Origin of the sequence: Winogradskyella sp. J14-2 (assembly GCF_001971725.1) — a bacterium.
Lineage (GTDB): Bacteria > Bacteroidota > Bacteroidia > Flavobacteriales > Flavobacteriaceae > Winogradskyella.
Map to the genome: position 1 here is coordinate 57,672 of NZ_CP019388.1, position 57,671 is coordinate 115,342.

Here is a 57,671-nt window from a genome sequence, read left to right on the forward strand (position 1 = left end):
CGCGTCTCTTTTTAGAAGGTATCCGTCTTGTTTTTTTACGTACAAGTAGCTTGATTAGTTTTTTGTTTAGACTGGCCTGTGGTCTTGTATATATGTGCCTATAGATTGCTTCGTGGGAAATGGTCATTATAGGGTCATTGGGATAAAGTTCTTTGAGCCTGCCAGAAATTTGTTCGGGTGTCCAATTGGACAAAAGTCCTTTGTAAACAAAAAATCTCAGTAAGGAATGTGTACTTATTTTATCGCGGTTTCTTTTGTTCGCATAATCGTCCTTGGCGTTCCAATGTGCTAGTTCAGCATCGTAATTATCCTCTTTATTTTGTACCCATTTATTGATTTCCCTTGAGATTGTAGAGGGTGCTCTGCCAAGTGTTTTAGCTATGTAAGCTTTACGCTTATTTTCGTTCAAAAGTGTCTGGATCTGGACTCTTTCTTTAAGGGTAAGCCGTCTGTGTTTTTTAATCGTCATTTTACAAATCTATAAATTTAGATTTGTTGCGTTAAGTTATTGAATGCAGAAAAGTTTTTCTCAAATAAGAGATAACGGTCTAGTGTATGATTTCGTTGCGTGTTTAAGTATTAAAGTTAGCAAATAATCACAGATAGAAAATTCCAGCGGAATTTTCGTAAGTAAGCTTTAACTAGCAATGAATTATAGACATTGTTGCCACTAGTACTTTGTTAATATTTTATTTTTAACTTATAATCGATATTAAATGCTTTTTGACATTCATTTTGGTTGGATGAACTAAGCTTCTTCTTTTTTATTTTTTTTCCATATTTCTGATACCACTTAGTTAGCTTTTCTTGTGCTACTTGAGGATATTTATTAATGAATTCAAGAAGCCCAATTGGGTATCCAAAGTCACAATTAAAATCAAGAACATCCCATTGCGTTTGAAAAACTAAGAAATAAGGTATTGATATAATATCGTCAAGAATCATAAAAGCGACTGTTCCGACAGTCAGATTAGTGTCTCTGCATTGTATTTGGATATCAGTCTTAGTTTCATCTTGAATCTTTGATATAAGTTGTGGAATAGCTTCCTCTCCGAGTTTTACTATATCCCAATATAATGAGTCGCCACAGTTCCAGACTTTAGAGTCAATTTCGTTGTTTTTAAATGATATTGTTCCAAAAGGGATTTTTTTGATTTCATTAATTCTATTAATTAAATCATTTTCTATTAAGCGAGAATCTATTGATAATGAAGATTCAGGCTTTATTTCATAGTTTTCGGCAATTAAGGTTTGTTCCGAATTCTTTTTGGTATTGGAACAGGAAGTAATAATTGTCAATAAGATTAATATATGTAATGTCCTCATTTCTTGTATTAGTGGCAACGGTCTCGTATAACCGTCAGTTACGGGTTTATATTCGTTAATTTTCGGTTTAGCACAGACGTTAGCAATTCCGAGTGGATTCGGACGTAGTCGAATCCGCCGTAATTGCGGTTATACATTGTTGTAAGTAGTTTTTTCATACCGCAAGATTTGATTCTGCGATTCGTTTTTTTGCGTTATTCAAATCGGATTCACTTTCCCAAATAACCACTTTACTATTTTCCACGTAATAGTTCTCAATGAATAAATCAGAAAATTTGTCAGCATTTAATTCAGTTCCGTCATTTTTTGCGATTTCAGAATTCCGTAACCATAAGTCCTTAATAGCAATTTCAATTGTGTCGGATAAATTCAGCACTTTTTTTATTGTTTTTTTCCAGTCATTAAAGTCAGTCGAAAAAACATTGTCAAGATTCATATTTCCAATCAAATCACTTTTTTCAGTCGGTAACTCTTTTAAAGTATCCAATATGAACGCTTTAAAAAATACATTGATATTCATATCAGTTTTTGGTGGTTCAGGTTTCTTTTTCCAACTGAAAAGTTTCATTGATTACGTTTTTCTTAAATTACTTACAACGTGTTTGTGTATGGCTCGTTGCGGAAAATCAGCTGTGATTTTCCGCCGTAACCGAAAGATAGCAAATTGCAATGAATTCTGATTAGGAATTCAGCCGCAATGAGCTATACACGTTGTTGTGGTGTCGTTTTTATTTTTAATTCAGCGCCAATTTCGGGTTTCGCTTTTTGTTTTATATTCATTGGTTTTATTAGATACCAATAAATTCCATTTTTTCTTCTTTCTAACTCTTTTTTAACTGCAATTTCTCTATCTTTTTCAGTTTTGTAAGAGTTACTGATATGTTCAGATTTTGTTTCACAATCGAACATAATTTCAGAGTCCGCAATCAGAAGTGTTCCAGAGAGAACTCTTTTTGTTACAGCCCAATTTGTTTCCGTATTCAAGTCGACAATTTCCGTATCTGGTGGAATTCCATTTTCATTATGCTGTAATTCAGTCAGAATTCCAATTCCAGTTATATTAAAACACTCAATTACTTTTACAAAACCTTTTTTCATTTATTCAATCCACCATTTTTGAAATAATTCTTTCCGATATTTTATTATTGAGTCTACTTGTAATTCCGATGATTTAGTCAATTCAGAGTAAGTTCGCTTTGACATTGGTAATTGATTTACAGCTTCGATTAATCTGTTTTCAATTGTTTTCTTTCCATTATAGGATTCACACAATTTATTTAATAATTCAATTTCCGCATTGTATTTGTTGAATTCATTATCCGCACAATGGTCGTGAGTTCTATAACTGCAATAAGCATTATTGAATAAATACCAATCATATTCTACTGTATGATTTTCGAATTTTACTGTTCGTTCAAACGCAGGGTCAAATAAAAATAGGAATAGAGTTCCTACTAAAATAAATATTGGTATTATTAAAATCAGTTTCTTCATCAAATGCACCACAACGGTTAGGCTATGCGTAGTGCGGGATTTCAACGCACTTCACTTTCCGTCTACCGAAAAGTTTGTTTAATGTAATTACTTTAATTTCAGCACTTTCGCCCGCATTACGTATAGCCATTGTTGGCATTTCGTTGTTTTTATTCATCTTCAATCGTTTCCTTTTGCAAGAAGTCCAATTTCAATAAATCTTCTTTTTCTATTTCCCAACCATCAAAGTCAATATTCCACCGCTCTTCTAAAAATGAGAGCATTTTTTTACCCCGACTTTCAATTTCTGCTGGTGTCCAATTGTCATAGCTTGAAACTTCAATTTCGCTGTAAGCACCGTTAAAGAAACCAACTTCATCTCCATCCTTATTCGTATGTTTTTTCTTGAAGTCAAAGCATTTGTTTTGGAACTCAGAGTTTTTTGATTGTCCGAGCAATACCAAGTTTCCTAAAGTGTTAAGCAGAATTTTTCTTTCCTTTTTCGAGTGCATATTAAAAACAGAAGTCCAACAATCGTCTTTTGGTGTTTGAGGATAGATATGCTCAATTGTATCTTCTTTTTTCCGTTTGTTAAAGTCAGTCCAACTTACTTTCTGATTTCCCTTCGCTTTTCCTTGTAAGTGAAGTTCATATTCAAAAAGGAAATATCTCAAACCATTCCAACTGTAAAAACCTTCTCCTTTTTCATACTGGTCTTTAACATAGTTGTCAAATTTTTCAAGGTCAAACCAACCGTGATAAACGTAATCGTCTCCTTCGCCTGACTCTCCTTGGGTCATCCAATTAACATTACCAATTACTTTCTCGATTGTAGTTTCTCCTTGTCCCCAATGGTCTAAACCGAAGTAAAACATATTGGCAAGTCTATAAAAATGACTGTTTTTTGTGTTTGAAGGTCTTTGAGAAAGACGGAAAACGAGAAAAATGAAACGTTCTGCCGATTTGAAGAGTGGCAAAAATTCATTCTCATTACACTTCGTCATTGCAGCCATAAATAACGGTGGAAAAGCACTCATACCTAAGCGATTGAGTTTTTGAATCCATTCTTTTGTTTCGTCTTGATAGTCAGAAAATTGAGCGTTGTACAAGTAAAACCAAGATTTAACACTTTTAGAAAGACTATCAATATACTCCTTAATGTCTGTCAAAACGATTCTGCCTTTAATCGCATTTTTGGCTGTGAATTTTTTATTGAGTAAGAATTTGGCATAAGAGGCTGATTCTTTCCTGTCGTACTTAAAGTACATTATCCAATGGTTACGCAGGAACTCGTCATCATCCATTGCATTGTCCTTGTTCTTGCCTAAATACTCATAAATGGTTTTCCAAGTCTCGTTAATGTCTTTTCTTAATCGTGCTCTTGTTTGATTGTCAACATCTAAAAGGGTCGATAGATAAATTAGTCTGTTCTTGAGTAACTCTAAATTTGACAGAGGTTTTCCCCTGTTATTCATAGTCTCAAAAGTTACATAAACATCAAGTTCGTCATCTATTTCGTAAAAGTTAAATTTGAATTTAGCTGTAACCTTCTTGAAAATTTCTTCAAGCTCTTGTTTTTCGAGTTTTTCTAATTTTTTCTCGAAGAAGTCTTTCGCTGTTTTCAAGTTTGAAGTGTACAAAGTCTGTTCTGGGACTTTGTCAGCAGTTGAAGACTCTTGCCGTAAAATCTTCGTTTTAAAAAACTCATCGCTTGGGTTATCACGTTCATAACCAAATATGTACGACTTGTAGCTGTCTCCGTATGCTTGGAACAAGAATTTGTTTACCCAATATGACTTGTCTTTAAAGTTGATTCCTTCGCTATCGGCAAATTGATTAAGTATTTCATTAATTAGAATGATTGAAGTTGTCAGTCTTTGCTGTCCATCAATGAGGTAATATGCTCCAAGTTCTCTTTCAAAAAGCCACAAATCGTCTTGCCATTTCTCAATGTTCTCAACACTTGATTTTGAAACTGGCTCAACAGTTAGAAGTCCTGTGTAATGGATTTTGTCGCCTTTCAGATTGATAAGGTCTTCCCAAAAGTCTTCAAGTTGGTTTGTTTCCCAAGAGTACCCCCTTTGAAAGTCGGGGATTCTAAAAAATTTTTCGTTAAATATTTCTGTTAACGATTGTAGTTTATTGTCTGCCATTTCGGTCTTTTTTCAATGAATGCCAACGGTTTTGGCTATGGTTTCGTTACGGAATGGTACGCGAGTATCATTCCGCCGTAACCATAAATTTAGCAAAAAGGCTTGAAATTCCGATTAGGAATTTCAGCCGTAATGAACTATAGCCGTTGTTGTGCTTTCGTTATTTTTTAATTTGTATTTGGTTTAGTAGCTTTAATAATTTCATCTATGAGTTTATCTGTTTCTAGACAGCGTTCTTTAACTTGTTGGTAATACCAAATATTATTGTCCAAATAGTTCTCGAATTTAACCTCTTGAAATAAAGGATAATAATCTGGTTTTACTTTAGAACTTCCAGCCCATGGATAGTTACTTGCCATATCCATTTGTTTAAAAGATATTTTATCTAATAAATAGGGTATTAGCTCGTTGTTTGACCAATTATCCAACTTTGTAACACGAGTTTTTCTGATTTCAGATAGTGTATTCCATTTATAGAGTAAGTCTGTGATTTGTTCATTTTTTAAAAGGTTTAATTTACCACTCTGGATAATGTTTTTAATTGTATTATCCGCAAATGCTATTTCGCTATATCCGAAAGAAACATAAAAAATACTATCTAAATTATGTTTAGAGAGTTCTTCTTTTGAAGTTCCAATTAAATTCATTAAAGTTATTTGCGCATTCATCTGATTATTAACCTCAATAAGAAAATCTTTCAACACCTTTTTATTTTCTTGAAAATCTGTGTGAAGTTTGGTAATTACCTCTTTTTCTTCGTTTTGCTCAATGCGATTGTTATTCCAGTTATTGACTTGTAATGCTAAAAGAATACCAATCATTACTAAAATAATTTCACCAATCGCATACTTAAAATACTTTCTAGTTTTTCCTTCTGACAGTAAATTTTGTCTAATTTTTCTAAAGAATTTTATCATTGTTCAGTGGTTGGTCATAATGAAGCACAACGGTCTAGTGTATGATTTCGTTGCGTGTTTAAGCCCTAAAGTTAGCAAATAATCACAGATAGAAAATTCCAGCGGAATTTTCGTAAGTAAGCTTTAACTAGCAATGAATTATACACATTGTTGCCACTAGTACTTTGTTAATATTTTATTTTTAACTTATAATCGATATTAAATGCTTTTTGACATTCATTTTGGTTGGATGAACTAAGCTTTTTCTTTTTTATTTTTTCCCCATATTTCTGATACCACTTAGTTAACTTTTCTTGTGCTACTTGAGGATAGTTATTAATGAATTCAAGAAGCCCAATTGGGTATCCAAAGTCACAATTAATATCAAAAACATCCCATTGCGTTTGAAAAACTAAGAAATAAGGTATTGATATAATATCGTCAAGAATCATAAAAGCGACTGTTCCGACAGTCAGATTAGTGTCTCTGCATTGTATTTGGATATCAGTCTTAGTTTCATCTTGAATCTTTGATATAAGTTGTGGAATAGCTTCTTCTCCGAGTTTTACTATATCCCAATATAATGAGTCGCCACAGTTCCAGACTTTAGAGTCCATTTCGTTGTTTTTAAATGATATTGTTCCAAAAGGGATTTTTTTGATTTCATTAATTCTATTAATTAAATCATTTTCTATTAAGCGAGAATCTATTGATAATGAATATTCAGGCTTTATTTCATAGTTTTCGGCAATTAAGGTTTGTTCCGAATTCTTTTTGGTATTGGAACAGGAAGTAATAATTGTCAATAAGATTAATATATGTAATGTCCTCATTTCTTGTATTAGTGGCAACGGTTTTGTGTATGGCTCGTTGCGGAAAATCAGCTATGATTTTCCGCCGTAACCGAAAGATAGCAAATTGCAATGAATTCCGATTAGGAATTCAGCCGCAATGAGCTATACACGTTGTTGCCAGTAGTTTTTTATCCATTTAATTTTTCTGTCAATTCCTGCATAAACAAAAGCATAGAAAACTTTACAAATTCCAATTCAGATTTCGTGAATCGCACTTCTTCATCTAAGTAGAGGGCTTTTTTTATACTCCGATTTCTTATTGAATTACAGTTTTTTATAAATTTTTCATCCGCTTTTGAAACTGAATGAACGATTAAATGTCGGCATTCAAAAGCAAACTTAATGTCGTCTAATTTTTGGTCTTTGTCAATTTTTATTCCCAAATAATTTTCGAAAGATTTAATCACATTTCCAATGTTTTGAAAAGTTAGTTTCTTTTTTGCAACGAGTAATTTTTTCAAAAGATTTGGGTTTTGATTGACTTCGTCAATTTCGTCCAAAGTCAGTTGAATTTGATTTTTAGCACTTTTAGGAAGTTTATCGTTTGAATATTGAAATTTTAGTACAGTCGAAAATATTTTTTCAATGGTAAGAGTGAAATGAGAGACTAACAAGACTAAACATTGATTGTAAATTATGCTATAATGCTTTGTAAAAGATTTGTTTTTGTCAATTCCCTCTAATGCCATTACTGCATTATCTGCTAAATAATATGGATTATTAATTTTAGGTGCTCCATTTTTTAGTTTGTCATTCAGACTTTTAAGATGATGAAGGCAAAAATCCATTATCTGTCTGTCAAATTGGATAAGTTCAGTTACCGAGTCAATTTGTTTTTCAAAATTCTCATTTATTTTTTTTAGTTCGTTTTTCATCAAATTACTGGCAACGGTTTCGGCTATGAGTAGTTGCGTGCGTTAGCACTCAACTTTACAAGTACACACCAAACTGAAAATCCGCGAGGATTTTCAGAAGTAGGCGAGGACAAGCAATTACTTATAGCCATTGTTGTAGCACGTTTTTTTATTTTGTCTTATAAAATTTATCTCTATTCGCTTTTACGTATTTCGTCAAGTCCTGCTGATATGTTTTGACAAAACTTTCCTCGTAAAAATAATCTTCTATTTTTTCAGCCGAAGGAAGTTCTTTGTATCCTTCTGCGAATGCTGTAAATCGTTTATTCCAATCACTTTTATTATTCTGAAACTTTGAATACAAATCTTGAATTGTATCGAACTTACCAAAATATTCATTCAAAACTATTTTATAATCCGTAGCCAATTTTTCCATTCCAGTTACTTGCATTCCTTCTAATGCAAGTATTGACAATTCTGGGTAATTAAACAAAAATTGGTAAACTCCTCCGTTGTTGACTTGAGATTCAAAGTTTATTAGAGTGAAATAAATCCTCTGTTCTTTAGTCAGCTCATTTAAAAAATCAGCGTGAGTTTGATTCTTTTCCCAATATTTATTTGTTGAGTAAATGTCATTGCAAATTTTCTCACAAATGTCATAATGTTCATTGTCATAAACTCCCCATTCTTTATCATTCCATTTTTGCTCAATTTCAGATATCCAATTTTCAGGCAATAAAGGAAGATGTTGAGTAGATTCAGATTGAGAATCAAGTCGAACAAATTCAGTCATAGTGTTTTCAAGATTTTTTGATTTATTTCTCAAAACTAAAAATGCAACAACCAAAATTAAGATTACAATTATGATTAAAATTCCTATTTTCATTGGTTCGGTTAAATGTGCTACAACGGTTTAGTATAACCGTCAGTTACGGGTTAGTATGCGTTAATTTTCAGTTTGGCACAGACGTTAGCAATTCCGAGTGGATTCGGACGTAGTCGAATCCGCCGTAATTGCGGTTATACATTGTTGTAGTGCGTTTTTATTTTTTCTATTACGTTGTCAGTCAATATAGTCAATTCAATTTTTTCCGATTTCCAACTGCGGTCAATTTGTTTTCCGACGTTAGTTGAGAAAATATCCCAGTTCAAATTCATACTCTGTCCAAGTAAAGTAATTGTTTTTCGCAAGTCGTGATTATTTTTTTCCAATTCGGTCATTATCCATTTCCCAATTCCGTAAGCTGATTTAAGGTCTTCTGAAAAACTCAGATAGTATTTGGGAATGTCATTTTCATAAATCACGTCTTCGTTAAATTCCAATTCCAAAAAAGGAAAGAAGCGTTCATTTTCTTTTCCCTCAATTAGATATGATTCCGTTTCGAGAGTTATTTTTTCGGTTCGGTTTTTTAGATATTCAGATGTTTTTCCATTCCAACCGCATTTTATGCAATTCCCATTATCGAATATGTGTTCGCAATTCGGATATCCATATAATTCGTGAGCACAATTCGGACATAATTCAGCCATTTCCGAATTATTTCTAAAATAGTCAGATTCACATTCGACACAAACTGCTTTTTCTTGATTCATCGGTTTTTTCAAATGCACTACAACGGTTTTGTATATGGATCGTAGCGTGTAAATTAGCGATAACTTTTCGGTTAAGCACAAGCCATATTTTTGATTTTTATGTTTTAAATTCTTGTAAATATAACAAATTAAAAATATGGCGAATTCGCAAAAAACCTTAACTTCGATTAAGCAACTAACTAGCTATGAGCTATATACGTTGTTGTGGTGTCGTTTTTTCACGCTGACATTGGTTTCACGTTAATTTGTCCGCCGATAGCTTTCAACACTTTCATTATTGTTCCGAATTGCGGTTTCGCTCCTTCAGATAATGCCTTGTAAAGACTCGGTCTGCTCATTCCAGTTTTTTCCGCAATTTTAGTCATTCCAATTGCCTTTGCGATATGTCCGATTGCCACAATCAAATCAGAACTTTCGCCATCTTCAAGAACTGTATTCAGATATTCAGCAATCATTTCTTCGCTGTCCAAATAGTCTGCTATATCAAATTTAGTTGTTTCCATATCAATCCTCTTTTATTCTGTTCCAGATTTTTTTCGCTTTCTCGATGTCCTTTTGTTGGGTAGATTTATCTCCACCAATTAAAAGAATTACGATTTTATCATCTTTTCTTTAAAATAAACTCTGTAGCCTTTTGCGTAATTAATTCGCATTTCGCTAATTCCATCTCCAACAGGCTTACAATCTCCAAAATGCTCGTCAGTTTCAAGTTTCTGAATTCGGAAAAGTATTTTAGATTTCGCACGTATATCTTTCAGCTTTCTAATCCACTTATCAAATTCAGGTGTCTTTTTAGTGATAATCATTTATTGTATCCAATTAGATACAAAATTAAACATTTTTTTTGGATTTCTGAAATGGTTTGTCCTTAAAGCGAAAAGTTGGTCTAAAATGCACCACAACGGTCTTGTGTATGGCTCGTTGCGTGCAAATTAGCGATTAATTTTCGGTTGAGCCACAAGCCAGATTTTTAAATTTTACTATTTATCTTGTTTTTTGGAAATCGTCAAATTTAAAAATTTGGCGACTTTCCAAATATGCCTTAACTTCGGTTTAAGCAACTGAATAGCAATGAGCTATACACGTTGTTGTAAACCGTACTTTCGCACGATTTTGTCTGCTTTTCTATATCCAATTCGTAATCCAATATACTGAAATTTCGCTAAAATCTCATTCGCAAAAGTTCTTTCATTTGGTCGGAATAGAGTAGGACTTAAATCGGTATTCCATAATTCTTCGACAATTCTGTTTCCTTGTCCGTATCTCTTAAATCTCTTGTAAAAACCTACAAATCCGTCTGAAAAGTCGTGGATTGCAATACTATCGAAAGCGTATGACAAATTTCCGATTTGCGAAAGTCGTAAACCTAAATCAACATCTTCGCCACCTGCGATTGCAATTTGCTCATTAAATCCACCAATTTCATCAAATGCTTTTTTCCAAATTAGCGAGTTGGCTGTTATTAAATATTGCGGAACAAAATCGCCATTCTCATCGTAAGTCTTTAAAGGAATTAAAATTTCTTGGCTTTCGTAATATTTTGAGAGCTTGTCATTATCTAATGATTCTATATTACCAGCATAAGCCACAGAGTTATTATCAGCTTTTAAATAGCCTTTAATAATTGACTTTGTTGGGATACAATCGCTGTCATTAAACAGCAACCATTTTCCTTTCGCAATTTTTGCGCCTTTGTTTCGGGCTGAAGCTGGTCCAACTTTTTTGCACTCAATTAATTTAATTGGCAAGCCGAATTTCATAAATTCAGTTTTCAATTCAATTCTTGGACTTGAATTGTTGTCCACAATTATAATCTCTTTCGGAAAGTCAGTTTTCGAGTGAGTTTTAAAGAACTTGGTTAAATAGTTATCAATTCCTTTTTGATTGTCTTTTACTGGAATTACAATAGAAATTTCATTTTTTGTAATTCGTTCAGACGATTCTTTTTTCGTCTTCATTTCATCGTTGAAGAAGACTAATCGACTTATTAATGTCATTCGCAGTTTTTTTAGGTATGGTTTACAACGGACTAGTGTATGATTTCGTTGCGTGGTTTTAGCACTAAAGTAGCAAATAAATCACAGATAGAAAGTCCGCCAGGACTTTCGTAAGTAGGCTATAACTAGCAATGAATTATACACATTGTTGTGCACTGGCTTTTATTTTTTCAGTTCGTTTCGATACAAGTCAGCTAAAACTTTCCGTTTAGTTTCGTTTTTTAAAATATTCTGTAACCACATTTGCGGTTGGTCAGTCGCGCTTCCATATTCTCGGTCTTTATATTCTTTAAATTCCGAAAATTCAAGCCAATTTATATTGTGAATATGCTGAAGTGAATAAACAGCCATTTCTCCATTCGTTGCTCCAAAAAATGGGCAAGTATGGACTTTAGTTTTAGTTGTGTCAGAAAGTTTAGAAATAAGAAATTCAGTCAATTCCGTTTTATCATTTTCCGCAAACTTTTTCCATTCCGTTTCGCTAAAAACCATAGTAGGAATTTCTCTCTTTTTTTCTGTGACATATTGTGTTCCACCTAAACAACCTCCTTTTTCAAAAACCATAAAATTCCACTGTTCCGCAATTGAGACGGTTTGCTGTAATTCCATTTTAGGAATTTCTTTGGTCAATTCAGCCGTTTCATTATTCAATTCCGATTTAGGTTCTATTTGGTTTTTACAAGAAACTAAAGTCAAAATTAGAAGCAATATTTTTAATGGATTTCTCATTTTTCAGCTTGTGCACAACGGGTTTGTATATGGTTTGTTGCGTGGTTTATGCACTAAATTTAGCAAATAAAAATGAACTAATCACCAGGCAAGTATAAATTGCAAATAGGCGAGCAGCAGCAATGAACTATATACGGTGTTACCCAACGTTTTTTTTTAATTTTTTACTTATAATCCTAAATATCAACAAGGCAGGAACTAAAATACTATATAGAATTAATGCACCATTCCAATCGATTTCTTTTTTTAATCCTAAATAAGATACTAACATTAGAATTGATATAAAAAACGTAAATAAAGCAAAAGCATAAAGGTATTTAAAACCTTTAACAAGTAATGATTTTAATACAGGATTCAGTTTCTTATCTAATGTTCTTATTCCTCGATTTTCTTTTTTGGTCATACTTTATTTTCCAAATTCCGTATTTTAATTTGCCTCTAAATTTATTCCATTCGTGTCTAATTCCTCCAAGTTCCCAATTAACGTCAAATTTCCGTTCGGTTTTGTTCGAGTTTGGTGCTTCGCTAACATAAAATGGTCGAGCAACTTTGCAGTGCAACATTGGTTCGTTATTTATGATTGTTGGATAAAATTCTGCTATGTGAGAAGTTTTAAGGAAATACCTGATTTCAATTATTGTTTTATTCGACAACGATTTATAAATGTATAGATTAATGTCATAAAGATTTTCATAAATCGCAGTCAGTTCCGACACAATTCCGTTCAACGTTTTTGGTGCTTTTTTGTCATTAATTTTTTTTCTAATTCTTGCACGTTCAAAAAAGTTTTTCCCGATACTTTCATCAATTTCCGACATAATATATACACAATTCCTCGATATTTTATTCCAACAAATATCGGTTGCCATATCAATCAAACTTGATGTTGCGTCTTGGATTTTATTTTCGAGTTCTGCTTTTTTCAAATGTTGGGTAACGTTCTCGTATAACCGTCAGTTACGGGTTAATATACGCAGACTTTTCGGTTTAGCACAGACTTTAGCAATTCCGAGTGGATTCGGACGTAGTCGAATCCGCCGTAATTGCGGTTATACATTGTTGTGCACAGTATTTTATTTTTCACAGTCAGGAACTTTAAACGTTTTTGATATTCCATTTTTTAAGGTCAATTCGAAATAGTCATTCCCATTCTCTTTTTTAACTGCTTGTCCAATTTCTGCGAGTTCGAGTAAGTCGGAATTTGATTCAATTAAAAATAGATATGAGATTCGGTTGTCGGTTGAATCCGCTGTGATTATGTCTAATCCAAAGAATTTTTGATTCATATATCCGCTATACTCGTATCGTAACACCTTATGAATTTTTCCGTCATAAGATTGGTTGGTTTGTTCCATGCAGCTAATCTCCATTGCTTCTTTGTTAGACTTTTTCATTGAAAAATAATAAACTGCCCAAAATCCAAAGTAATACAGGAATCCACCCAGCAAAATGATTCCAATAATCCATTTCAATATTTTCAAAACCTTGATCTTTTCATATTGTGCACAACGGTCTAGTGTATGATTTCGTTGCGTGTTTAAGCTCTAAAGTTAGCAAATAAATCACAGATAGAAAGTCCGCGAGGACTTTCGTAAGTAGGCTATAACTAGCAATGAATTATACACATTGTTGCCACCAGTTTTTATTTATTCCGACGTTTTATTAATTCCTCGTATTGGTTTACTAAATGGTATAAATAAGTTATTAAAGCATCAAAAAAGTCAATCGCTTCTTTCGCATCTTGCTGTTCTACAATTTGGTTGTGCGAGTGCGCTCCATCATTTCCGATTAATCTCAATTCGTTCGCCCAACTGTAAAGAGTATCTTCTAAAATTCCTTTTGAATTCAGATTCTTTAATTTAGTTGCAAGATTTCCTTTTTTCTCTCCTTTGTCCATACAGATTGCTTCTATTCCTTTCCGACACATTATCACACAAGCATCGTATGCGTGTGCTCGATAACATTTCAAAGCTTCTTTGTATGGGTTAAATACAATTTTAGGACAATTTTTAATTGCGACATTTTCTGTGTTTGGAAAGAATTGAATTTCACTATTCGGATAAAAATCTCCCTCAACAATTTGATAATGATTTTCTTTCAGAAACGGATTTTGACATTTCAAGCATTTACTCAATGAAATTTCAGTTGTGTTTCCAAACATTTCGTCATTCATTTCACGTTCGGAAGTATAAGTAAAAATGATTTTGGTCTCGACTACAGAATTGCAAGTCGGACAAAAATTCATTTCTTTATGTTCCTCGTTTTCGGTCATTTTCAAATTGGTGGCAACGGTCTTGTATATGGCTCGTAGCGTGTAAATTAGCGATAATTATTCGGTTAAGCACGAGCCGAATTTTTTAATTTTCTTATTTTCTTTTTTACTAATAAGCCAAATTTAAAAATTTGGCGGACTTGCAAATATACCTTATCTTCGATTAAGCAACTGACTAGCTATGAGCTATATACGTTGTTGTGGCACGTTATTGTTCATTCTTTTTACGAATTCATTAAATGTTACACATCTATTTTTGGGAATCATAGCAGCAATCCAATTTTTCCCACGACCTTTTTCTTTTCCTCCATCTTTCATTAGGTTGCTATTTAATCTTACAGGTTCTTCTAGAAAATAATAAGTTAAATTCTCGGATATATTTTCAGATTTATACTTCACTCCATCAATCCAATTCTTTACTACGATTGGATCTTTTTTGAAGCGTAACAAATCTGTCTCAAAATTTTCTATTTCGTTTGGAACTAATGTTAAAACACCAAGAATTTTAGAAAGGTAAGCAATACCTTCTCCTTCTTCTTGATTTGCATTTCGCGTAAAATATGGCGCAAAATAAAGTGGTGTTCCATAAGTCTGATCTCTTCGATATATACTATGCTTTTTATATCTCACTAATTCTTCTTCGATAGAAAGATCTTGTATTAAAACTTCTTTTTGTTCGTTCATTCTATAATTTTTTGATACGAATTTTAAAAATTTTGAAACTAACTCATTGTCGATAAATTTTTTATGATCGTATAATTCTGTAATGTCTAACCAACTCGTATTTATTATTTCAACATCATCAGCAATTTGCTTATTTGAATCTCTTTCTTGAGTAACAAAACACAAAATTTTGGTTTTAGCTTCTCGATTGAACGAGTTCAAATATTGAGTTCTCTGTTGCCGAATTCTATTTTTTCGAACTTTAGCTTCAATAATAATATGAAATTCATTTCCGAATTCAATTTCTATATCTGTTCTTCCTTCGTTTCTCGTATATTCTATTTTAATTTCAATTTCTCGAAATCGGCTTGAAGTAATTCGAGTTCCAATATTAATAAAGTTGAGAAATTCAGATAAAGCCTTTCTTTCTTTGCCTATTACAAATGCAAAAGCTTTGGTCAAAGCAGTTTCATTATTTCCAAGAAGATCAAATTCAGACAAAACTGATTTTGGTGAATTCTTTCTTTTTATGTTCATAGGTTGGTTTTAATGTGCCACAACGGTCGTGTATATGGCTCGTAGCGTGCAAAAAGGTACTGGTTTTTCGGTTAGGCACAAGCCAAATTTTTAAATTTTACTATTTATCTTTTTTTATTGGAAATCGTCAAATTTAAAAATTTGGCGACTTTCCAAATATACCTTAACTTCGTTTAAGTAACTAACTAGCTATGAGCTATATACGTTGTTGGCAGTAGTTGTTATTTTTTTTCAATAATTTCTTCTAATCGATGTTCAATTACAAGTCCATCCTCTGTTTTAGTTGTAGAATAGAGTTCGCCTATACCCTCGCATCCACAACCTTTCCAAGTCCCTTTAAGTTGTTGTTTATTACCATTCAATTCAATTGTTAGTGTTTTTTCCGATTCAAAAATCGCACAATTATACTCTTTTCCATTAAATAATTTAGTCACATATTTTTTATGAGTAGTAAATCCATTGAATTTCCAATTCATATTCCCGTTTTCTGTTGGGACATCATATTCGGATGAATCTTCGAAGGTCGCAAACTCACAAAATCTATTTTCGCTAATAGTTTCTTTTGTTTCGATTAGGTTAGGATGCGCTTCAACTTTTGTAAACGATTTTACTATTTTAGGTATTCCATTTTTTAAAGCAAAAATTGTTGAATCGTTCGTGATGTTTTGAGCATTTTTGCTTATGCTCGTAAGTATGGTGTCTTTTTCAGCTCTTAAATTATAGGTTTTTCTGATTATTTCTTTTGTGCTTTCTCGATTAGATTTTAAAGAATAAATTAATGTTCTTTCATAAATGAAATTATCAATTGGATAAACATAATCTACAAGTTTCGTGTTATCACAATCCATAGTCGTGATTTTAAATTGTTTTTGGGAATTTTGACAATTTAAAAGTCCGAATATTATTAAAAGTAAAATTGTATGTTTCATTTCAATTACTGCCAACGTGTTTGGCTATGGTTTCGTTGCGTGAAAATCCGCGAGGATTTTCCGCCGTAAACCGAAGATAGCAAATTTGCGAGGACTTTCCGAAAGGAAAGTCAGAAGCAATGAACTATAGCCGGTGTTGCCTGCAGTTATTTTTTTGTCAGTATTGCATTCCGCCATATTTTCTTTTTATTCAGATATTCGTCATTATAGTTAATCAGTTGAAATAAATAATTCCCGAAGTGTTTTGGCTTAAGTTTTACCAAGTCAGACTGCTCCATTTTTGTCCGAATTTCTAAAAAGCTTTTCCCAGTTTTTATAAAGTCAATAAGTCCGTTTACTTTTTTTAAATCAGATTCATTGTCTATTTGTAAAGGCATATTATAGATTGTCTCTCTTGTTGGAATTTCGTAATTATTTAGATCGTCCAACAATTTAGGGTGTTTTTCAATCACTCTTTTTAATTCCGAATTTTGACTTTCATCTAATTTTGAAACGAATGCCTCACTACAACTCTCGTAGCTAATGGATTTTTTAAATTTCGAGTTCAGAAATCTTTTCGTTACTATTATTCGGTCATTAATTCGGTCACCGATTTTATTTTCTCCAAGTACTGGATAACTTTCATCGTAAAATTGGTCAATGATATGTTCAATTCTGTAAATCCCTTTTGAATAAGAATTTACCCAATCTCCGATTTGAAGTTGGTTTGATTTCTCTCTTTTTAATAGTTTGTCAAATATTGTCAATATCGGTTGGTTTTAATTGCAGGCAACGGTCTCGGCTATGAGTAGTTGCGTGGGTTAGCACTTAACTTTGCAAGTACGCACCAAGCTGAAAATCCACTAGGATTTTCAGAAGTAGGCGAGAACAAGCAATTACTTATAGCCATTGTTGCCAGTAGTTTTTTTGTGCAGTATGTGGACTCGAACCACATTCGTCCCTTGGACAAGAAACTAGTTGCTTCTTCTCCGAGGGGATGCTTTAACCCTTAAGCTATACTGCTTTTATAAATTCCGATGTCATTATCATCCAATTCCATTCCAAATTCCGATTTGCAAAATGCTCTAAATTTTGAAACTTTTCGCTCAATTTTAAGTCCGTTTATTTTTCCTTTATGTATGTTCTGAAATTCGAGAATTACAACTTTGTTTATAATACTTTCTTTCGACAAACTTTTGATAATTATGTCATTAATTTCTAGAGCAATTTTTCTCAAAGTATTGATAGTGTCAATTACAATACTAAAAGTAATTTCTGTAAAATTTTCTTTGTCTGTGAAATCGATTCCTTGAAGTGAACTTGGTAAGTGTTCATTCCAAAAATCATTTAATTGGTTTCCTTTGCTTTTAATTAATTCAGTTATTGTTCCGCTAATATTATTAGAGTTGCTGTGTATTAATTTGTTTCTCTTTAATCTTAAATAGTCCAAAGTATCAAATAATTCATTCTCTAATTCCGTTTTGCTAGTTCCTATTCGGTTGAGTACTTTGTCAACAACTACTGAGTCATCTTCAAAACTATCAGATTTCTCTTCTAACGTTAGAATGCTAGAATCAATTGTTCTAGCAAAATCAAGCATATTCTTTAAATAACTTTCAAAATGTGCATAAATCAACACGTAAATTCCATTTACTAACGTTGTATTGGTTTTTGTATGTTCATTCTCTAATTCCTTGAATTTGATATTGTGTTTTCTTTTGTAGGGATTTTCAAGAAAGTAATCGTTTGTTTGAGTTTCTGGTTCACTTTCAATAATTACTAAATAATCAATGTTGAATTGATTCCACACGAACGTATAATGAGTAAAACCATTATTTAATTCAGATAGCGATTCGTAAAATTCTTTTAATTGTTCGGTTTTCATCAAATTACTGGCAACGGACTAGTGTATGATTTCGTTGCGTGGTTTTAGCACTAAAGTAGCAAATAAATCACAGATAGAAAGTCCGCCAGGACTTTCGTAAGTAGGCTATAACTAGCAATGAATTATACACATTGTTGTGCACTGGCTTTTATTTTTTCAGTTCGTTTCGATACAAGTCAGCTAAAACTTTCCGTTTAGTTTCGTTTTTTAAAATATTCTGTAACCACATTTGCGGTTGGTCAGTCGCGCTTCCATATTCTCGGTCTTTATATTCTTTAAATTCCGAAAATTCAAGCCAATTTATATTGTGAATATGCTGAAGTGAATAAACAGCCATTTCTCCATTCGTTGCTCCAAAAAATGGGCAAGTATGGACTTTAGTTTTAGTTGTGTCAGAAAGTTTAGAAATAAGAAATTCAGTCAATTCCGTTTTATCATTTTCCGCAAACTTTTTCCATTCCGTTTCGCTAAAAACCATAGTAGGAATTTCTCTCTTTTTTTCTGTGACATATTGTGTTCCACCTAAACAACCTCCTTTTTCAAAAACCATAAAATTCCACTGTTCCGCAATTGAGACGGTTTGCTGTAATTCCATTTTAGGAATTTCTTTGGTCAATTCAGCCGTTTCATTATTCAATTCCGATTTAGGTTCTATTTGGTTTTTACAAGAAACTAAAGTCAAAATTAGAAGCAATATTTTTAATGGATTTCTCATTTTTCAGCTTGTGCACAACGGTCTTGTGTATGGCTCGTTGCGTGCAAATTAGCGATTAATTTTCGGTTGAGCCACAAGCCAGATTTTTAAATTTTACTATTTATCTTGTTTTTTGGAAATCGTCAAATTTAAAAATTTGGCGACTTTCCAAATATGCCTTAACTTCGGTTTAAGCAACTGAATAGCAATGAGCTATACACGTTGTTGTAAACCGTACTTTCGCACGATTTTGTCTGCTTTTCTATATCCAATTCGTAATCCAATATACTGAAATTTCGCTAAAATCTCATTCGCAAAAGTTCTTTCATTTGGTCGGAATAGAGTAGGACTTAAATCGGTATTCCATAATTCTTCGACAATTCTGTTTCCTTGTCCGTATCTCTTAAATCTCTTGTAAAAACCTACAAATCCGTCTGAAAAGTCGTGGATTGCAATACTATCGAAAGCGTATGACAAATTTCCGATTTGCGAAAGTCGTAAACCTAAATCAACATCTTCGCCACCTGCGATTGCAATTTGCTCATTAAATCCACCAATTTCATCAAATGCTTTTTTCCAAATTAGCGAGTTGGCTGTTATTAAATATTGCGGAACAAAATCGCCATTCTCATCGTAAGTCTTTAAAGGAATTAAAATTTCTTGGCTTTCGTAATATTTTGAGAGCTTGTCATTATCTAATGATTCTATATTACCAGCATAAGCCACAGAGTTATTATCAGCTTTTAAATAGCCTTTAATAATTGACTTTGTTGGGATACAATCGCTGTCATTAAACAGCAACCATTTTCCTTTCGCAATTTTTGCGCCTTTGTTTCGGGCTGAAGCTGGTCCAACTTTTTTGCACTCAATTAATTTAATTGGCAAGCCGAATTTCATAAATTCAGTTTTCAATTCAATTCTTGGACTTGAATTGTTGTCCACAATTATAATCTCTTTCGGAAAGTCAGTTTTCGAGTGAGTTTTAAAGAACTTGGTTAAATAGTTATCAATTCCTTTTTGATTGTCTTTTACTGGAATTACAATAGAAATTTCATTTTTTGTAATTCGTTCAGACGATTCTTTTTTCGTCTTCATTTCATCGTTGAAGAAGACTAATCGACTTATTAATGTCATTCGCAGTTTTTTTAGGTATGGTTTACAACGGTTTTGTATAAGATTAGTTGCGTGGTTTAGCAACGAATTTAGCAAATACAAACCGAATAGAAAATCCGCGAGGATTTTCGTAAGCAGGCTCGTACCAAGCAATTAATTTTATACGTTGTTGGCAGTAGTTTTTTCTTTTTTATATTTTTCTAAATCTTCAATAAATTCCTTTAGTTTTATTTCAAACTTTCTTTTTGTCATACTTATAGAAGCAAATTCACTCGAATCATCGTTCCAATTTTTAGGGAATTCAGTAGATGCTTTGATTTCATAAATTCCTTGTCCTTTTTTCCTTTGCCTCTCGAATTGAGGGTCAACTATAAAACATAGATAAAAGAAAATATTTTGGTCGAATTTGAATTGAACTTTCCAATGTTCATCATCCCACCATTCTCGGCTTTCATCAATTAGGGCTATTTCCCAATTCTTCTTGTCGAGTTCTTGCTCAATTTGATATTTATATCCTGATTTTTTCAATTAACTATTAGTTGAAATTATCAAATTCGGTTTTTCTCCAACTTCTATTTTTCTATAATTAACGAAAGCTCCACATTCCAAAATTGCGTTTAACAATTCAGGTGCATTTTCTTTTAGATATTTTCCGTTATCAATTTCCAATAGAGTTGGTTTATCAGTCAGTTCGTCAACACAGTCAATCCAAGCATTCATATTTTCCCCATAATAATCTGGAAAATTCATTTCTTTCTTAAATTCAGAGTGGAATGTTTTCCAATTTTTTAATCTCTTACCTTTAATTCTGAATGTTTGCATTTCGTTTCTCAAATTACTGCCAACGGTCTTGTATAAGCGCAGTAGCGGTTTTTACGCACTAACTTTTCGGCTTTTAACTGACCTTAAATTTATATAATCTCTTTCGGTTCATTACTTGTACCGCTATTGAGTTTATACGTTGTTGTACATAGTGCTTTTACGTTCTGCTTGTAGCGTTGGCAGAGACATACTCTTTTACAGTTTCGGTGGTGCGTTGGCTTTAGCGACTGTAAATGTGTATGGCTCTTAGCGTTGGCTATTTCGTGAACCTTATTTGTAAATTCAACTTGAAATATAGCATTCCATTTTCCTCGTAAATTTCGCCAAATCCGTGTCGAGAAGAGCTTGCTGTATCGAGTTTTGTATTATTTAGTAAATAATCCTCAAATTCATTTCTGTTATAAATATGATAGCAAAGAACATCGCCATTTTCTTTAACAATTAAATATCCACCAGTTGCATCATATTTTCCACTCCAAACTTTTGATGGCATCATTCCAAGAGCAACATCAGTTAGAAAACGCTTAATCTTATATTCATAAAATTTATGTTCGTTTTCAATATCAAATTCCAAAGGATTTTTCTCTGCGGTCAGCTTAACTAAATCTTTTAAGTGTGAGAATTCTGTAGTGTAGAAATCGAATATTATTTCTGATAGAATTTGCGGTAAAAGGCTATCTATTAATACGAGATTATTCGAGAAAATCTTTCTTTCTGTTTTTACAAATTCAAATGTTCCACCGTTGTTTAAAACTTGAGTTATTCTATCCATTATTTTGCTTCTTGTGCTAATGGAATTTATTTGCTCAATTTCATATTTTGATAGGTTTGCAAAACCAATTTCATAAATAAAATTTGTTGTTTTTCCAGCGTTTAATAGAGTAGAAGGACTACCAAGCTGAGATTTAATACTGAAACCTAAAGTTGGTTGTTGATTCGTCCTTTGGTCGTGAACAACTATGGTAATATCAGTTTTGGCAGATGAACTCGCTTTAAGCGAAATACAATTAATCGATTGCATAAACTCTTCAATTTCTGGAACAGAAAAGGTTCTTTCTCGATTTTCTTTAATTTCATTGAGAAGAAAAAGAGCTTTGGTTTTAAATTGCTCTATTGGGATTTTTAAAACTTGTTCATTACCTGACACTAATATTATTTCGTCTTCGATAGAATATTCAAAGTCGCCATTATTTTCAGAACGTAAGATTTTAATTATTGGATAAACTAATCCTTCAAGTTTCTCAATATCTTTATCGCCAAGGAAAAGTTGTTTGTCTCCTAACAATTTGAACAGCGCATAAATTTCACTCCATTCGCCCTTATTACCTGTAATCATTTGCAGTTAAGTTTTTCAATAATTTTTTCCGCTGTTGCTTGAATAGCAGGAACCGCAACTGAATTACCAAATTGTTTATATGCTTGCGCGTCTGAAACTATAATTTTAAAGTCGTCTGGGAAGCCCTGAAGTCTTGCCCATTCTCGCGGTGTCATTTTTCTAATTCCTTCACGATTGACTTCGCCTGAAATGTTAGTGATAGGTTTAAAATTGGTCAATCTATCATCGTACACCAAGTTTCGTTCTCTACCCATTCCGCCACATACAACGGCATTCGCTATTCCATCATTTGGTATGATTTCGTAGCCAAATCCATTGCCTTTGCTTTCGTGTCGTGCTCTGTGATTTTTTAGAGTTTGAACGTAAGTAGTCGATAAATAATACTTTACCGAAACTTCATTTTCTTCCAAAATATCATCTAAAGTCACTGTCTCGTTTGTTGGTTCGGGATACTCAAAATCAGTTATCTCTAAGTCTTTCCTAAAGCCGACAATAAAAATCCTTTCACGATTTTGGGGAACACCAAATTCCTTGGCGTTTAATATTTTAGGTTCAGGAACATAATAATTTAAGTCCTCGCGTAAAACGTTTAGTATTGTTTTTAAGGTCTTTCCTTTGTCGTGATTTCGAAGGCCTTTTACGTTTTCTAAAAAGATTGCTTTTGGCTGTTTTTTCTTAATGATTTCTGCGACATCAAAAAATAACGTTCCTCTTGTATCTTCAAATCCGCCACGTCTTCCAGCTATCGAGAACGCTTGGCAAGGAAAACCGGCACAAAGCACATCAAAATTATCAGGTATGTAGCTTTTTGTTTTTGGTTTAGTTATGTCGCCAAATGGAATTTCACCAAAGTTCGCTTTGTAAGTTTGCTTTGAGTATTTATCCCATTCGCTTGTGAAAACGCATTTACCATTTAGGTTTTGTAATGCCATTCTAAAGCCACCAATTCCTGCAAAAAGGTCAATAAATTTGAATTTTGGTTTTTCAGGTGCTGGAAAAGGAACAGATTTATTGAGGTCAAAAATCAAATATTGAAGAGCCTGTTCTGCAACTTTGTTTGTTATTTCGTTTTCGGGATATTCTTTGGATAAGATTTCTTTGACGTGTGCAAGAGCATCTTTTTTGTAAAACTGCGAAACTCCGTTTTTGTGGTTGTGAATATAGTGTGTGAAAGAAGCTGGTTTAGAATTCTCTGGCTCGACTACTTTGATTTCAAATAGCTGTCCGTCAATGTTTTCTATGTCAATTCTTTCTTTTATCATTCATTTCTTAATTCAACTTCACAAGTTAAAAAAGATTTAGATTATATGTTCGGTATATTTGGTTTTTTGTTCACATTCTTTTGTCGATAAAGTTGCTCGAGCGCAAAGGCAGAAACAGCTCTTTTATTTTTCAGCTTGAGATGGTGCGATTGGCAAAAATAAATGTGCTGTTTTAGCGGTTGGCTTGCGGTGGATTTGCATTATGTACAACGGTTTTGTGTATGATTTCGTTGCGTGTTTAAGCACTAAAGTTAGCAAATAAATCATAGATAGAAAGTCCGCGAGGACTTTCGTAAGTAGGTTATAACTAGCAATGAATTATACACGTTGTTGTGTGTAGTGCTTGCTTACTTGTACCATTCTTTTTTAATTTTATCTATATCCATTTCTTTCCATTCGTCTTTCCAAAGTTCCCAATAAGGTATATCATTAGAAGATGGTTCTTTTTTACATCTGTCAATTTGTATAATGGATGGAAGAATCACAGCTTCTCCAATTAATAAAGCTTCTCCTTGTTTTAGAGAAGGCATTTTTTCTATTAAAGAACCCAATGAGTCCGGAAGTAGTTTCTTTACGTAACCTTGGTCAATTGGATTTGTAAGTCGCATTGCTATAAAATTATTGCATTGAGAAAAAATGGTTTCTGAAATCTCTGAAGGTCTTTGACTTGCTAAAAGTAAAGTAACTCCATATTTACGACCTTCTTTCGCTATTCGTTCAATTGAGTTTTTTGAAGCTCTATATTTAACTAAATTACTTGTAGGAACGTATTTGTGTGCTTCTTCATAAACTAATAACAAAGGAATATCATTATTAATTTTTTCATTAGGATTATTTTCACTTCTTAATCTTTTATAGAAATATCCATATTCAAATAAAATACGTGAAATTAAGGAAACTGTAATACTCAAAACCTCAAATGGAACTCCACTTAAATCAATTACAGTTACGTTTGATTCTTTATTCGATTGGTAACCTAACAATTGTTGTAGAGTTTCTTCAAATGTTATTTTAGCTGATTTATCTCCTAATAAGAAATCATAACGATTATCATTTATTTTATTTTCTAAACGATTTAAAAAATTTATTAACTTACCATTTAGACTTCCTGAAGCAGAAGTACCTTTTGATGTTAACTTTTCGGTAAATAGCCTTGGAATTGTGTCTTCTGAAAAGTTAAATTCGTCTCCTTTACTATCTATCCAAGGTATATTGTTAGTTTTATCTTTCTTTTCGTTATTTCGATTTTCTACATATTGAGTTACCTCTTTTAAATCAAAATATAGTGGTGAATCATAATGCAATTTTTCTTTTTCTTTAGCACTACCAACAAATTTTAATCTGCGATTATTTACAATCGCCTCTTTGAAAACATTTCTTTGATTATGGTCATTTGCTTCTGTATCTAAAAATAGCTCTTCAAGTTCATCACTATTCAGCATCCAATAAGGTAAAACTAAATTCTTTATATCAATAAAATTGGCATTTGGGAAAGCAGATTTATATTCTGAATGTATATCAAAAATAACTACGTGAGAATTGTTTAAAGCAAAATCTCCATTTTTAGAATTTACAGCAGTTTGTATTACTGTGGAAAGAGTGTGTGATTTACCTGAACCTGTAGAACCTACAACAGCAATATGTTTATTGAAAAACTTATTTCCGTTTACTGGTATTCGTACATTGTGGTTTGAAGAAAGTGAAGCAAATGTAAATTGTTCATTTTCCTTAACTGATTCTGTATATATTTTTTTAATTTCTTCCTCTGTTGCTGGTTCAACTTTTTTGGGTGGAATAGTTAAGTCATCTCCTCCACGAGTAAAAACTCCATTTTTTATAATTCCTAATGGGCTAGCTTCAATTAAATGTGTACGAGTTGCTACTCCATCTTTTTCTGTTACATCAATTGAGAAATTCTCAATAATAGCCATTAATACAGCATTGTCATTACCATAAATTTTTAAATAAGAACCAACACGTAACGATTCATCTGCAATTCTAAAGTCTTCTAGTTTGTCAACTTTAATTTTCACCTTATTAGGAAAGACAGCAATTACTTCTGCATTTATTTTTTCAACTTCCATTAGATTATTTTTTTAATATCGTTTAATTCTTCAATTTGAATATTTACAACATTTACACTTGTTATTGCTGTTGTGAAAAATGGTTTTTTATAGAAAAACTGATAAACTTCTTTTGTTTTTGAAATTTCGCTTAACAGTAGTTCGATAAAATTCAATTCATTAATTATTTTGAATTTTATTTGATTATGAAATGTAGCTTTCTCTTTAATTAAACTTATATTAAAGGTTGAGCCACTAAAAGCATACCCATCATTAATTTTGTAACCTTCTGTGTAAAGTTCTGTCTTTAGTGTTATTAAATCCGATTTTTTTAACCCATTTATATAAATATATGGACAAAATGTATCTGGATTTTTTGCAGATTTAATATCTGTCCATTTTTTTGAAATCAAATGTATTACACTTTTTAAATCGCTTTTTGAGTAATTAGGATTAACCTCAAATAGAAAAAATCTTTCAAAAGGTGAAATGTTATAAATAGTGAAGAATTCTTTTCTTAAATCGGCTAATAATTTTTTCCTTCCTTTATATTCAATAAACCATTTATGAAATAGTATTTTTTTCGAATTGATATCTTCTAAAAATTTCTTTTTGCTTATTGTTCTATCTGTTTTTTTCTCTTTAATTGCTAAAAAACTTATTAGTTTTAATGCGTTATTATAAAAATAGTTTTCAGCTTCGAAGTCGTCAGAACTAAATTCAGTTTGGTTTTTTAAAAGATTATGAATCTGTAAAAGTTGGTCTTCATAGGATTGTGCATTTACATTTATTTCTAGTTGATTTATAAAATCCAATAATTCCTTGTCACTTAATTTTAACTCATCATAATGCTTATGTATTTTTTTGTCTTTTTTATAAGTTAATAATTTGTCTTTTAAAAAATCTAATGTTAGTGGTAACGTTAATTTTGATTGACCTGTTTTAAAATGACCATAATAATTATAATTGATTCTCTTTTCTTTTCCATTTAAAACTTCTCTGAAATGATTTAGCATAAGTCTTATAGGCTTTGCTATTACAGAATGATTATATTCAGTTTTAGAATGATATTTACATTGTACAGCTGTTTCAATTGTAGCATTGTCTATGTCAATATCTTCAATTCCTTCGACAGTAATTTTATGATTTTCATCTTTTAATTCTAATAATTTCAGAATCGATAAATCAAATTGATAAAAATATCCTTTTATTGTATCTGTTGCAGTTCTATCTGTCATTCAATTCTCGATGTTTTTTTTGCATTACACACAACGGTTTTGTATATGGCTCGTAGCGTGCAAATTAACGATAACTATTCGATTAAGCACGAGCCGAATTTTTTAATTTTCTTATTATCTTTTTTTATAAATAAGCCAAATTAAAAAATTTGGCGGACTTGCAAATATGCCTTAACTTTAATTAATCAACTACTTAGCTATGAGCTATATACGTTGTTACCCACAGTTTATTTCGCACGCTTATATTTAGTTTCAATCATCGGTGAGTCCGCACCAAATACTGGAAAAGCCACCAACAATGCAACTCCGCCACTTTCCCTTAAAACTACTAACTCTTTTTCTTTATTCATCGCCAGTTTGACCGAACTATCGCCTAAAGTCCATAAAATGATAAATTTGAAATCCGTTTTCCATTGTCTTTTAAGCTGGAAGTAATTGTTCGCAATTTTACCTTCGAGAATTTGTGTGTCAATTATCTTGTTATCTCGAAATAATTGTGCTTTGAGGTTAAAGTCGTCATTAACTTCTAATTTAACATTTAAATCAGCCCAATCTTCTAGTTTTTCCGACTTATAATCTATCGTTGACCAAAGAGAACAAATCTCTGCTTCGCATTTCTCACATTTATTTTGATATATTCCGTTGAACAATTTTAAATTATTATTTTTAATTTGAGCAAGATCATAATTTGATTGTGCATTTTTTACCGAAGTACATCCTATAAAAGCCGGAATTATAATTATGTAAAGTAGTTTTTTCAAATTGTGGGTAACGGTCTCGGCTATGAGTAGTTGCGTGGGTTAGCGATTAACTTTGCAAGTACACACCAAACTGAAAATCCGCGAGGATTTTCAGAAGTAGGCGAGAACAAGCAATTGCTTATAGCCATTGTTGTACAGCGTTATTTTTTTCTAATTCTAATTTCAATATTCTTTTCAGAGTATTTATTTTGATTTTCTCTAATTTCTTTTGTAATCTTCTCAATTATAGAAGAACCTTTTTTTTCATATTCTTTTTGCTGTTGGTCATTTAACAAAATATTCAATTCGAAAAGTCCAACTCCGCCAGATAGCACAGATAAAAGTAAATTTCCGTTTACTTCATAAAGTACATAATTCCAATCACTTTTTTCTAATTCAGTTAGTTGGTAGTCCCAAAGTTTTTCTTTTTCAATGTCTTTAGGTTTGTTATTTCCATAAGCAACAGAAACCCTTAACGTGTTGTTATTAAAATTCCAATTTTTTAATAGATACTTCGCACAATAATTTGTTGTCGTCCAATATTTTCTTGAAGTCCAACCGTGATTACCTAACCAATAATAAAATTGCCCATTTAATTGTCGGACTGAAACATACGCACCTGGGTCAGATATGGTCGGATGAAAATGGTCAAAAAAGAATATTTCTAAGTGTTCAGGCAAATTTTCAAAAAGCAAATTCAGAGTTTCTATCTCAGGAATTTGCTCAATTTTAATATCGCAAACAACGTGATCAAAATCACTTTTTTCTGTCAAAAGCCCATTAATGTCAAAAGGGTACTTTGTTGATTTTTTAAAAAAGTTAATCATTCTGACGTGAGTTTTTTTAATGCTGTACAACGGTCTCGTATAACCGTCAGTTACGGGATTAAAGATAATAATTTTCGGTTTAGAACTGACGTTAGCAATTCCGAGTGGATTCGGACGCAGTCGAATCCGCCGTAATTGCGGTTATACATTGTTGTACTGCGTTATTTTTTCAGTTCCACTTCGTAATTCAGATTCCAACCATTGTCGGTTTTTCTCTGTATTAATTTAAATTTCTCTATTTGGCTTTCCGATTCAAATTCATAATTCCAGTTATTTTTAAGTTGGATTTTGTCTTTTAAAATCGGAAATATTCGTTTTGTAATTGAGTCAATAGCAATTTGCTCCATATTTTCTTGGTTTAAGTCAAAATACCAACTCGCTGAAACATTAAAAATTTGATTTGATTTTCTGTCCGCTGAAAAAAATGCTATTCCGTTTAATGAGGAATGATTTCCAAGTTCGATTGATAAATTGTCATCGGTAGTCAAATAGTCCGTAATTAGATATTCGTAACCTTGATAGTCCATATTTGGGTCCATCCGATACGAAAGTGTTGAATCTAATTCAGATGTTTTTTGTCCAATTCTCAAAATCGGTTTCCCATTATAAATTAAACTCAAAGGTTTATAAATTCTTATGCTATCAAATTTTTCTACACGATAAATTGAGTCCAAAATAATTTGATTTCGGTCTGTTTTATTTTCAGCATTTTTTCTGTCATTTTGTTTGCAAGAAACGACCAAAATCAAAACTGTCAAATATATTGTTATGCTCGATTTCATAATGCAGTACAACGGTCTCGTATAACCGTCAGTTACGGGATTAAAGTTAATAATTTTCGGTTAAGAACTGGCGTTAGCAATTCCGAGTGGATTCGGACGTAGTCGAATCCGCCGTAATTGCGGTTATACATTGTTGTGCAACGTTGTTTTTTTACTATTCCCATTTGTTGCTCGGTATTCTTAATTCATCCAATTTTTTAAGCTCTTTTTGTTTTGTTACAATCCAATAAATTTTAAATTCCGAAAGTTTGTTTTCGATATTTTCAAAATCAACGTCAAGTTCAGTCATATTATCTAAATCAACAAACAAAGTTGAATGACCAGGACAATTAATTACCATTTGATTTTTAAGCTCATTTAAACCAAACTCTAATTTCGGTCCTTCTGTTCCTAATTGGAACTTACCTTTAGATTGATATTTTTCACTCTTTATTTTTATAGTGTTTTCTGTGTACCAATCCAAAAAACAAGAGTTGCATTCATCAGCAATTGTTTCAACACTATATTCACCAATCTCAAAATCGTAATATTCAGTCAGATAAAATTTTTCATAAATGATTAGTCCTATGATAATAATTAAGATTCCAATGAAAAAGTATTTCAGTTTTTTAATCAATCTTAGTTTTTTTCTAATGTTGCACAACGGATTTGGCTATGGTTTCGTTGCGTGAAAATCCGCAAGGATTTTCCGCCGTGTACCGAAGATAGCAAATTTGCGAGGACTTTCCGAGAGGAAAGTCGGAAGCAATGAACTATAGCCGTTGTTGTGTGTAGTGTTTTTATCCATTTCGTATTTTACTCAATAGTTCGGTCTCGTTATATTTTTTCTCTTTATAATTGATTAATATTGGTTCTAAATCAAGTTCAGTTTGGTTATAAATCAGAAGTACACCAGGAATCGGCATTTTAAAAATGTCATCATAATATTCTACTGCGTATTCATTTCCGTCCAATTCAATTATTCTTTGAGTTTTTGGGAAATCATATTTAGAGCGTATTACTTGTATTTTTTTTAAAGTCCGTTTTTCAATTTGATTGTAAGGGGTTTTTTGGAAAAATCTTTTTTCTCGGAACTGTTTTAGTAATTCAATTCCGATTAATGTCAACAATCCGAAAACTGTCATTCCAATAGCAAAAAGACTTGGATAAATCAGATTTGTCCAGCTTTTTACAAATCCGCCAAAAATGCAAATCAAAGCTGCTATTCCGCCGAATATTGTAAACAGTAAAATCAGTTGATTTTTAATTGTATTTTGAAAATTTGCAGTCATTTTTTACATTACACACAACGGTTTAGTATAACCGTCAGTTACGGGTTAGTATGCGTTAATTTTCAGTTTGGCACAGACGTTAGCAATTCCGAGTGGATTCGGACGTAGTCGAATCCGCCGTAATTGCGGTTATACATTGTTGTAGTGCGTTTTTATTTTTTCTATTACGTTGTCAGTCAATATAGTCAATTCAATTTTTTCCGATTTCCAACTGCGGTCAATTTGTTTTCCGACGTTAGTTGAGAAAATATCCCAGTTCAAATTCATACTCTGTCCAAGTAAAGTAATTGTTTTTCGCAAGTCGTGATTATTTTTTTCCAATTCGGTCATTATCCATTTCCCAATTCCGTAAGCTGATTTAAGGTCTTCTGAAAAACTCAGATAGTATTTGGGAATGTCATTTTCATAAATCACGTCTTCGTTAAATTCCAATTCCAAAAAAGGAAAGAAGCGTTCATTTTCTTTTCCCTCAATTAGATATGATTCCGTTTCGAGAGTTATTTTTTCGGTTCGGTTTTTTAGATATTCAGATGTTTTTCCATTCCAACCGCATTTTATGCAATTCCCATTATCGAATATGTGTTCGCAATTCGGATATCCATATAATTCGTGAGCACAATTCGGACATAATTCAGCCATTTCCGAATTATTTCTAAAATAGTCAGATTCACATTCGACACAAACTGCTTTTTCTTGATTCATCGGTTTTTTCAAATGCACTACAACGGCTCTGTATAAAGTTTGTTGCGTTATTTTCAAGCTAAAAGTAAACAAATTATTACTGATAAGAAAGTCCGCGAGGACTTTCGCAAGTAAGCAATTAGCTAGCAATAAAATTTATACCTTGTTGTACACTGTTTTTTTTATTCACAATCTTTTATTAATTCCCATTCAACTGTCACAGTTTTTAGTTTTGAATTATAATTGAAATCTCTAATTTTCTTTTTACAATTCAAGGTCAAATATTCATTTTCAAGCTGGTTAGTATTAATATAACCTAATAATTCAGTCCAGCAATATATTGGAAAACATTCCTTTTTTTCAGATTTAGTAAGTTTTTCAAATTCGGTAATCTCAATATTTTCAAAAGTTGGAAGTTCAATTTTTCCTAAATTTAATTTTCTTTTTTTGTCTAGTTTCAAACTCTTTATTATGATTTTTAAAGTCTTTAAAGAATTTTCAGAAGAACTATGATTCAAGTCAATTATTAAGTCAAGACTTTTTAGTTCCTCATCTGTTTCTATTGAAAAATTACCGTTAAAATCTGATTCAATAATTTTATTTTTTCCTTTTATTGAAATTTTTGCCATTGGAAACTCAGATTCATACTGAAATAATTGTCCAGTTATTTGAGCATTAATAATTCCATTAAATGCCAGAACCAAAATTGATATGTAAAATGCCTTTCTCAAATAGTGTACAACGGTCTCGTATAACCGTCAGTTACGGGTTAATATGCGTTAATTTTCGGTTTGGCACAGACGTTAGCAATTCTGAGTGGATTCGGACGTAGTCGAATCCGCCGTAATTGCGGTTATACATTGTTGTGCATAGTGTTTTATTATTTTTCAGTTCCGATTTCATTTACTTCATCCAGTTTTGCTGTCCGATTTATTAACAAAAATGGCAGTCCAATTCCAATTCCGATTATGATTGTTGAGTATAAAAAGAACGGTTCACTTATTAAATATTGTGGTATTAAAGGATTGTCAGGTTTCCCAATAAAGGTCAATATGTAAAGTCCGATTGTGATTGTAACAAATACGAAAAGAATTATTATTAAAATGTCTTTTATTAAGTCGGTTGTTTTAAATTCCAATCGTTTTGAATTTAATAACATTCCGAAAATTGGAATTGAGGAAATGGCAAAATAGTCCAGATTATTAAAATTAAGTCCAAAAAAATATCCAGTAATCTTTTGAAGAGAGTCATTAAGTCCAAATGGATTAATTATTCCAAAAAAGAAGAGGAAGAAAATCAAAGCAGAAATTCCGCCAATCAGATATTTTATTTTATTCGGTATTTTATTCAATTCGGTCAGTTTTCGCGGTTGGCTTACATTATGCACAACGGTCTCGGCTATGAGTAGTTGCGTGGTTTAGCGGTTGACTTTGCAAGTACACACCAAACTGAAAATCCGCGAGGATTTTCAGAAGTAGGCGATAACAAGCAATTACTTATAGCCATTGTTGTGCGTAGGCTTTTTTTTCAGATTATTGATTTCAGTTATTAATTCAACTTTTTGATTTTCGGTCAATTTATTAAATAATTTAACTTTTTTCCCTTGATAGTCAAATAATATTTCTCCCATTATGTGACTAAAAAGCAATTTCCTATTCAGAGCTATATTCCGCAATGTTTTGTCATAAGTTGATAATGAGGTTTCTTGGACTTCATTCCGAACATTTTCCACGTGTTCCAATTCAAAGGTTTGTGTTTTAGTTAGAAATGTTCCTTTTTTAGTTAAGGTCATTTTTCCATTCTCAATCTGTAACTCTTGTCGTCCTTTAATCAGCCACAAAAATTGACGTAATCCGATGGTTGCAACTATCGGATGAATAATAAAAAATACAACTATAAATTCTGTTGTAATTTCATTTCCGTTTACAAAGCCTTCTATAATTCCAGAAAAAAATAGTCCGCAAGAAAACAATGTAAATCCAAGAGCAATAAATGTATTTCTTGAATTATTCAAAGCAAAAAGTCCATTTTTCTTTGGTAAACAGACAAACTTTTTTCTATTCAGTCCAAAAGTGAAAATTCGGCTGTATTGATATTGCAAATTTAGTCCTGTATTCTTAATGCTCATTTTTTTTTCAGCTTACGCACAACGGTCTCGTATAACCGTCAGTTACGGGTTTATATTCGTTAATTTTCGGTTTAGCACAGACGTTAGCAATTCCGAGTGGATTCGGACGTAGTCGAATCCGCCGTAATTGCGGTTATACATTGTTGTAAGTAGTTTTTTCATACCGCAAGATTTGATTCTGCGATTCGTTTTTTTGCGTTATTCAAATCGGATTCACTTTCCCAAATAACCACTTTACTATTTTCCACGTAATAGTTCTCAATGAATAAATCAGAAAATTTGTCAGCATTTAATTCAGTTCCGTCATTTTTTGCGATTTCAGAATTCCGTAACCATAAGTCCTTAATAGCAATTTCAATTGTGTCGGATAAATTCAGCACTTTTTTTATTGTTTTTTTCCAGTCATTAAAGTCAGTCGAAAAAACATTGTCAAGATTCATATTTCCAATCAAATCACTTTTTTCAGTCGGTAACTCTTTTAAAGTATCCAATATGAACGCTTTAAAAAATACATTGATATTCATATCAGTTTTTGGTGGTTCAGGTTTCTTTTTCCAACTGAAAAGTTTCATTGATTACGTTTTTCTTAAATTACTTACAACGGTCTAGTGTATGATTTCGTTGCGTGTTTAAGTATTAAAGTTAGCAAATAATCACAGATAGAAAATTCCAGCGGAATTTTCGTAAGTAAGCTTTAACTAGCAATGAATTATAGACATTGTTGCCACTAGTACTTTGTTAATATTTTATTTTTAACTTATAATCGATATTAAATGCTTTTTGACATTCATTTTGGTTGGATGAACTAAGCTTCTTCTTTTTTATTTTTTTTCCATATTTCTGATACCACTTAGTTAGCTTTTCTTGTGCTACTTGAGGATATTTATTAATGAATTCAAGAAGCCCAATTGGGTATCCAAAGTCACAATTAAAATCAAGAACATCCCATTGCGTTTGAAAAACTAAGAAATAAGGTATTGATATAATATCGTCAAGAATCATAAAAGCGACTGTTCCGACAGTCAGATTAGTGTCTCTGCATTGTATTTGGATATCAGTCTTAGTTTCATCTTGAATCTTTGATATAAGTTGTGGAATAGCTTCCTCTCCGAGTTTTACTATATCCCAATATAATGAGTCGCCACAGTTCCAGACTTTAGAGTCAATTTCGTTGTTTTTAAATGATATTGTTCCAAAAGGGATTTTTTTGATTTCATTAATTCTATTAATTAAATCATTTTCTATTAAGCGAGAATCTATTGATAATGAAGATTCAGGCTTTATTTCATAGTTTTCGGCAATTAAGGTTTGTTCCGAATTCTTTTTGGTATTGGAACAGGAAGTAATAATTGTCAATAAGATTAATATATGTAATGTCCTCATTTCTTGTATTAGTGGCAACGGTCTTGTGTATGAAAAGTAGCGGATTTTTAAGCACTAACTTTTCAGTTTATAACTGACCTTAATTTTATTATTTATCTTTCGTTTAAGCACTAAAACCGCTATTTTTTATATACGTTGTTGTGTTTTCGTACTTTTTTCCGCAAACTTGCTAGCGTTGGCAAAGACATACTCTTTTGCAATTTTGGGTTTGTGTGGTGGCTGAAGCGAATTGCAAATGTGTATGGCTTTTAGCGTTGGCAAATCCGTCAGAGTATTAATTCAGTTAACATTTGTTTTATGTCTAAATGTTTTGCTCCTTGAACTGACTTTGAGTTCATTCCAACCAACTCAATCCAATCCATAATTTTTTTCTTTTCTGTCGTTTTTTCATTCCAATATTCCGTCAGCTCAATTGCAGAAGTATTAATCAAAATTTCCAAAACAGAATCTATATTATCAAACAATTTTATAAATACTCTTGGAATGTTTTTATACGTTTTGTTTTTAATCAAATAATCTGCTTTTCCGCCAGCAGTAAATAAATCTCTTACATTCGGACAAACAACAGCTTCTCGTGTTACAAGCCAAATTGCAAGTCGGGCAAATTTATCTCCACGATTACTAAAAACCTCTGGGAAATAAACCATTGCTCTGTTTTTAATCTCTTGCTTTTCTTTTAAGCTTAAATTGTTCCAAATATTTATAACAAGATTACTTGCTTGTTCTGTGTCTTGAATCCACCACAAATCTTGACCAGGTTTCAACTTGCTTTTGTAGTAGTCCGTAATTGGTTTAATCGGATTTTTCTTTTGACGCAAAGTATCGTAAGGTGTATTGATTTTGTCAAAAATGGTTTTTCCCTCTTCCAAGTTCATATCGATTAAATACCTTGGCGAATGTGTAACAACAACCTCTGATAAGCATTCTTCATACGCTCGACACCTAAATTCAATTGGTTTTCCAAGTTTACCGAAAAGCATAAAAATTCGCTCGACATCATCTACTCTTGTAGATTCTAAAACACTATTTCCTGTTGTTTTCCAATGGTTTTGAGTTGTAGTTTTAACTTCTATTCCATAAAATTTTTTCGCAACTATGTCTGGAAACTTTTGTCCTCCAATTAATTCAATTGAATTTTCAAATTGTGAGCCAACAGCTAAATCAGTCATCACATCTCGAACATAAGGTTCAAGTTTTGCTCCTTTTAGCTGCTCAATCTTTTTAGGTGATTTCTTTGCGTGAATATTTAATTCTTCAATTGTAGAATTTAATAAAGCGTTGAACTCGCTTTTATGTGGCTCTGAATTAACTGATACTACCATTATTTTCTAAAATATAAATCCCAAACATCTTCTATTCTCTTTGCTAAATTGTAAGCGAGTAGCGGTGGAACTGCGTTACCAATTACTTTATAAGCTTTTGAAGGACTTACTAAATAGGAACCTTTACGACCGTTTTTGTTTGGTATTACAAATTCATAATCAGGTGGAAAAGTTTGTATTAGTGCACATTCCCTAGGTGTTAAACGCCTTTCCTTTAGTCCTTTAGAAAGTTCTTCAGTTAAAATTCCACCGTTTTTTTTCGATAATCTTCTAAACTCAATGTTCCCGTGATGTTCTGCTCGAATTGTAGGGCTGATACCATCTGGTTTTATTTCTATTTGGCCTTGACAATGTTTACCCATAAATTTTGCCTTTGAGTAAAACTGTTGAGATAAATCTTTTGACTTTTCAGGCTCTTCTAAATTCGCAAAAAGTTCTTTTAAATCTACGTGACGTTTTAAATCTTCTCCGTCAGTTGTGTAAGCGTGAGTTGGTCTAGGATACGGATTGTATTTATCCGAAATGTCTTCTTTTTCTAATTGTTCAAGAGCTGATTTTTTTAATGCAGATTTTTTTATACCAATAAAGAAAACTCGTTCTCTTGATTGCGGAACACCATAATCGGCTGCGTGTAAAACACGAGGATTTAAAACTAAATATCCATTATCTCCTGCCGAAGAGAAATCATTTTGAATAATGTCCTTGACGTTTGAAAGATTTACTAAACCTTTTACATTTTCTGCAATGAAAATTTTTGGTTGAGTTATTTCGATAACTTGTTTCATCCACATATAAAGCTGACCACGAGTTTCTTCTGTTGCACAAGTTTCTGTGTTTAGCTCTCCTTTGTGGTTTTTATGTGAATTAAGTCCGTTTCTTTTTCCGGCAACACTAAAATCCTGACAAGGGAAACCACCAGTTACAATGTCTATATTTTTCGGGAAAATCTTTGTTCCGTTTTGATGTAGCTTTACTAAATCGACTATGCTGTCTGTTTGGTAATCTTCTGCGTTATGTCCTCTTTTCGAAAAGTAGTTTACCCAAGCATTTCTTGCGTCCTTTAGAATATCGTTTGCAAAAACTGTTTTAAAACGTGTTTTCGATAGATTCACAAAATTATTGTCAAGTTCTTGAGAAATAAAGTTTGGATTCAAAACCTCGTTTACAGAAGATTTTAAAACTGAAAAATCTCCCTCAAAACCTAAATCCATTCCACCACAACCAGAAAATAAAGAAAGCATATTCAAGGTAGATTTTCCAGTTTGCTTTTTCTTTTCGGTTTTAGAATAGAATTTTACTGCTAATTGAGGTTCTTCAACTACGCTAGTATTTTCTTTATCAGTTGTTAATGTTCGCATAGTTAGTTTTGAATTGGGTGTGATTTTAAATATTTGATTTTTTTCTCTGCAACTTTTAGCGCTTTACTTGCACAATCTTCGTCTGCTATTTCATAAGCAATTTTGTCGCTTATAAATTGTACTAAAAGCTCGTCTTTATCAAGTTTTAGGATTTCCGCAAGTTTCTCTAACATTTCTTTTGTCGGTTTTCGCTCGTTTCTTTCGATTTTGCTCAAAATAGCTTGGTCTATATCGACATAAGCAGAAACTTGTCTTAAGACAAGTCCGAGAGCTTGTCTTTTCTTCCGTAAAATTTGTCCGATTGTTTCCATTTGAAAATTATTACTTGACAATAAGTGTCAAATATAGTTTGTCAAATTTTGGAAAGCAAGAAATTCAGATTGTATTTTTCCGAGCGTTGGGAAATTTTAGCTCTTTTGGTTTTTAGAGCTTTGGAATTTAGCGTTGGCAAAAACCGAAAGTGCTAAAATATGCGGCTGGTAGTATGAAACACAACGGTTAGGCTATGCGTAGTGCGGGATTTCAACGCACTTCACTTTCCGTCTACCGAAAAGTTTGTTTAATGTAATTACTTTAATTTCAGCACTTTCGCCCGCATTACGTATAGCCATTGTTGGCATTTCGTTGTTTTTATTCATCTTCAATCGTTTCCTTTTGCAAGAAGTCCAATTTCAATAAATCTTCTTTTTCTATTTCCCAACCATCAAAGTCAATATTCCACCGCTCTTCTAAAAATGAGAGCATTTTTTTACCCCGACTTTCAATTTCTGCTGGTGTCCAATTGTCATAGCTTGAAACTTCAATTTCGCTGTAAGCACCGTTAAAGAAACCAACTTCATCTCCATCCTTATTCGTATGTTTTTTCTTGAAGTCAAAGCATTTGTTTTGGAACTCAGAGTTTTTTGATTGTCCGAGCAATACCAAGTTTCCTAAAGTGTTAAGCAGAATTTTTCTTTCCTTTTTCGAGTGCATATTAAAAACAGAAGTCCAACAATCGTCTTTTGGTGTTTGAGGATAGATATGCTCAATTGTATCTTCTTTTTTCCGTTTGTTAAAGTCAGTCCAACTTACTTTCTGATTTCCCTTCGCTTTTCCTTGTAAGTGAAGTTCATATTCAAAAAGGAAATATCTCAAACCATTCCAACTGTAAAAACCTTCTCCTTTTTCATACTGGTCTTTAACATAGTTGTCAAATTTTTCAAGGTCAAACCAACCGTGATAAACGTAATCGTCTCCTTCGCCTGACTCTCCTTGGGTCATCCAATTAACATTACCAATTACTTTCTCGATTGTAGTTTCTCCTTGTCCCCAATGGTCTAAACCGAAGTAAAACATATTGGCAAGTCTATAAAAATGACTGTTTTTTGTGTTTGAAGGTCTTTGAGAAAGACGGAAAACGAGAAAAATGAAACGTTCTGCCGATTTGAAGAGTGGCAAAAATTCATTCTCATTACACTTCGTCATTGCAGCCATAAATAACGGTGGAAAAGCACTCATACCTAAGCGATTGAGTTTTTGAATCCATTCTTTTGTTTCGTCTTGATAGTCAGAAAATTGAGCGTTGTACAAGTAAAACCAAGATTTAACACTTTTAGAAAGACTATCAATATACTCCTTAATGTCTGTCAAAACGATTCTGCCTTTAATCGCATTTTTGGCTGTGAATTTTTTATTGAGTAAGAATTTGGCATAAGAGGCTGATTCTTTCCTGTCGTACTTAAAGTACATTATCCAATGGTTACGCAGGAACTCGTCATCATCCATTGCATTGTCCTTGTTCTTGCCTAAATACTCATAAATGGTTTTCCAAGTCTCGTTAATGTCTTTTCTTAATCGTGCTCTTGTTTGATTGTCAACATCTAAAAGGGTCGATAGATAAATTAGTCTGTTCTTGAGTAACTCTAAATTTGACAGAGGTTTTCCCCTGTTATTCATAGTCTCAAAAGTTACATAAACATCAAGTTCGTCATCTATTTCGTAAAAGTTAAATTTGAATTTAGCTGTAACCTTCTTGAAAATTTCTTCAAGCTCTTGTTTTTCGAGTTTTTCTAATTTTTTCTCGAAGAAGTCTTTCGCTGTTTTCAAGTTTGAAGTGTACAAAGTCTGTTCTGGGACTTTGTCAGCAGTTGAAGACTCTTGCCGTAAAATCTTCGTTTTAAAAAACTCATCGCTTGGGTTATCACGTTCATAACCAAATATGTACGACTTGTAGCTGTCTCCGTATGCTTGGAACAAGAATTTGTTTACCCAATATGACTTGTCTTTAAAGTTGATTCCTTCGCTATCGGCAAATTGATTAAGTATTTCATTAATTAGAATGATTGAAGTTGTCAGTCTTTGCTGTCCATCAATGAGGTAATATGCTCCAAGTTCTCTTTCAAAAAGCCACAAATCGTCTTGCCATTTCTCAATGTTCTCAACACTTGATTTTGAAACTGGCTCAACAGTTAGAAGTCCTGTGTAATGGATTTTGTCGCCTTTCAGATTGATAAGGTCTTCCCAAAAGTCTTCAAGTTGGTTTGTTTCCCAAGAGTACCCCCTTTGAAAGTCGGGGATTCTAAAAAATTTTTCGTTAAATATTTCTGTTAACGATTGTAGTTTATTGTCTGCCATTTCGGTCTTTTTTCAATGAATGCCAACGGTCTTGTATATGGCTCGTAGCGTGCAAATTAGCGATTATTTTTCGGTTTAGCACGAGCCGAATTTTTTAATTTTCTTATTATCTTTTTTTATCAATAAGGCAAATTAAAAAATTTGGCGGACTTGCAAATATGCCTTAACTTCGATTAAGCAACTAACTAGCTATGAGCTATATACGTTGTTGTAAGTAGTGCTTTTTTCGTTCACTTACTTAATTTCAAAATCCGTAATGCTCCTTGAATTACCAACACAAAAACAATTGTTCCGATAATCAAATCAGGTTTACTCGAATTCAACCAATTTACCAAAATTCCTGCAATTATTACTCCTAAATTTATAATCACGTCATTCGTGGTGAAAATCATACTCGCTTTCATATGTGCCTCTTCTTTGCTCTTTGACTTTTGCAAAATATAAAGACAAATTCCGTTTGCGATAAGTGCAAAAATCGAAACGATAATCATTGTAGAAAAATCTGGAAGTTTCTCGTCTCCGAAAAATCTTTTTAAAACTTCCACAAATCCAATTATCGCAAGTGTTATTTGAAAATATCCAGCAAGTTTGGCAATCCGTTTTTTCTTAATTAATGTTCCGCCAACCGCAAACAAGCTAATTCCGTAAACGAAACTGTCGGCAAGCATATCCAAACTGTCGGCAACCAATCCCATTGATTTTGCGATAATTCCTGTCGTCATTTCGATAATGAAAAACGCAAAATTTATGGCAAGCACAGACCAAAGTAGTTTTTTCTGATTTTCGTTTTCTTTAAATTCCGTTTGGTCGGTTTGTTCCGTTGAGATTTTCTTTCCGCCTAAATTTAGTTCGATAACGGACTTTTCGATTTGGTCAATTTCTCCGCTGTGAAAAACGGTCAATTTTCGGTTCGGAATATCAAAGTCCAAATTCGCAATACTTGAAATTCCGTCCAATTTCATTCGGATTAGATTTTCCTCCGATGGACAGTCCATTTTGGTAATTTCAAATATTGTTTTATTCACTCGGTTTCTGGGTTTTTCGGCATTACTTACAACGGTATAGGCTATGAGTAGTTGCGTGGTTTAGCATTAAACTTTGCAAGTACACACCAAACTGAAAATCCGCGAGGATTTTCAGAAGTAGGCGAGAACAAGCAATTACTTATAGCCATTGTTGTAGGCAGTTTTTATTCTGTTTTTTGTTTTTCTAAATAATCTTTTTCCTCTAAAAATAATAGAGCTGTTACCATTTGTTTAGAACCATTTTCGGTAGTATTCACGTTAAAACTTGTTTCGTATTGATGTATAAAATCTCCTGAATTTAAATCATAAAGTCTAAACGTTGCACTTCCAAAAGTCATTCCGACAGATTGATTGATATTAAATTTGATTGGGAAAAGTAATAAGTCGGCATTTTGTAAATTACTTTTTATAGATTTTATTTCGGAATTATCTATAATCGTATTTAAGTTTGGGTATTTTTTAAGGTCACGCCTTTTATATTTTTTTGATGCAATTTCTTTTAGTATTTCCGTAGTTTCATCATTTAAATCAATTCTTAATTTCTCAACTTTCAAAAATTTTAACGACAAAGTATCTTTAAAGATATCATTTGAAATTGAGTCGTTAAATTTCGTCATTTCGTTCGTCAATGGGACGATTGCAACTTTTAAATTCTTATTCGAAAATTTGTAATCCTTGTTAATTATCTTTTGTCCGAAAGATAGATTTACAAGTAAAATAAAGTTTAAAATCAAAAATTTAGTTCTCAAACGTTTTTTTTTTCAAATTGCCTACAACGGTCTCGGCTATGAGTAGTTGCGTGGGTTAGCGATTAACTTTGCAAGTAAACACCAAACTGAAAATCCGCGAGGATTTTCAGAAGTAGGCGAGAACAAGCAATTACTTATAGCCATTGTTGTACACAGTATTTATTTACTTAATTCTATTTGAAATTTTGTCGCATTAAATGCTGCTTGTAAACCTCTTAAATTAGATTCCGACTTATTTTTCTCAAATAGTTCATTTAAGTATTCAGTTTGTTTAGTCACATTATCGTTCTCTTTTTGAAAAATTTGGTATTTCAATAAAATTAAATTCGCCATAATTTTATCTGAAACACTTAATTCGCTCTGATTTAGATACTCGTCTATTGCATTTTTTATCTCAGAATCATTTTCAGATATTTCATCGAATAGATAAGCATTAGCCAAGTCAGATTTATTCATAGTTGAATAATCGCTTTGGTCAGACATATCTTTTCGGTAAGTCATTTTGTTATCATTTAGAAAATACCATCTCGTATAGGAATCATTTTCCATTTTAATATCTTTTTCAAACTCTTTTTTCTTAACGCTCCAATTCGTGAAAGCTATTAAAAGTTCAGTTCCGTCATCTTTCTTTAAAATTGCGAATCGGATTAAGTAATTCCTTTTTCCAGGTTTTTCAATTTCGATATCCAATTTATTTTCAACTGAAACATATTTTTTCAATGCTTCTAGAATAGATGAAACGTCTTCAGGACTTGCTTCTGGAAACAGATTTTCTCTTAAAAACAAGTCAATGTATAAGTAATGAGTTAAATAAAAATCATCCATTTTTAGATAATTCGCTTCTGTCAAATTTTCGGTTTTGATATTGATTTTGTCAGATTGAGAATATCCAAAATTTGTAAATATTCCTAAAAGTAAAAGTGTGATTATTTTTCTGTTCATTCTGTTGGTTTATATTGTGTACAACGTGTTTGTGTATGATTTCGTTGCGTGTTTCAGCAACTAAATTAGTAAACTAAAAAGAACCAGAGGAAATTCCGCAGGAATTTCCAAGTAGGCGAGTACTAGCAATGAATTATACACGGTGTTGGCAGCAGTTATTTATTAATCGTTCTAAATAGTTTATCAATAATATTATATTTAGGTTTGAAACCCATTAAATCTATTAATTGCTGAATTTTAGGGTCAAATGATTTATAATTCCGTTTTATTTTATTTCTCATCGCACTTTCTCGTTCTGCACTTTTTTTTGAAAACATTAATGTTAATTTCAGAGCAAAAATTTGATATCTATTTTTTGACAGAGCTAAATTCGAAATATGGCTAAATACATTATCATTAGCACTATACAAAAGAAATTCAATTACTGTTTTTTTTCCAGTAACATATACATCTTGGGTCAATTCGCATTGGGTAAAATATATTTCCAGTAAATCTTTAAATTTTCTATTCTTTAAGTCAAACTTATTATCAAGCGCAATAACTTGTTGGATTCCTTTTGCATCAAGATGAACTAAGGTTTGATTCAGTTCCAGTTTTCTCCTTGTAACAACATTATTTACAATATTTTCAATTTGTTCAATTATGATTGAATTTTCATTATTTAGCTTTTCATTCATCATAATATTATAAGTTTTTCAAGGTTATTTCGTTTTCGATTTTTGAGTGAGTTTAATTGTTGCCAACGGTCTTGTGTATGGCTCGTTGCGTGTAAATTAGCGATAACTATTCGGTTAAGCACGAGCCGAATTTTTTAATTTTCTTATTATCTTTTCTTATCAATAAGCCAAATTAAAAAATTTGGCGGACTTGCAAATATGCCTTAACTTCGATTAAGCAACTGTTTAGCTATGAGCTATATACGTTGTTGTGGCACGTATTTATTCGCTAATGTTCCCATACCATATAACAGATTAAATAACAATCCTGCACCAACGATTACGTTCACGACAGGTATCATCATTAAGACTGCAATAAATGAAAATTTCGCTATCTTTTTTCCAGTCAACAATGCAAATTTGACCTTTAAAGTTTGAAATGATATTTTATCTTCTTTATATAATCTAAAAAGGTGGAATGACGCAATAGCAATCGAAATTGATGGTAACATTGGCATATAATCCCAAAGATTACTATCATCGTCTAATTCTATTAGCTTATCGACAAATTCGTTTACGTCAGCTGTTAATTCCGAATTTGATTGGCCACTCGATTGTAAGTTCATTTTTTCGGCTAACTCTTCTGTAACCAAAATTTCGCCTTCTTCGTGGTTATTTATCCAATCATTTACGTAATTCGAACTGTCAGTAGCTTTTAACTGAACTTCGCTTATTTCTCCAGTATTATTATTTGTTAAAATGACATCTGTATCTGGATGATTTGTATCTGTAAATAATGAAGCTGTAAATTCATCTCCATCGTTATTTTCAATTTCGACAAATTGGATTTCGTGAAGAATGCCTTTTACATTATTAGCTAAACCTAATAACTGGTCTTCGTCCATTTCTTGCAAATATGCACTTACTTCTTCTGTGCTTTTGTCGTGTAAATCAGGAATTGCCCTTTTCGTAGCTTGTAATACAAGAGTTTCTTTCTCATTTAAGGTGTCGAAATTATCAAAAGATATTTTGGCTAATGTTGAAACAATAAGCACATTGTCAATCTTCTTTTTTATGTATTTAATTTTTGAACTCATTTTTCTGCTTATTGATTTCTTCTTTTTGCTCTTTAGATTTTTGTTTTCCTTTCGCTTTCTCTTTTTTGTAAATGTCTTTGAAAAGAGCTTTGTCGATTTTCTGACCTTTCACTTTTTGTTTAAAATAATAGTCCATTGCTTTTCCCATTCCATAAGTAATTCCGAAAACTAATGGAATTGTCGTAAAACCTGCTAATCCTGGAAGTCCGACTTTATAAAGTCCAAGTGCAAATTGCTGTCCAGCTGCTCCCAAACCTAATAAAGATGCAATTTCAATTAATATTTCTTTCATTCCAGCATCGGTAATGCTGAAACCTCTAATATCTGCAATCTTTTTTCCCATAACACCTTGAATTGGCGTTAAAATAAAAACGTCTGCAAAAGGAATTGGTTGAACAGCTAAAGCCGCGCAAGTCGTTCCGAAAATTGTACAAATTCGAGTAACTTTTTCGTCATCAGTCAAATCTGTCCTATTTTCAATTGAAAGAACTTCAGTACTCAATTTGGCTTTTGCATCTTCTAATAATTTCATCTTTTTTCCTAATGTTCAATTTAAGCACGATGTTTCTTTAATATGTGCCACAACGGTCGTGGCTATGAGTAGTGCGGGCGCAAAGACGCTCCTTTCTTTCGGTTGAGCACAGAGCCAAAACCTTGTTTTCTGGTTTTTTATCTTATTATTTCAAAAAGCCAAAACAAGGTTTTGGCGGTCATTGCAAATTAGCGATTTCTTTTGGGTTAAGCACCTAATCCCGCATTGCTTATAGCCGTTGTTGTAAACAGTGCTCTTTTAATCATTTGTAATTGCTATAAAATCATTCTCGGATAATATTCTAATTTCAGTTCCTTTTCCAATCAGTTCTTCAGCTTTTCGGTGTTTTGAGCTTTTTGAATAACCTGCAAGTTTTGTTGTGTCTTGAATTCCGACTACGAGCATTGTCGTTTTTTTACTAACTGAATTCCCAACATTACAGCCTAATTCAGACGCTAATTTTCCAGCCTCCGCTCTCGGCATTGACAAAGCTCCTGTAAAAACAATATTTTCTCCGTAAAGAGGTCCATCAGGATTTCCGTCTAATTTTATACTTGTCGAACCATTCGCATATATATTAATTGGTTTTCTTACTCTCGAAATCCAATCCGCTAAATTCATTTCGCTTTTGTCAAATGCTTGAAGCATTACTTTTCCAGTTGCGATAGCATCTTGAAGTGCATTGTGATGTTCAAATTCAATTCCTAAATGGTTGGCAATATTGGCGAGTCCATACCCAGAATAAGCAAACTCTTCCCAAGTCCGTCTCACAATTTTGGCTGAATCAAGCCAATTAGTTTCTATTAATTCCAATTCGTGTAATTCGCACGCACGATTGATGGCAATTCGGTCAAATGGCATATGATGTCCGACTACTTTATTTTCCAGAACCTCTTTTAGTTTTGGATAAACTTGGTCAAAAGTCGGTGAGCCCTGAACCATTTTTTCCGTAATTCCGTGAATTGAAATGTTCATTCCGTCAAAGTAATCATCTGGGTCGATTAGTGATTCCCATTTTTCGGTTAGTTCTCCGTTTTGAAATTTGGCAAGTCCGATTTGACAAATACTTGAATAATCCGCATTTGCTGTTTCAACATCTAAAACATAAAATTCACTCATAGGTTTTTGGTTTGGTCAGCATTGTTTACAACACGTAAATAAGTCTGTATTTACGTTTCTTTGTTGCTAATATAAAATTTATTACAATAGCTTCATAATCATTAATATATTTAATTTTTAAAGTCATGCATTTTGTATAACATTTTTACTATTTTTGAATATATTGTTATACAAAATGCACGTATGGATATTAGGTATTACACATTTGTGCCCGATACTCACAAAAATAAGAAGGTAATCCTTGTTAATTTTAATTATAATAACAAATTAAAGGAAGCACTGCGACAAAGATTTCCCTCAGCCAGATGGAGTGCTACTAAAAAATCATGGTATTTGCCAGATCTACCTGTTGTCAGAGAGGCGTTACAGATAAAAAAGACTAATCCTGCGAGGACTAAAGTATTAAAAATTCATCCCGTAAACCAACAGGCATATTTAGATTTAGATAGACAGCTTTCACTAAAAAAATATAGCTATAGTACCAAGCGTATTTACCTAGCTGAGTTTTGGCATTTGCTTATGTTGTTAGACGATTATGATGTTTCTCACCTTAGTCCAAAACGCTTAAAAGATTATTTTTTGTATTGTGTTAACGAAAAGAAAATGGGAGAGCGAAAAATAAATGGTAAAATAAATGCTATTAAATTTTATTTTGAGCAGGTACTTAATCGCCCTAAAATGTTTTTTGATATTCCCAGACCAAAAAAACCTTTAACGCTTCCTAAAATGCTTAGCAAGTCTGAGGTAAAAAGGCTCTTTAATGTAACCTCTAACCTTAAGCATAGAGTGGCGTTACAGCTATCTTATGGTATGGGCTTACGGGTCTCTGAGGTGGTAAATCTTATGGTGATAGACGTAGATAGCAAACGTATGGTGGTGCACGTAAGAGGTGCAAAGGGCAAAAAAGACCGTTATGTGCCTTTGCCTAAAAGTATTTTGCCAAGCCTAAGAGAATATTACATGTGTTACCGTCCAAAAGTATATCTTTTTGAAGGACAATATGGTGGCCGTTATGCAAAGTCTAGCCTACAGCAGGTATTTAAAAAAGCCATGCATAAAGCAGGGATTAAGAAACAAATAGGTATTCATGGTCTTAGGCACTCATATGCTACTCATCTTCTAGAGGCAGGTGCAGATATGCGTTTTATTCAGGAGCTTTTGGGTCATAATTCTATTAAAACAACCCAAGTTTATACAAAAGTGACGCCACGCAGTAAATCAAAAATAAAAAGTCCTTTAGATAGTTTGTAACCGTATCTAAATTTCATTATTTAGTCTTTAATAATGTCTTTGTATGCTTCAAAAAAGGCTTCAAATAAAATCATATTGGTATAAAAGAACTCCATAACATCTCTCCATGTAGTTTTGTTATGAATTGATACTTTTTGTTCTAACGGTAAGTATATGCGCGAAATTTCTTTGCCATTGTTTAAATAGTATTCTTCTTCGTAAATGGCATCTGGTAAGTAATCTGCGTGAAGTATGTTTTTTAAAGCTACAAGTTTTTCCCAGCAGTTAATTCGGTTTTCGAGATCGCCTTCTAAATCAAGAGATATAAGCGCTTTTTTGGTGTCGAAATGAAATTTAAAAGATAATCCTTTTAGTTTGGTATTATATAATATCCATTTTCTGGGAAATGATTTTCCAAAACTGGTCCAAAATTCTTGGCGTAATAATCGGCTTTCTTCCTTACTGAACATTTAAATAAAGTAAGCAATTAATATTCCTAAGCCAATAGCCACTAGCTTAGATAAATTAAATTTATGGCCTTCTCCGGTTTCAAATAAAATGGTGGTAGAAATATGTAAAAAGATACCAATAACCACGGCATTAATACTTACGAGAAGGTTAGGGCTTAAAGATGTCGTATTAGATACCAATGTACCAAGAGGTGTCATTGCTGCAAAGACCAGTATAAAAGTAATGGCTTGTTCTTTAGCATATTTTGATTGTAATAAAAAAGAAGTAAGTAAAGCGGCAATGGGTATTTTGTGTATAAAAACACCATATACCATATCGTTGTGCTGATGGATAGGAAAACCCTCTAAAAAGCTATGAATACATAAACTTATAAATAACAACCAAGGAAATTTGTTGTCCTCTTGGTGCAAATGTACATGGCCATGCTCTGCGCCTTTAGATAAAAATTCCAAGACAATTTGTAGTAAAATACCACACATTATAAAAAGACCTGTTTGTTTGGTGTCTAAATGATGATAGACTTCTGGTAGTAAATCAAAAAGTGTGAGTGCTAATAAGAATGCTCCACTAAACGACAGTAGTAACTTAGTGTAGATTGACTTTTGTTTTTTGGTTAAAAAAGCAATGACAACACCAATAATAATCGCATATATAGGAAAAAGATACGTATTCATTTATTTAAAAATCATAATTAAGCGCTCAGAGGTTTCTGGGTGGTATTTTCCTAGTTTGTAGTCTCCAAAAACATCGAGAAGGTGTACATCAGCTTTTTCAAATAAAGTTTTAAAACTATCTAAGGTCAATGCTTTTACACGCTCTTGAAATTGGTGTTGTTTTCCGTCAATTTCAAAATTAATATTTTTAACAATATAGCCATCCCTTACACTTCGTTTTTGGTGAAAGTCTATACCATCAACAGTTTTTACATCTTCTGCAACTAAATGTTCCGTAACGTAATTTGCATTCATAAAATCGATAACACCAAAACCATAGGTGTTTAATTCTTCTTTAATAGATGTAATGGTTTTTAAGTTACAGCTCTCATCTTCAAAATAGCCAAAACTTGTAAAGAGATTAAAAACAGCATCAAACGTTTCAGGATACGGTTTGGTCATATCGTGCACAACAAACCTTAGCGTATCGTTTTTAAACTGGTTGGCGTATTTTATACTTTGCTCAGACAAGTCAACACCTGTTACATCAAAGCCTAATGTATTTAAGTAGATGGAGTGTCTGCCTTTACCACAAGCTAAATCCAAGATTTTTCCACCTTCTGGAATATTAAGGTAGTTGGTGAGATTATCCATAAAGAGTTGAGCTTCAGTATAATCTCTGTCTTTATATAGAATGTGGTAGTATGGTGTATCAAACCACGAAGCGTACCATTGTTTTGTTGAATTTGCCATAAGATATTACGTGCTGCAAAAATAGTTTAAATTTGCAATCTATTTGACGTGTTATATGGACAATAATTTCAAAATGGTAGCCAAAACCTTATTTGGCTTTGAAGATATATTAGCTAAAGAACTTACGCAGCTTGGAGTAATGCAAGTAGAGAAGGGTGTGCGAAACGTGAGCTTTGTTGGTGATAAAGGCTTTATGTACAAAGCAAATATGGGATTGCGTACCGCAATTAAAATTTTAAAGCCTATTAAATCGTTTAGAGTTGCCAGAGAGGAAGACCTATATAACAACGTAAAAAATATTAAGTGGGAAGATTACTTAAAGTCTGACGGTTCTTTGGCTGTTGATGCTACGGTACATCACAGTCTTTTTACACATTCTAAGTATACTGCTTTAAAAACCAAAGATGCCATTGTAGACCGTTTTAGAGAACAAGATGGAAACAGACCTAATATAGATTTGCGATTTCCAGATTTAAAAATCAATGTGCATATAGACCGTCAACGCTGTACCATTTCATTAGATACTTCTGGCGAATCCTTACATAGACGCGGCTATAAAACAGCAACTAATATTGCTCCAATAAACGAAGTTTTGGCGGCAGGATTAATTATGATGAGTGGTTGGGATGGTCAGACTGATTTTATGGATCCTATGTGTGGTAGCGGTACTATTTTAGCCGAAGCAGCTATGATTGCATGTAACATTCCGCCAAACTTAATGCGAAAGGAATTTGCTTTTGAACGTTGGCAAGATTGGGATGTGGATTTATTTGAAAAGATTGAAGAATCTTTACTGAAAAAAACCAGAGATTTTCATCATAAAATTATAGGTTATGATAAGTCTCCTTCTGCTGTAAAAAAAGCTAAGGAAAACATTAAGAATGCGCATTTAGATGAATTTATTCATATACAGCATGAGGATTTCTTTAAAACTCAAAAAGCAGGTTCATCTAAATTACATATGGTTTTTAATCCTCCGTATGGTGAGCGTTTAGAAAATCTTAATGTAGAAGCGTTTTATGGTGATATAGGTACAACTTTAAAACATTGTTATCCTAATACTGATGCTTGGTTGGTAACCTCTAATCTCGAAGCTTTAAAATACATTGGTTTGCGACCTTCTCGAAAAATAAAAGTATTTAACGCAAAATTAGAATCGCGCTTAGTCAAATACGAAATGTACGAAGGCAGCCGAAAAGCCAAAAAGCAAAACGATTAAAGCTCTTTTTGTTCATCAGGATTACGACCTACTTGTGTTTTTGGGTAGGTGTCAAATAAGTCTTTAACCAAACCATTGATGTAGGGTTTCAATTTTTTTTCTGGTTTGTTGAGTTCGCACAATACAGAAGCATGCCATAATACTTTATTGGTTTCAAAATCGGCAACATACACAATAAGTGTTTCCTCTTCGTAAGTTTCCTCATGTATGGTACAACTTTCCCAATATTCTAAATGTTTAGAATGCTCACAGTTTTCAAACGCTACGGTTTCTTCGCTGATGATAATTCTAAAACCAGCCTGCAATTGAGGATTAAGAACATTGGTTTTATGTGCTTTGTTTTCCATTTCTAAAGCAACAGCATCACCAATGGTTTGTCTTACCAAATCGTTATCTAGTTGCGGATAGTTAAGATGCTCAACAGTAAAATCCTCAATACAGAGTACGTAGGTATCATATTGGTTAAAATCTACCTCTAAGTTGTAGTCGTATACCACTTCACTTGTTGCAGCACAATTAAAAAGCAGTAGTAACAAAAATCCCGAAATCATTGTATAAACTCTCATAACGCAGTAATTTAGAATGTTCTTAAAGTTCTAAATTCCACATCACAATTACTATGACATTTGTCAAGTTTAAGAGTATGTTACGGTTTTCTAATAATCCAGATGTCTTGTGGCACCCAAGATTTTGTGTCTGAAGTCAATTGAATATGTTCTAAAACAGTTGTTGCTTTAAATAAATCTTTTACAAATGCCTCTGGGTGAAAAGCGGCATAAGTTCTGTGGCCTTCTTTTATACTGCCTCTAACCACTAAATTACCTTGGTTATAATCTAAAAGCTCAGCCTCAGTTAGTTTTACTTTAAAATTATCTCCATGCATGGTTAATAGCATAATACCATTTGGTTTTAAGACACGAAGTAATTCGTTAAACCAGTTGTAATGCATTTGCTCTGAGAGGTGTGTAAAAATTGAAATACCATAGATAACATCCATTGAATTATCTTCATATGGTAGTTTGGCTTTCAGTTCATTTTTATTAAACTGAATGTTTGGCAAGTTTTTAGAGCACCAGTCTATTGAGTTTTTATTGTAATCTGTAGCAAAGAATTGGCAGCCATTATTAATAACTTCTGGCATATGCCTAATAATTCTGCCAGGTCCACAGCCCCAATCTAGAATATTTTTATCCTTTAATTCTATGTGTTTTTTAAAGTGTTCCGATAGGTTTTTAGCCATGTTTCGCCCACCATTATAATATTTGTCATAATTCATTTGGAATGACTCATACATTAAATAATCTGGTGGAAGTGCAACGTCTGGATGTACTTTTTTAAACTGAGCGTTAGCTTTTCTATTTTTGAATTTTTGTATGCGAAACCTAACAAGATCAGCAACGTAAATAAGATTGAGTTGCCTTAATAGGTTAGATAGTTTCGCTTTATTCATTTTTTGCTGCTAAAAATTTGAAGGCAAATATAGTGTATTGAAAAATTACCGAAGTGCTTCTAATTGCAAATTATAATCGTATTGTAAATCTTCATGAAGTACACTGATTTTTTTCTCTAAAGCCAGAATTTGTCTTTGGTACAGATTACTCAGTGTTCTGTTTCTATGTATAGATGGTCTCAGTTCGTTTAATTGCTCGCAAAAGTAGAGTAGGAGCTCAACTTCAGTAGATTTTTTGTTAGAATATCTGCTGTAAACTCTAATCTGACGCAAAATCTTCCGGATGGTTTTTTTCATGTAGAAGTAACTATCTGTATTTATACCATCAAATAATTCATCTAACGAAGATTTCACGCTTGTAATGTAGCCATCTTCGTCATGTGCTTCGAATAATAAATAGGTGAGTAGTGCCTTATTCTCTTTTTTAAACTTACCAAGACGAAGACAAAGCTCTAATAAATCTTCCTTTGGCAAATGTTGAAGTTCTTTTTTTATGGTAACGATAGATGCTATCTTCATTTAGAGATAATCTTTTAAAGTAAATTTAATAGTGTTTTCTAATGGTGCGTTTCACTCTAAATAATCTATAAATACCTATAGTTAGAATAAAAGCAGAGGCTATGATAAGAATAATACCATAAGATTTTAAATCTGAAAAGAACTCTAGTTTTAAAATAGTGACTCCTGTACCGAGAATGACCAAAAATGTTCTAAAGTAAGCTAAAAAGGTACGTTCGTTAGCTAGTTTGGTCCGTTCTATCGCAAGCCAATCGCGAGTTATTAATGGTTTACTTTTGTCTTTATTAATTTCTGGCATTTAATTTTTTCCTTTTAATAAATTAATACTTACAGTTGCCAATTCACTATCAGGAAATTTAGCAAAGTGCATGTCATCTGGTGTTAAACCAGCTTTTTCTGCGATGTTTCTAAACACATCAACTTCTAAAATGTATTGATCACTGTAACCATGAGTGGCATCATAGGCTGTAGCAGCAGTTTTACCAATATTTTTAGCTGTTAGAGAAGGATCAATGGTGTGTAATTCTATGATTAATAAGCCAAATTTATCAACATAAGGCTTCCATTTAGTTAAATGTTCTAATAGTGAGGCTTCTACATCATTATTGTTTAATCGATTACCAGCACTGGCATATGCACCTGTTGATGTGCTAATAAAATCATAGTTGTTGTTTGGTGCTTCCCAAATACGATTGTGGTCTAAGAAGGTTCTAACATTGAGTAAATCTTTGAGATCTATATTATAATCTTCTTTTAAATCTGAAGCTAAAAGATCTGGTCTGCCAATGTCTCCCCAAATTACCTTGGCCCAAATATCGGCAGCAATGAGGTTGGCTCTGGTAACCTTTAAAGCGGCTTTGTTAAAATCAGCACCAACCAAAAACAATGGATGGTCGTCTAATAGTTTACCACGAAGAGTTTGTTGCTCAATAATATTAAAAATATGCTCTATAAAAGCACCATTACCACAACCCATATCTAAAATACCTTTTGGTTGAAGGTCAATAGGTCTGTTAAACAAATCGATGATCACCTTATCTATAACTTTGAAGTACGTGGCATGAGCACCACCACTTCCCCAAACATTCATTTCGCGATGTACGTGTTTTTCAGTATCATTTGGCGAGTCTGTTTTAAGTACTAATGGATTACCAAAAATAAGTTCGTCTAGTTGTAAAAATGTTGGTAAATACGATACGGTTACACCATAAGCGCTGGCACGTTTTGCAAAAAAGAGGCCTTTGTCTGTAAATTGATACGTATCTCGTTTCTTTTTAAACCATCCTAAATGCGAAAAGAAATCGAGGATTTTTTTAAAACTTTCAGGATCTTTATGGTATTCTTCAGCTGTAAAAGAGGCTTCCATAAAATACTTGTGAAACAACCCATTAACACCTAGCAAAACAATAATAGGTCCTGCAATTGTGCCTTCAATATGTTTGTAGATTTGGTATTCTATTGAAGTCTCATCCGAAATGTCAAGACCAAAGTTGTTTTCAAACTTTTTAAAAATGCGTTCTAATGCAATAAACGCATCTGTACTTATCATTTTTTCAGTTGCAAATCTATCAGAATAGCGTAATAGGTTTACAGCATCTTCATAAAGATATACTAATTGAAATGCAGTTTCAGACTTTTCATTGGTAGTGTATGTTATTGTATTGTCTTTATTATTAAGGTCTTGCTTAAGCCAGCCCTGAGCGCACAAAACTCTAAGTGCTACATTTAGATATCCTTCGTTGGCATCAAATACATCAGATAGTAATTTTAGGTCAATGGCTTTTTTTTCTAAAATATAATCTAATACTGATTTTTTATGTAGGGCAAATGCGGAAGTTGCGGTTGCTATACCATCTAAATGACGAAATATGACGCCTCTTAGTTGGGATTTAACTGACTTTGTTAGCATGTAGAAATTTATTTGTAACTAAATATAAAAAAACCATCATAATTATGATGGTTTTTAATTTTATAATATTCTTAACGGGTCTATCTCAATTTAGGATAATTCGCAGGATTTGACTCATGCATTACACCATAAACCGCTTCAAAAATATCCTCTACAGAAGGTTTAGAGAAATAATCTCCATCTGTACCATAGGCAGGTCTGTGTGGTTTAGCAGCTAATGTTTTTGGTTGGCTGTCTAAATATTGATATGCGTTTTGTTCATTTAAGATTTGATCTAATATATAGGCCGAGGCACCGCCTTTTACATCTTCATCAATAACCATAACACGATTAGTTTTTGCAATACTCTTAACGATGTCATGATTTAAATCAAACGGCAATAAAGATTGTACATCTATGATTTCAGCATCAATACCAACCTCTAGTAATTCTTTTGCTGCCTGCTCCACTAAGCGCAGTGTAGAACCATATGACACAAGTGTAATATCTTCACCTTCCTTGATAGTTTCTACAACTCCAATAGGTGTTTTAAACTCACCAATATTACTTGGCATTTTTTCTTTTAGACGGTAACCGTTAAGGCATTCTGCGATAAGCGCAGGTTCATCACTTTCTAAAAGTGTGTTGTAAAATCCTGCAGCTTTAGTCATATTACGAGGTACTAAAACATGAATACCTCTAATTAGGTTAAGAATTCCACCCATTTGAGAGCCAGAGTGCCAAATACCTTCTAACCTGTGCCCACGCGTTCTTACTATTAATGGTGCTTTTTGACGACCTTTTGTTCTGTATTGTACAGTTGCCAAATCATCACTCATTATTTGTAGCGCATACAAAATGTAATCTAAATACTGAATCTCAGCAATTGGTCTTAGACCTCTCATGGCCATACCGATACCTTGACCTAAAATTGTAGCTTCTCGTATACCAGTATCAGAAACTCTAAGTTCACCGAACTTTTCTTGTAAGCCTTCTAAACCCTGGTTAACATCACCAATGTGTCCTGCATCTTCACCAAATACTAATGCCTCTGGATATTTTTTGAAAATGGCTTCAAAATTATCTCTTAGAATAACCCGTCCATCAACTTCTGTAGCATCGGCATTGTAAGTAGGTAATACTCCTGGTTGATACTCAGCTTTTAATTTAGACTCACTATATAAATGAGAACTATATTTAGGTTGAATCTTATTGATATAATTATTTATCCAATCTTGGAGTGCAATTTTCTCATTGGATGTTTCTGAAATAACGTAACGTAATGCTTTACGTGCTGTTGATAAAATATCTTTACGAATAGGCTCGTCAATAGCATTTAAATCATTCTTTAATTTTGATATAAAGACACCGTTAGCACTCGATTTTTCTAAAGATTCTAATAATGAAACAACCTCAGTTTTTTCAGCCTTCATTGGATTTATGAAGGCTGCCCAAGCCGCTTTTTTGCCATCTCTTACAGCTTTTTTAATGTCTTTTTCAATAACAGAAAGCTCCTCGTTTGTGGCAATATTATTGGCAATCATCCATTGACGCATCTGAGCGTTACAATCGTACTCAGCTTCCCATGCTAAACGTTCTTCGTTTTTATAACGCTCATGAGAGCCTGATGTAGAATGACCTTGTGGTTGTGTTAATTCTTGTACGTGTATCATTACCGGAACGTGCTCTTTTCTGGCCACTTTAGCAGCGCGTTGGTAAGTATCAATCAACTCAGCATAGTTCCAGCCATTAACTCTAAATATTTCATAACCATTGTTGTTTTTATCACGTTGAAAACCTTTTAAGATTTCTGAGATATTTTCTTTAGTGGTTTGGTGTTTTGCATGCACTGAGATACCGTATTCGTCATCCCAAATACTAATAACCATCGGTACTTGTAGTACTCCTGCAGCATTAATAGTTTCAAAAAATAGACCTTCACTTGTACTGGCGTTTCCTATGGTTCCCCAGGCAATTTCATTTCCTTCTTTAGAAAAGTTAGTTGTGTCTATACCTTCGACATTTCTATAAATTTTAGAAGCCTGTGCTAAGCCTAATAATCTTGGCATTTGTCCTGCTGTAGGAGAGATGTCTGCGCTAGAATTCTTTTGTTTTGTTAAATTCTTCCAATTCCCATTTTCATCTAAACTATGTGTGGCAAAATGTCCTCCCATCTGACGACCAGCAGACATTGGCTCCTCGCTCAAATCTGTATTAGCATATAAACCAGCAAAGAATTGCTCTATCGTTAATTCTCCAATAGCCATCATAAAGGTTTGGTCTCTATAGTAACCAGATCTAAAATCACCATTTTCAAACGCTTTTGCCCATGCAATTTGCGGTACTTCTTTACCATCACCAAAAATTCCAAATTTTGCTTTGCCTGTTAAAACCTCTCTACGACCTAGCAGGCTACACTCTCTACTTGTAACAGCTAATTTATAATCTTTGATTACTTCTGCTTTAAAATCTTGGAATGTTATTTCTGTTTTGGTCTTAGGGTTTGTCTTCATTTTGGTCTGTTTTTTTGGACACACAAAGGTATTAAATAGTGGTCTCTTGTGCAATAGCTAAAGTTACTCTATTTTTGAGATATTCTCAATAAAACAACCTTGTAAATGAAAAATTATCATTTAAATAAAAAAAATTAACATATCAATAAGAATATGTTAATACCACTTGCGTCTAAAAAGTCCAAGTAGTACTTGTGGGTCTACCGTAATAATAAAGCGAATGCGTTCGCCATAATTGGGTGCTGCAATTTCCCAGCCAAGATTAGAATATACAGGAAAGTAGAGCTCAAAAAAATCCTCGACTAAATTTAGCCTAACGCCAGAGTCGTAAACAAAATGTGCACTGTCAAACTTGCTCTTTACTAAACCAATATCTCCATAGGCTTGTATGTACCTCCAAATAGATGTGCTAAAGTTGGCAGTGGTCATCCATTGATTGGCAAAGGATGTGCCGAGCATAGATTTAAAACCACCCTCTGCAATGATTAATTGTTGACTAAATAAACCAGCAGCTTCTGAGCGCCCTAAATAGTTTAAATCAAATAAATAGTCTGTTGGCCTATCTAAGGCGAAACTAAAAAAGTCTGAATCTGGATCTGTATCATTGTTTAAAAATATACCAGCAAAAAGTCTAAGATTAATGTTTCTGTTACTTTTTGTTAGTTTTCTAAACTCATAACTCATTGAAAGCTTACTAAAGTTATTGGCTAGTTGCAAATCTGTACTAAAACTTGAAAAGTTGATTCTACCAGGATTAAAATGCGTATACCTTAGGTTAAATACATTATAATCTGGTTCGTTAATTTCAACAACTGCATTTTCTCCCACATCTCTGTTAATACTAACAAACCTAGCAGTGATATTATCAATTTGATCTGCTCTAAAGTCCTTGTCGTTTCTAAAGCTAAACGATATAGTTGGACGTATTCTGGTAAAAAAGGCATCCTCAGCAAAAGACTGGTAACCAGCATTGATACCATAAGTGATATCAAATAGATTTTTATTTTCAATATTATGAGTGTAGAAAACACTGAATCCACCAGTTAAAGTATTTGATTTTGTGGCGTATTGAGGCGAAAACC

General features: G+C 32.7%; 64 protein-coding genes (2 of these 64 cut by a window edge). 2 read left to right on the top strand and 62 right to left on the bottom strand.

Translation table 11 applies throughout. The features are described from left to right. The 52 genes from BWZ20_RS00395 to BWZ20_RS00660 form a co-directional block, all read right to left on the bottom strand. Positions 1–409, bottom strand: partial view of an IS30 family transposase gene (locus BWZ20_RS00395; protein ID WP_198034959.1) — the 5' portion only. Its footprint begins 536 nt before the window's first position; only the first 409 of its 945 coding nucleotides appear in the window; the start codon lies at positions 407–409; its stop codon lies beyond the left edge, outside the window. Positions 410–681: 272 nt separating this feature from the next. Continuing rightward, positions 682–1,326, bottom strand: a complete 645-nt coding sequence (locus tag BWZ20_RS00400; protein WP_076614803.1) for a hypothetical protein — start codon at positions 1,324–1,326, stop codon at positions 682–684. Positions 1,327–1,480: 154 nt separating this feature from the next. Next, entirely contained in the window at positions 1,481–1,894 is a 414-nt protein-coding gene (locus BWZ20_RS00405) for a hypothetical protein (RefSeq protein ID WP_076614806.1), read from the bottom strand. A 134-nt stretch (positions 1,895–2,028) separates the two neighbouring features. Then, a complete protein-coding gene (locus BWZ20_RS00410; RefSeq protein WP_076614808.1) occupies positions 2,029–2,424 on the bottom strand; it encodes a hypothetical protein in 396 nt (131 codons plus the stop codon). Next, positions 2,425–2,865, bottom strand: a complete 441-nt coding sequence (locus tag BWZ20_RS00415; protein ID WP_157358285.1) for a hypothetical protein — start codon at positions 2,863–2,865, stop codon at positions 2,425–2,427. It lies immediately after the preceding gene. Positions 2,866–2,969: 104 nt separating this feature from the next. Further along, complete coding sequence (locus tag BWZ20_RS00420) at positions 2,970–4,952, bottom strand: DUF262 domain-containing protein (protein WP_076614814.1); 1,983 nt, start codon at positions 4,950–4,952, stop codon at positions 2,970–2,972. A 167-nt stretch (positions 4,953–5,119) separates the two neighbouring features. Next, positions 5,120–5,869, bottom strand: coding sequence for a hypothetical protein (locus BWZ20_RS00425; protein ID WP_076614696.1), 750 nt, complete (start codon positions 5,867–5,869; stop codon positions 5,120–5,122). Between the two features lie 167 nt (positions 5,870–6,036). Beyond that, a complete protein-coding gene (locus tag BWZ20_RS00430) occupies positions 6,037–6,681 on the bottom strand; it encodes a hypothetical protein (protein WP_076614817.1) in 645 nt (214 codons plus the stop codon). A gap of 149 nt (positions 6,682–6,830) precedes the next feature. Next, the gene (locus BWZ20_RS00435) at positions 6,831–7,577 is read right to left on the bottom strand and encodes a hypothetical protein (RefSeq protein WP_076614819.1); all 747 of its coding nucleotides are present in this window, start codon (positions 7,575–7,577) and stop codon (positions 6,831–6,833) included. Between the two features lie 148 nt (positions 7,578–7,725). Beyond that, the gene (locus BWZ20_RS00445) at positions 7,726–8,442 is read right to left on the bottom strand and encodes a DUF4375 domain-containing protein (RefSeq protein WP_076614824.1); all 717 of its coding nucleotides are present in this window, start codon (positions 8,440–8,442) and stop codon (positions 7,726–7,728) included. Positions 8,443–8,576: 134 nt separating this feature from the next. Further along, positions 8,577–9,161: a hypothetical protein gene (locus BWZ20_RS15215; protein ID WP_157358274.1), complete on the bottom strand. Its 585-nt coding sequence runs from the start codon at positions 9,159–9,161 to the stop codon at positions 8,577–8,579. Between the two features lie 206 nt (positions 9,162–9,367). Next, positions 9,368–9,652, bottom strand: coding sequence for an addiction module antidote protein (locus BWZ20_RS00455; protein WP_042247321.1), 285 nt, complete (start codon positions 9,650–9,652; stop codon positions 9,368–9,370). Between the two features lie 87 nt (positions 9,653–9,739). Next, positions 9,740–9,955 (bottom strand): type II toxin-antitoxin system RelE/ParE family toxin, encoded by a 216-nt coding sequence (locus BWZ20_RS00460; protein WP_232217124.1) that lies wholly within the window; start codon positions 9,953–9,955, stop codon positions 9,740–9,742. 270 nt (positions 9,956–10,225) lie between these two features. Then, positions 10,226–11,146, bottom strand: a complete 921-nt coding sequence (locus BWZ20_RS00465; protein ID WP_076614827.1) for a glycosyltransferase — start codon at positions 11,144–11,146, stop codon at positions 10,226–10,228. A gap of 162 nt (positions 11,147–11,308) precedes the next feature. Then, positions 11,309–11,875, bottom strand: a complete 567-nt coding sequence (locus BWZ20_RS00470; RefSeq protein ID WP_076614829.1) for a hypothetical protein — start codon at positions 11,873–11,875, stop codon at positions 11,309–11,311. Positions 11,876–12,237: 362 nt separating this feature from the next. Next, complete coding sequence (locus BWZ20_RS00480; protein WP_076614834.1) at positions 12,238–12,801, bottom strand: hypothetical protein; 564 nt, start codon at positions 12,799–12,801, stop codon at positions 12,238–12,240. A gap of 147 nt (positions 12,802–12,948) precedes the next feature. Continuing rightward, positions 12,949–13,269, bottom strand: a complete 321-nt coding sequence (locus BWZ20_RS00485) for a hypothetical protein (RefSeq protein WP_157358286.1) — start codon at positions 13,267–13,269, stop codon at positions 12,949–12,951. 248 nt (positions 13,270–13,517) lie between these two features. Next, positions 13,518–14,147, bottom strand: coding sequence for a DUF4145 domain-containing protein (locus BWZ20_RS00490; RefSeq protein ID WP_076614838.1), 630 nt, complete (start codon positions 14,145–14,147; stop codon positions 13,518–13,520). A 186-nt stretch (positions 14,148–14,333) separates the two neighbouring features. Continuing rightward, positions 14,334–15,347 (bottom strand): PD-(D/E)XK nuclease family protein, encoded by a 1,014-nt coding sequence (locus BWZ20_RS00495; protein ID WP_076614840.1) that lies wholly within the window; start codon positions 15,345–15,347, stop codon positions 14,334–14,336. A 221-nt stretch (positions 15,348–15,568) separates the two neighbouring features. Further along, positions 15,569–16,195 carry a hypothetical protein gene (locus BWZ20_RS00500; RefSeq protein WP_076614843.1) on the bottom strand — a complete coding sequence of 209 codons (627 nt, stop codon included), beginning with the start codon at positions 16,193–16,195 and terminating at the stop codon, positions 15,569–15,571. A gap of 227 nt (positions 16,196–16,422) precedes the next feature. Continuing rightward, a complete protein-coding gene (locus BWZ20_RS00505) occupies positions 16,423–17,022 on the bottom strand; it encodes a hypothetical protein (RefSeq protein ID WP_076614844.1) in 600 nt (199 codons plus the stop codon). Positions 17,023–17,264: 242 nt separating this feature from the next. Next, a complete protein-coding gene (locus BWZ20_RS00515; RefSeq protein WP_076614849.1) occupies positions 17,265–18,140 on the bottom strand; it encodes a hypothetical protein in 876 nt (291 codons plus the stop codon). A 148-nt stretch (positions 18,141–18,288) separates the two neighbouring features. Further along, a complete protein-coding gene (locus BWZ20_RS00520; protein ID WP_076614829.1) occupies positions 18,289–18,855 on the bottom strand; it encodes a hypothetical protein in 567 nt (188 codons plus the stop codon). A 192-nt stretch (positions 18,856–19,047) separates the two neighbouring features. After that, complete coding sequence (locus tag BWZ20_RS00525; RefSeq protein WP_076614827.1) at positions 19,048–19,968, bottom strand: glycosyltransferase; 921 nt, start codon at positions 19,966–19,968, stop codon at positions 19,048–19,050. Between the two features lie 138 nt (positions 19,969–20,106). Continuing rightward, entirely contained in the window at positions 20,107–20,475 is a 369-nt protein-coding gene (locus BWZ20_RS00530) for a hypothetical protein (protein ID WP_040253085.1), read from the bottom strand. Next, positions 20,476–20,769 (bottom strand): barstar family protein, encoded by a 294-nt coding sequence (locus tag BWZ20_RS00535; RefSeq protein WP_076614852.1) that lies wholly within the window; start codon positions 20,767–20,769, stop codon positions 20,476–20,478. Between the two features lie 256 nt (positions 20,770–21,025). Continuing rightward, positions 21,026–22,105, bottom strand: coding sequence for an HpaII family restriction endonuclease (locus tag BWZ20_RS00540; protein ID WP_076614856.1), 1,080 nt, complete (start codon positions 22,103–22,105; stop codon positions 21,026–21,028). Further along, positions 22,102–23,367 carry a DNA cytosine methyltransferase gene (locus BWZ20_RS00545; RefSeq protein ID WP_076614859.1) on the bottom strand — a complete coding sequence of 422 codons (1,266 nt, stop codon included), beginning with the start codon at positions 23,365–23,367 and terminating at the stop codon, positions 22,102–22,104. The genes BWZ20_RS00540 and BWZ20_RS00545 overlap by 4 nt, the downstream gene beginning before the upstream one ends. 347 nt (positions 23,368–23,714) lie before the next feature. Further along, positions 23,715–25,451 carry an anti-phage-associated helicase HerA gene (gene herA, locus BWZ20_RS00550; protein WP_076614863.1) on the bottom strand — a complete coding sequence of 579 codons (1,737 nt, stop codon included), beginning with the start codon at positions 25,449–25,451 and terminating at the stop codon, positions 23,715–23,717. Next, a complete protein-coding gene (locus BWZ20_RS00555) occupies positions 25,451–26,668 on the bottom strand; it encodes a DUF4297 family anti-phage-associated protein (RefSeq protein WP_076614865.1) in 1,218 nt (405 codons plus the stop codon). Before BWZ20_RS00555 ends, herA begins: the two co-directional genes overlap by 1 nt. A 227-nt stretch (positions 26,669–26,895) precedes the next feature. Further along, on the bottom strand, positions 26,896–27,429 hold the full coding sequence (locus tag BWZ20_RS00560; protein ID WP_076614869.1) for a hypothetical protein: 534 nt from the start codon (positions 27,427–27,429) through the stop codon (positions 26,896–26,898). Positions 27,430–27,569: 140 nt separating this feature from the next. Continuing rightward, positions 27,570–28,235, bottom strand: a complete 666-nt coding sequence (locus BWZ20_RS00565) for a hypothetical protein (protein WP_076614872.1) — start codon at positions 28,233–28,235, stop codon at positions 27,570–27,572. A gap of 161 nt (positions 28,236–28,396) precedes the next feature. Next, complete coding sequence (locus tag BWZ20_RS00570; protein ID WP_198034960.1) at positions 28,397–28,993, bottom strand: hypothetical protein; 597 nt, start codon at positions 28,991–28,993, stop codon at positions 28,397–28,399. A 178-nt stretch (positions 28,994–29,171) separates the two neighbouring features. Further along, complete coding sequence (locus tag BWZ20_RS00575; RefSeq protein WP_076614879.1) at positions 29,172–29,633, bottom strand: hypothetical protein; 462 nt, start codon at positions 29,631–29,633, stop codon at positions 29,172–29,174. Between the two features lie 163 nt (positions 29,634–29,796). Then, a complete protein-coding gene (locus tag BWZ20_RS00580; RefSeq protein ID WP_076614883.1) occupies positions 29,797–30,288 on the bottom strand; it encodes a hypothetical protein in 492 nt (163 codons plus the stop codon). Positions 30,289–30,417: 129 nt separating this feature from the next. Continuing rightward, positions 30,418–31,047, bottom strand: a complete 630-nt coding sequence (locus BWZ20_RS15220; protein ID WP_076614886.1) for a hypothetical protein — start codon at positions 31,045–31,047, stop codon at positions 30,418–30,420. Between the two features lie 104 nt (positions 31,048–31,151). Continuing rightward, positions 31,152–31,700 (bottom strand): hypothetical protein, encoded by a 549-nt coding sequence (locus BWZ20_RS00590; protein ID WP_157358282.1) that lies wholly within the window; start codon positions 31,698–31,700, stop codon positions 31,152–31,154. A gap of 149 nt (positions 31,701–31,849) precedes the next feature. Next, positions 31,850–32,320: a hypothetical protein gene (locus BWZ20_RS00595; protein WP_076614888.1), complete on the bottom strand. Its 471-nt coding sequence runs from the start codon at positions 32,318–32,320 to the stop codon at positions 31,850–31,852. 141 nt (positions 32,321–32,461) lie between these two features. Beyond that, complete coding sequence (locus BWZ20_RS15225) at positions 32,462–33,097, bottom strand: hypothetical protein (protein WP_157358288.1); 636 nt, start codon at positions 33,095–33,097, stop codon at positions 32,462–32,464. A 158-nt stretch (positions 33,098–33,255) separates the two neighbouring features. Continuing rightward, a complete protein-coding gene (locus BWZ20_RS00600) occupies positions 33,256–33,669 on the bottom strand; it encodes a hypothetical protein (RefSeq protein ID WP_076614806.1) in 414 nt (137 codons plus the stop codon). A 166-nt stretch (positions 33,670–33,835) separates the two neighbouring features. Further along, complete coding sequence (locus tag BWZ20_RS00605; protein ID WP_076614803.1) at positions 33,836–34,480, bottom strand: hypothetical protein; 645 nt, start codon at positions 34,478–34,480, stop codon at positions 33,836–33,838. A gap of 266 nt (positions 34,481–34,746) precedes the next feature. Continuing rightward, positions 34,747–35,802, bottom strand: coding sequence for a hypothetical protein (locus BWZ20_RS00610; protein WP_076614891.1), 1,056 nt, complete (start codon positions 35,800–35,802; stop codon positions 34,747–34,749). After that, positions 35,802–37,160: a DNA cytosine methyltransferase gene (locus BWZ20_RS00615; protein ID WP_083677123.1), complete on the bottom strand. Its 1,359-nt coding sequence runs from the start codon at positions 37,158–37,160 to the stop codon at positions 35,802–35,804. Before BWZ20_RS00615 ends, BWZ20_RS00610 begins: the two co-directional genes overlap by 1 nt. 2 nt (positions 37,161–37,162) lie before the next feature. Then, positions 37,163–37,471: a helix-turn-helix domain-containing protein gene (locus tag BWZ20_RS00620; protein ID WP_076614894.1), complete on the bottom strand. Its 309-nt coding sequence runs from the start codon at positions 37,469–37,471 to the stop codon at positions 37,163–37,165. Positions 37,472–37,790: 319 nt separating this feature from the next. Then, the gene (locus tag BWZ20_RS00625) at positions 37,791–39,773 is read right to left on the bottom strand and encodes a DUF262 domain-containing protein (protein WP_076614814.1); all 1,983 of its coding nucleotides are present in this window, start codon (positions 39,771–39,773) and stop codon (positions 37,791–37,793) included. 230 nt (positions 39,774–40,003) lie between these two features. Then, complete coding sequence (locus BWZ20_RS00630; RefSeq protein WP_198034962.1) at positions 40,004–40,798, bottom strand: cation transporter; 795 nt, start codon at positions 40,796–40,798, stop codon at positions 40,004–40,006. Positions 40,799–40,962: 164 nt separating this feature from the next. Next, on the bottom strand, positions 40,963–41,547 hold the full coding sequence (locus tag BWZ20_RS00635) for a hypothetical protein (protein ID WP_157358289.1): 585 nt from the start codon (positions 41,545–41,547) through the stop codon (positions 40,963–40,965). A 159-nt stretch (positions 41,548–41,706) separates the two neighbouring features. Continuing rightward, a complete protein-coding gene (locus BWZ20_RS00640; RefSeq protein WP_076614905.1) occupies positions 41,707–42,489 on the bottom strand; it encodes a hypothetical protein in 783 nt (260 codons plus the stop codon). 155 nt (positions 42,490–42,644) lie between these two features. Beyond that, on the bottom strand, positions 42,645–43,169 hold the full coding sequence (locus BWZ20_RS00645; RefSeq protein ID WP_076614908.1) for a hypothetical protein: 525 nt from the start codon (positions 43,167–43,169) through the stop codon (positions 42,645–42,647). A gap of 233 nt (positions 43,170–43,402) precedes the next feature. Next, positions 43,403–44,242 (bottom strand): hypothetical protein, encoded by an 840-nt coding sequence (locus tag BWZ20_RS00650; RefSeq protein WP_076614910.1) that lies wholly within the window; start codon positions 44,240–44,242, stop codon positions 43,403–43,405. Next, a complete protein-coding gene (locus BWZ20_RS00655) occupies positions 44,226–44,774 on the bottom strand; it encodes a hypothetical protein (RefSeq protein WP_076614913.1) in 549 nt (182 codons plus the stop codon). The genes BWZ20_RS00650 and BWZ20_RS00655 overlap by 17 nt, the downstream gene beginning before the upstream one ends. 258 nt (positions 44,775–45,032) lie before the next feature. Next, the gene (locus tag BWZ20_RS00660) at positions 45,033–45,893 is read right to left on the bottom strand and encodes an exonuclease domain-containing protein (protein WP_076614916.1); all 861 of its coding nucleotides are present in this window, start codon (positions 45,891–45,893) and stop codon (positions 45,033–45,035) included. 132 nt (positions 45,894–46,025) lie between these two features. Here BWZ20_RS00660 and BWZ20_RS00665 point away from each other — a divergent pair, with 132 nt between their 5' ends. Further along, positions 46,026–47,144 (top strand): tyrosine-type recombinase/integrase, encoded by a 1,119-nt coding sequence (locus BWZ20_RS00665; protein WP_232217125.1) that lies wholly within the window; start codon positions 46,026–46,028, stop codon positions 47,142–47,144. 20 nt (positions 47,145–47,164) lie between these two features. Here the strand turns inward: BWZ20_RS00665 and BWZ20_RS00670 are convergent, their stop codons facing one another. Genes BWZ20_RS00670 through BWZ20_RS00680 form a run of 3 tightly spaced genes read right to left on the bottom strand, consistent with a single transcriptional unit; the run spans position 47,165 to position 49,000 of the window. Then, positions 47,165–47,593, bottom strand: coding sequence for a DUF4268 domain-containing protein (locus BWZ20_RS00670; RefSeq protein WP_076614921.1), 429 nt, complete (start codon positions 47,591–47,593; stop codon positions 47,165–47,167). Continuing rightward, positions 47,594–48,268, bottom strand: coding sequence for a ZIP family metal transporter (locus BWZ20_RS00675; protein ID WP_076614922.1), 675 nt, complete (start codon positions 48,266–48,268; stop codon positions 47,594–47,596). Beyond that, positions 48,269–49,000 (bottom strand): SAM-dependent methyltransferase, encoded by a 732-nt coding sequence (locus BWZ20_RS00680; RefSeq protein ID WP_076614925.1) that lies wholly within the window; start codon positions 48,998–49,000, stop codon positions 48,269–48,271. Positions 49,001–49,055: 55 nt separating this feature from the next. Here BWZ20_RS00680 and BWZ20_RS00685 point away from each other — a divergent pair, with 55 nt between their 5' ends. Further along, complete coding sequence (locus tag BWZ20_RS00685) at positions 49,056–50,219, top strand: class I SAM-dependent RNA methyltransferase (RefSeq protein WP_076614928.1); 1,164 nt, start codon at positions 49,056–49,058, stop codon at positions 50,217–50,219. On the opposite strand, the gene BWZ20_RS00690 is transcribed toward BWZ20_RS00685, so the two are convergent. From BWZ20_RS00690 to BWZ20_RS00720, 7 genes are all read right to left on the bottom strand, one after another. Beyond that, positions 50,216–50,785, bottom strand: a complete 570-nt coding sequence (locus tag BWZ20_RS00690; protein WP_076614930.1) for a DUF4136 domain-containing protein — start codon at positions 50,783–50,785, stop codon at positions 50,216–50,218. The two genes, BWZ20_RS00685 and BWZ20_RS00690, sit on opposite strands and share 4 nt — an antisense overlap. Positions 50,786–50,865: 80 nt before the next feature. After that, complete coding sequence (locus tag BWZ20_RS00695) at positions 50,866–51,669, bottom strand: class I SAM-dependent methyltransferase (protein WP_076614932.1); 804 nt, start codon at positions 51,667–51,669, stop codon at positions 50,866–50,868. A gap of 45 nt (positions 51,670–51,714) precedes the next feature. After that, positions 51,715–52,188: a hypothetical protein gene (locus tag BWZ20_RS00700; RefSeq protein WP_076614934.1), complete on the bottom strand. Its 474-nt coding sequence runs from the start codon at positions 52,186–52,188 to the stop codon at positions 51,715–51,717. A gap of 25 nt (positions 52,189–52,213) precedes the next feature. Continuing rightward, complete coding sequence (locus BWZ20_RS00705; protein ID WP_076614936.1) at positions 52,214–52,486, bottom strand: DUF202 domain-containing protein; 273 nt, start codon at positions 52,484–52,486, stop codon at positions 52,214–52,216. Further along, positions 52,487–54,097 (bottom strand): class I SAM-dependent methyltransferase, encoded by a 1,611-nt coding sequence (locus BWZ20_RS00710; RefSeq protein ID WP_076614939.1) that lies wholly within the window; start codon positions 54,095–54,097, stop codon positions 52,487–52,489. Between the two features lie 80 nt (positions 54,098–54,177). Next, positions 54,178–56,589, bottom strand: a complete 2,412-nt coding sequence (locus BWZ20_RS00715; protein WP_076614942.1) for a thiamine pyrophosphate-dependent enzyme — start codon at positions 56,587–56,589, stop codon at positions 54,178–54,180. A gap of 156 nt (positions 56,590–56,745) precedes the next feature. Further along, positions 56,746–57,671: the final stretch of a metalloprotease gene (locus BWZ20_RS00720; protein ID WP_076614944.1), read on the bottom strand. 1,870 nt of this gene lie beyond the right edge of the window; the window shows 926 of its 2,796 coding nt (coding positions 1,871–2,796); its start codon lies beyond the right edge, outside the window — the gene reads right to left on this strand; the stop codon is at positions 56,746–56,748.

Bases quoted from the DNA above. Each gene is read 5' to 3' on its own strand.
- BWZ20_RS00400 (WP_076614803.1), bottom strand. From the start codon at position 1,326: ATGAGGACATTACATATATTAATCTTATTGACAATTATTACTTCCTGT.
- BWZ20_RS00405 (WP_076614806.1), bottom strand. From the start codon at position 1,894: ATGAAACTTTTCAGTTGGAAAAAGAAACCTGAACCACCAAAAACTGAT.
- BWZ20_RS00410 (WP_076614808.1), bottom strand. From the start codon at position 2,424: ATGAAAAAAGGTTTTGTAAAAGTAATTGAGTGTTTTAATATAACTGGA.
- BWZ20_RS00420 (WP_076614814.1), bottom strand. From the start codon at position 4,952: ATGGCAGACAATAAACTACAATCGTTAACAGAAATATTTAACGAAAAA.
- BWZ20_RS00425 (WP_076614696.1), bottom strand. From the start codon at position 5,869: ATGATAAAATTCTTTAGAAAAATTAGACAAAATTTACTGTCAGAAGGA.
- BWZ20_RS00430 (WP_076614817.1), bottom strand. From the start codon at position 6,681: ATGAGGACATTACATATATTAATCTTATTGACAATTATTACTTCCTGT.
- BWZ20_RS00435 (WP_076614819.1), bottom strand. From the start codon at position 7,577: ATGAAAAACGAACTAAAAAAAATAAATGAGAATTTTGAAAAACAAATT.
- BWZ20_RS00445 (WP_076614824.1), bottom strand. From the start codon at position 8,442: ATGAAAATAGGAATTTTAATCATAATTGTAATCTTAATTTTGGTTGTT.
- BWZ20_RS00455 (WP_042247321.1), bottom strand. From the start codon at position 9,652: ATGGAAACAACTAAATTTGATATAGCAGACTATTTGGACAGCGAAGAA.
- BWZ20_RS00460 (WP_232217124.1), bottom strand. From the start codon at position 9,955: ATGATTATCACTAAAAAGACACCTGAATTTGATAAGTGGATTAGAAAG.
- BWZ20_RS00465 (WP_076614827.1), bottom strand. From the start codon at position 11,146: ATGACATTAATAAGTCGATTAGTCTTCTTCAACGATGAAATGAAGACG.
- BWZ20_RS00470 (WP_076614829.1), bottom strand. From the start codon at position 11,875: ATGAGAAATCCATTAAAAATATTGCTTCTAATTTTGACTTTAGTTTCT.
- BWZ20_RS00485 (WP_157358286.1), bottom strand. From the start codon at position 13,269: ATGAAAAAGTCTAACAAAGAAGCAATGGAGATTAGCTGCATGGAACAA.
- BWZ20_RS00490 (WP_076614838.1), bottom strand. From the start codon at position 14,147: ATGACCGAAAACGAGGAACATAAAGAAATGAATTTTTGTCCGACTTGC.
- BWZ20_RS00495 (WP_076614840.1), bottom strand. From the start codon at position 15,347: ATGAACATAAAAAGAAAGAATTCACCAAAATCAGTTTTGTCTGAATTT.
- BWZ20_RS00500 (WP_076614843.1), bottom strand. From the start codon at position 16,195: ATGGATTGTGATAACACGAAACTTGTAGATTATGTTTATCCAATTGAT.
- BWZ20_RS00515 (WP_076614849.1), bottom strand. From the start codon at position 18,140: ATGAAAACCGAACAATTAAAAGAATTTTACGAATCGCTATCTGAATTA.
- BWZ20_RS00520 (WP_076614829.1), bottom strand. From the start codon at position 18,855: ATGAGAAATCCATTAAAAATATTGCTTCTAATTTTGACTTTAGTTTCT.
- BWZ20_RS00525 (WP_076614827.1), bottom strand. From the start codon at position 19,968: ATGACATTAATAAGTCGATTAGTCTTCTTCAACGATGAAATGAAGACG.
- BWZ20_RS00535 (WP_076614852.1), bottom strand. From the start codon at position 20,769: ATGCAAACATTCAGAATTAAAGGTAAGAGATTAAAAAATTGGAAAACA.
- BWZ20_RS00540 (WP_076614856.1), bottom strand. From the start codon at position 22,105: ATGATTACAGGTAATAAGGGCGAATGGAGTGAAATTTATGCGCTGTTC.
- BWZ20_RS00545 (WP_076614859.1), bottom strand. From the start codon at position 23,367: ATGATAAAAGAAAGAATTGACATAGAAAACATTGACGGACAGCTATTT.
- herA (WP_076614863.1), bottom strand. From the start codon at position 25,451: ATGGAAGTTGAAAAAATAAATGCAGAAGTAATTGCTGTCTTTCCTAAT.
- BWZ20_RS00555 (WP_076614865.1), bottom strand. From the start codon at position 26,668: ATGACAGATAGAACTGCAACAGATACAATAAAAGGATATTTTTATCAA.
- BWZ20_RS00565 (WP_076614872.1), bottom strand. From the start codon at position 28,235: ATGATTAACTTTTTTAAAAAATCAACAAAGTACCCTTTTGACATTAAT.
- BWZ20_RS00580 (WP_076614883.1), bottom strand. From the start codon at position 30,288: ATGACTGCAAATTTTCAAAATACAATTAAAAATCAACTGATTTTACTG.
- BWZ20_RS15225 (WP_157358288.1), bottom strand. From the start codon at position 33,097: ATGAGCATTAAGAATACAGGACTAAATTTGCAATATCAATACAGCCGA.
- BWZ20_RS00600 (WP_076614806.1), bottom strand. From the start codon at position 33,669: ATGAAACTTTTCAGTTGGAAAAAGAAACCTGAACCACCAAAAACTGAT.
- BWZ20_RS00605 (WP_076614803.1), bottom strand. From the start codon at position 34,480: ATGAGGACATTACATATATTAATCTTATTGACAATTATTACTTCCTGT.
- BWZ20_RS00610 (WP_076614891.1), bottom strand. From the start codon at position 35,802: ATGGTAGTATCAGTTAATTCAGAGCCACATAAAAGCGAGTTCAACGCT.
- BWZ20_RS00615 (WP_083677123.1), bottom strand. From the start codon at position 37,160: ATGCGAACATTAACAACTGATAAAGAAAATACTAGCGTAGTTGAAGAA.
- BWZ20_RS00620 (WP_076614894.1), bottom strand. From the start codon at position 37,471: ATGGAAACAATCGGACAAATTTTACGGAAGAAAAGACAAGCTCTCGGA.
- BWZ20_RS00625 (WP_076614814.1), bottom strand. From the start codon at position 39,773: ATGGCAGACAATAAACTACAATCGTTAACAGAAATATTTAACGAAAAA.
- BWZ20_RS00640 (WP_076614905.1), bottom strand. From the start codon at position 42,489: ATGAACAGAAAAATAATCACACTTTTACTTTTAGGAATATTTACAAAT.
- BWZ20_RS00645 (WP_076614908.1), bottom strand. From the start codon at position 43,169: ATGATGAATGAAAAGCTAAATAATGAAAATTCAATCATAATTGAACAA.
- BWZ20_RS00650 (WP_076614910.1), bottom strand. From the start codon at position 44,242: ATGAGTTCAAAAATTAAATACATAAAAAAGAAGATTGACAATGTGCTT.
- BWZ20_RS00655 (WP_076614913.1), bottom strand. From the start codon at position 44,774: ATGAAATTATTAGAAGATGCAAAAGCCAAATTGAGTACTGAAGTTCTT.
- BWZ20_RS00660 (WP_076614916.1), bottom strand. From the start codon at position 45,893: ATGAGTGAATTTTATGTTTTAGATGTTGAAACAGCAAATGCGGATTAT.
- BWZ20_RS00670 (WP_076614921.1), bottom strand. From the start codon at position 47,593: ATGTTCAGTAAGGAAGAAAGCCGATTATTACGCCAAGAATTTTGGACC.
- BWZ20_RS00675 (WP_076614922.1), bottom strand. From the start codon at position 48,268: ATGAATACGTATCTTTTTCCTATATATGCGATTATTATTGGTGTTGTC.
- BWZ20_RS00680 (WP_076614925.1), bottom strand. From the start codon at position 49,000: ATGGCAAATTCAACAAAACAATGGTACGCTTCGTGGTTTGATACACCA.
- BWZ20_RS00685 (WP_076614928.1), top strand. From the start codon at position 49,056: ATGGACAATAATTTCAAAATGGTAGCCAAAACCTTATTTGGCTTTGAA.
- BWZ20_RS00690 (WP_076614930.1), bottom strand. From the start codon at position 50,785: ATGAGAGTTTATACAATGATTTCGGGATTTTTGTTACTACTGCTTTTT.
- BWZ20_RS00695 (WP_076614932.1), bottom strand. From the start codon at position 51,669: ATGAATAAAGCGAAACTATCTAACCTATTAAGGCAACTCAATCTTATT.
- BWZ20_RS00700 (WP_076614934.1), bottom strand. From the start codon at position 52,188: ATGAAGATAGCATCTATCGTTACCATAAAAAAAGAACTTCAACATTTG.
- BWZ20_RS00705 (WP_076614936.1), bottom strand. From the start codon at position 52,486: ATGCCAGAAATTAATAAAGACAAAAGTAAACCATTAATAACTCGCGAT.
- BWZ20_RS00710 (WP_076614939.1), bottom strand. From the start codon at position 54,097: ATGCTAACAAAGTCAGTTAAATCCCAACTAAGAGGCGTCATATTTCGT.
- BWZ20_RS00715 (WP_076614942.1), bottom strand. From the start codon at position 56,589: ATGAAGACAAACCCTAAGACCAAAACAGAAATAACATTCCAAGATTTT.